Origin of the sequence: Endozoicomonas sp. SESOKO1, assembly GCF_024606265.1 — a bacterium.
In the GTDB taxonomy this organism is placed as follows: Bacteria; Pseudomonadota; Gammaproteobacteria; order Pseudomonadales; family Endozoicomonadaceae; genus Endozoicomonas.
The window spans coordinates 1-46212 of sequence record NZ_JAHHPP010000348.1 but is presented as its reverse complement, the minus strand read 5'-3'; the positions used below and the strand labels follow the sequence as shown (position 1 = coordinate 46212).

At 46.7% G+C, this 46212-nt stretch carries 52 protein-coding genes; 10 read left to right on the top strand and 42 right to left on the bottom strand.

Annotation, left to right across the window (positions count from 1 at the left end):
• Positions 1–314: 314 nt before the first annotated feature.
• Positions 315–779 (top strand): hypothetical protein, encoded by a 465-nt coding sequence (locus KDK13_RS16040; protein WP_257285986.1) that lies wholly within the window; start codon positions 315–317, stop codon positions 777–779.
• A gap of 259 nt (positions 780–1038) precedes the next feature.
• Here KDK13_RS16040 and purF read toward each other — a convergent pair whose 3' ends face one another.
• Together purF and KDK13_RS16030 are read right to left on the bottom strand one after the other, a co-directional pair.
• Positions 1039–2541, bottom strand: a complete 1503-nt coding sequence (gene purF, locus KDK13_RS16035) for an amidophosphoribosyltransferase (RefSeq protein ID WP_257285985.1) — start codon at positions 2539–2541, stop codon at positions 1039–1041.
• 206 nt (positions 2542–2747) lie between these two features.
• Positions 2748–3242 (bottom strand): CvpA family protein, encoded by a 495-nt coding sequence (locus tag KDK13_RS16030; protein ID WP_257285984.1) that lies wholly within the window; start codon positions 3240–3242, stop codon positions 2748–2750.
• Positions 3243–3718: 476 nt separating this feature from the next.
• Between KDK13_RS16030 and KDK13_RS16025 the strand changes: the two genes are divergently transcribed.
• The 4 genes from KDK13_RS16025 (at position 3719) to KDK13_RS16010 (ending at position 5055) form a co-directional block, all read left to right on the top strand.
• Positions 3719–4057 (top strand): type II toxin-antitoxin system Phd/YefM family antitoxin, encoded by a 339-nt coding sequence (locus KDK13_RS16025; protein WP_257285983.1) that lies wholly within the window; start codon positions 3719–3721, stop codon positions 4055–4057.
• A gap of 2 nt (positions 4058–4059) precedes the next feature.
• On the top strand, positions 4060–4407 hold the full coding sequence (locus tag KDK13_RS16020) for a type II toxin-antitoxin system RelE/ParE family toxin (RefSeq protein WP_257285982.1): 348 nt from the start codon (positions 4060–4062) through the stop codon (positions 4405–4407).
• Positions 4408–4475: 68 nt separating this feature from the next.
• Positions 4476–4706, top strand: coding sequence for a type II toxin-antitoxin system Phd/YefM family antitoxin (locus KDK13_RS16015; protein ID WP_257285981.1), 231 nt, complete (start codon positions 4476–4478; stop codon positions 4704–4706).
• A gap of 142 nt (positions 4707–4848) precedes the next feature.
• Entirely contained in the window at positions 4849–5055 is a 207-nt protein-coding gene (locus KDK13_RS16010; RefSeq protein WP_257285980.1) for a type II toxin-antitoxin system Phd/YefM family antitoxin, read from the top strand.
• Between the two features lie 167 nt (positions 5056–5222).
• Here the strand turns inward: KDK13_RS16010 and KDK13_RS16005 are convergent, their stop codons facing one another.
• The 8 genes from KDK13_RS16005 to KDK13_RS15970 form a co-directional block, all read right to left on the bottom strand.
• Positions 5223–5474 (bottom strand): BrnA antitoxin family protein, encoded by a 252-nt coding sequence (locus KDK13_RS16005; protein WP_257285979.1) that lies wholly within the window; start codon positions 5472–5474, stop codon positions 5223–5225.
• Positions 5458–5760, bottom strand: coding sequence for a BrnT family toxin (locus tag KDK13_RS16000; protein ID WP_257285978.1), 303 nt, complete (start codon positions 5758–5760; stop codon positions 5458–5460). Before KDK13_RS16000 ends, KDK13_RS16005 begins: the two co-directional genes overlap by 17 nt.
• A 259-nt stretch (positions 5761–6019) precedes the next feature.
• Positions 6020–8047 carry a nucleoside-diphosphate sugar epimerase/dehydratase gene (locus KDK13_RS15995; protein WP_257285977.1) on the bottom strand — a complete coding sequence of 676 codons (2028 nt, stop codon included), beginning with the start codon at positions 8045–8047 and terminating at the stop codon, positions 6020–6022.
• A 111-nt stretch (positions 8048–8158) separates the two neighbouring features.
• Positions 8159–9334, bottom strand: a complete 1176-nt coding sequence (locus tag KDK13_RS15990) for a DegT/DnrJ/EryC1/StrS aminotransferase family protein (RefSeq protein WP_257285976.1) — start codon at positions 9332–9334, stop codon at positions 8159–8161.
• Positions 9335–9472: 138 nt separating this feature from the next.
• Positions 9473–9856: a Panacea domain-containing protein gene (locus tag KDK13_RS15985; RefSeq protein WP_257285975.1), complete on the bottom strand. Its 384-nt coding sequence runs from the start codon at positions 9854–9856 to the stop codon at positions 9473–9475.
• Between the two features lie 5 nt (positions 9857–9861).
• Positions 9862–10353, bottom strand: a complete 492-nt coding sequence (locus tag KDK13_RS15980; RefSeq protein WP_257285974.1) for a hypothetical protein — start codon at positions 10351–10353, stop codon at positions 9862–9864.
• 343 nt (positions 10354–10696) lie between these two features.
• A complete protein-coding gene (locus KDK13_RS15975; RefSeq protein WP_257285973.1) occupies positions 10697–11329 on the bottom strand; it encodes an acetyltransferase in 633 nt (210 codons plus the stop codon).
• A gap of 53 nt (positions 11330–11382) precedes the next feature.
• Positions 11383–12042, bottom strand: a complete 660-nt coding sequence (locus tag KDK13_RS15970; protein WP_257285972.1) for a sugar transferase — start codon at positions 12040–12042, stop codon at positions 11383–11385.
• A 67-nt stretch (positions 12043–12109) separates the two neighbouring features.
• On the opposite strand from KDK13_RS15970, the gene KDK13_RS15965 reads away from it, so the two are divergent.
• Together KDK13_RS15965 and KDK13_RS15960 are read left to right on the top strand one after the other, a co-directional pair.
• On the top strand, positions 12110–12340 hold the full coding sequence (locus KDK13_RS15965) for a type II toxin-antitoxin system Phd/YefM family antitoxin (protein ID WP_257285971.1): 231 nt from the start codon (positions 12110–12112) through the stop codon (positions 12338–12340).
• Entirely contained in the window at positions 12337–12732 is a 396-nt protein-coding gene (locus KDK13_RS15960) for a type II toxin-antitoxin system VapC family toxin (RefSeq protein ID WP_257285970.1), read from the top strand. Before KDK13_RS15965 ends, KDK13_RS15960 begins: the two co-directional genes overlap by 4 nt.
• An 83-nt stretch (positions 12733–12815) precedes the next feature.
• Here KDK13_RS15960 and KDK13_RS15955 read toward each other — a convergent pair whose 3' ends face one another.
• The 24 genes from KDK13_RS15955 to KDK13_RS15840 form a co-directional block, all read right to left on the bottom strand.
• A complete protein-coding gene (locus KDK13_RS15955) occupies positions 12816–14117 on the bottom strand; it encodes a glycosyltransferase family 4 protein (RefSeq protein ID WP_257285969.1) in 1302 nt (433 codons plus the stop codon).
• Positions 14118–14156: 39 nt separating this feature from the next.
• Positions 14157–15287 carry a non-hydrolyzing UDP-N-acetylglucosamine 2-epimerase gene (gene wecB, locus KDK13_RS15950; protein WP_257285968.1) on the bottom strand — a complete coding sequence of 377 codons (1131 nt, stop codon included), beginning with the start codon at positions 15285–15287 and terminating at the stop codon, positions 14157–14159.
• On the bottom strand, positions 15287–16390 hold the full coding sequence (locus tag KDK13_RS15945; RefSeq protein WP_257285967.1) for a capsular polysaccharide biosynthesis protein CapF: 1104 nt from the start codon (positions 16388–16390) through the stop codon (positions 15287–15289). The genes wecB and KDK13_RS15945 overlap by 1 nt, the downstream gene beginning before the upstream one ends.
• Position 16391: 1 nt before the next feature.
• The gene (locus KDK13_RS15940) at positions 16392–17426 is read right to left on the bottom strand and encodes a polysaccharide biosynthesis protein (protein ID WP_257285966.1); all 1035 of its coding nucleotides are present in this window, start codon (positions 17424–17426) and stop codon (positions 16392–16394) included.
• Between the two features lie 5 nt (positions 17427–17431).
• Entirely contained in the window at positions 17432–18769 is a 1338-nt protein-coding gene (locus KDK13_RS15935) for a hypothetical protein (protein WP_257285965.1), read from the bottom strand.
• Positions 18766–19767, bottom strand: coding sequence for a glycosyltransferase family A protein (locus KDK13_RS15930; RefSeq protein ID WP_257285964.1), 1002 nt, complete (start codon positions 19765–19767; stop codon positions 18766–18768). The genes KDK13_RS15935 and KDK13_RS15930 overlap by 4 nt, the downstream gene beginning before the upstream one ends.
• Before the next feature lie 3 nt (positions 19768–19770).
• Positions 19771–20628 (bottom strand): hypothetical protein, encoded by an 858-nt coding sequence (locus tag KDK13_RS15925; RefSeq protein WP_257285963.1) that lies wholly within the window; start codon positions 20626–20628, stop codon positions 19771–19773.
• Positions 20618–22441, bottom strand: coding sequence for an ABC transporter ATP-binding protein (locus tag KDK13_RS15920; RefSeq protein WP_257285962.1), 1824 nt, complete (start codon positions 22439–22441; stop codon positions 20618–20620). Before KDK13_RS15920 ends, KDK13_RS15925 begins: the two co-directional genes overlap by 11 nt.
• Before the next feature lie 30 nt (positions 22442–22471).
• Entirely contained in the window at positions 22472–23596 is a 1125-nt protein-coding gene (locus tag KDK13_RS15915) for a DegT/DnrJ/EryC1/StrS aminotransferase family protein (protein WP_257285961.1), read from the bottom strand.
• Positions 23597–23643: 47 nt separating this feature from the next.
• Positions 23644–24174, bottom strand: coding sequence for a GNAT family N-acetyltransferase (locus KDK13_RS15910; RefSeq protein WP_257285960.1), 531 nt, complete (start codon positions 24172–24174; stop codon positions 23644–23646).
• A gap of 23 nt (positions 24175–24197) precedes the next feature.
• Positions 24198–24596, bottom strand: a complete 399-nt coding sequence (locus KDK13_RS15905; protein ID WP_257285959.1) for an FdtA/QdtA family cupin domain-containing protein — start codon at positions 24594–24596, stop codon at positions 24198–24200.
• Between the two features lie 2 nt (positions 24597–24598).
• Entirely contained in the window at positions 24599–25480 is an 882-nt protein-coding gene (gene rfbA, locus KDK13_RS15900) for a glucose-1-phosphate thymidylyltransferase RfbA (protein WP_257285958.1), read from the bottom strand.
• Positions 25481–25483: 3 nt separating this feature from the next.
• Positions 25484–26554: a dTDP-glucose 4,6-dehydratase gene (rfbB, locus tag KDK13_RS15895; RefSeq protein ID WP_257285957.1), complete on the bottom strand. Its 1071-nt coding sequence runs from the start codon at positions 26552–26554 to the stop codon at positions 25484–25486.
• A 260-nt stretch (positions 26555–26814) separates the two neighbouring features.
• Complete coding sequence (locus KDK13_RS15890; protein WP_257285956.1) at positions 26815–28320, bottom strand: GNVR domain-containing protein; 1506 nt, start codon at positions 28318–28320, stop codon at positions 26815–26817.
• A 290-nt stretch (positions 28321–28610) separates the two neighbouring features.
• The gene (locus tag KDK13_RS15885; RefSeq protein ID WP_257285955.1) at positions 28611–28931 is read right to left on the bottom strand and encodes a nucleotidyltransferase domain-containing protein; all 321 of its coding nucleotides are present in this window, start codon (positions 28929–28931) and stop codon (positions 28611–28613) included.
• A gap of 66 nt (positions 28932–28997) precedes the next feature.
• Complete coding sequence (locus KDK13_RS15880; protein ID WP_257285954.1) at positions 28998–29516, bottom strand: hypothetical protein; 519 nt, start codon at positions 29514–29516, stop codon at positions 28998–29000.
• Positions 29485–29817 (bottom strand): nucleotidyltransferase domain-containing protein, encoded by a 333-nt coding sequence (locus tag KDK13_RS15875; protein ID WP_257285953.1) that lies wholly within the window; start codon positions 29815–29817, stop codon positions 29485–29487. Before KDK13_RS15875 ends, KDK13_RS15880 begins: the two co-directional genes overlap by 32 nt.
• Before the next feature lie 65 nt (positions 29818–29882).
• On the bottom strand, positions 29883–30164 hold the full coding sequence (locus KDK13_RS15870; RefSeq protein WP_257285952.1) for a nucleotidyltransferase family protein: 282 nt from the start codon (positions 30162–30164) through the stop codon (positions 29883–29885).
• A gap of 97 nt (positions 30165–30261) precedes the next feature.
• Positions 30262–30558, bottom strand: a complete 297-nt coding sequence (locus tag KDK13_RS15865) for a nucleotidyltransferase domain-containing protein (RefSeq protein ID WP_257285951.1) — start codon at positions 30556–30558, stop codon at positions 30262–30264.
• On the bottom strand, positions 30545–30790 hold the full coding sequence (locus KDK13_RS15860; RefSeq protein WP_257285950.1) for a hypothetical protein: 246 nt from the start codon (positions 30788–30790) through the stop codon (positions 30545–30547). The genes KDK13_RS15865 and KDK13_RS15860 overlap by 14 nt, the downstream gene beginning before the upstream one ends.
• A gap of 1 nt (position 30791) precedes the next feature.
• On the bottom strand, positions 30792–31529 hold the full coding sequence (locus KDK13_RS15855; protein WP_257285949.1) for a Fic family protein: 738 nt from the start codon (positions 31527–31529) through the stop codon (positions 30792–30794).
• Positions 31530–31970: 441 nt separating this feature from the next.
• Positions 31971–32315, bottom strand: coding sequence for a nucleotidyltransferase family protein (locus tag KDK13_RS15850; protein ID WP_257285948.1), 345 nt, complete (start codon positions 32313–32315; stop codon positions 31971–31973).
• A complete protein-coding gene (locus KDK13_RS15845) occupies positions 32308–32742 on the bottom strand; it encodes a nucleotidyltransferase substrate binding protein (protein ID WP_257285947.1) in 435 nt (144 codons plus the stop codon). Before KDK13_RS15845 ends, KDK13_RS15850 begins: the two co-directional genes overlap by 8 nt.
• A 67-nt stretch (positions 32743–32809) precedes the next feature.
• The gene (locus tag KDK13_RS15840; RefSeq protein WP_257285945.1) at positions 32810–33337 is read right to left on the bottom strand and encodes an SPOR domain-containing protein; all 528 of its coding nucleotides are present in this window, start codon (positions 33335–33337) and stop codon (positions 32810–32812) included.
• 153 nt (positions 33338–33490) lie between these two features.
• On the opposite strand from KDK13_RS15840, the gene KDK13_RS15835 reads away from it, so the two are divergent.
• Positions 33491–33928, top strand: a complete 438-nt coding sequence (locus tag KDK13_RS15835) for a DUF29 domain-containing protein (protein ID WP_257285944.1) — start codon at positions 33491–33493, stop codon at positions 33926–33928.
• Positions 33929–34127: 199 nt separating this feature from the next.
• Here KDK13_RS15835 and folC read toward each other — a convergent pair whose 3' ends face one another.
• The 8 genes from folC to KDK13_RS15795 form a co-directional block, all read right to left on the bottom strand.
• Positions 34128–35411 (bottom strand): bifunctional tetrahydrofolate synthase/dihydrofolate synthase, encoded by a 1284-nt coding sequence (folC, locus tag KDK13_RS15830; protein WP_257285943.1) that lies wholly within the window; start codon positions 35409–35411, stop codon positions 34128–34130.
• Between the two features lie 71 nt (positions 35412–35482).
• Positions 35483–36382 (bottom strand): acetyl-CoA carboxylase, carboxyltransferase subunit beta, encoded by a 900-nt coding sequence (gene accD, locus KDK13_RS15825; protein ID WP_257285942.1) that lies wholly within the window; start codon positions 36380–36382, stop codon positions 35483–35485.
• On the bottom strand, positions 36379–37206 hold the full coding sequence (trpA, locus tag KDK13_RS15820) for a tryptophan synthase subunit alpha (protein ID WP_257285941.1): 828 nt from the start codon (positions 37204–37206) through the stop codon (positions 36379–36381). The genes accD and trpA overlap by 4 nt, the downstream gene beginning before the upstream one ends.
• Positions 37207–37218: 12 nt before the next feature.
• The gene (gene trpB, locus KDK13_RS15815) at positions 37219–38391 is read right to left on the bottom strand and encodes a tryptophan synthase subunit beta (RefSeq protein WP_373692251.1); all 1173 of its coding nucleotides are present in this window, start codon (positions 38389–38391) and stop codon (positions 37219–37221) included.
• Positions 38392–38462: 71 nt separating this feature from the next.
• Positions 38463–39149 (bottom strand): phosphoribosylanthranilate isomerase, encoded by a 687-nt coding sequence (locus KDK13_RS15810; RefSeq protein WP_373692250.1) that lies wholly within the window; start codon positions 39147–39149, stop codon positions 38463–38465.
• 364 nt (positions 39150–39513) lie between these two features.
• On the bottom strand, positions 39514–40317 hold the full coding sequence (truA, locus tag KDK13_RS15805) for a tRNA pseudouridine(38-40) synthase TruA (RefSeq protein WP_257285939.1): 804 nt from the start codon (positions 40315–40317) through the stop codon (positions 39514–39516).
• Between the two features lie 121 nt (positions 40318–40438).
• Positions 40439–41017: a hypothetical protein gene (locus KDK13_RS15800; protein WP_257285938.1), complete on the bottom strand. Its 579-nt coding sequence runs from the start codon at positions 41015–41017 to the stop codon at positions 40439–40441.
• A gap of 36 nt (positions 41018–41053) precedes the next feature.
• Entirely contained in the window at positions 41054–42022 is a 969-nt protein-coding gene (locus tag KDK13_RS15795; RefSeq protein WP_257285937.1) for a hypothetical protein, read from the bottom strand.
• A gap of 351 nt (positions 42023–42373) precedes the next feature.
• On the opposite strand from KDK13_RS15795, the gene KDK13_RS15790 reads away from it, so the two are divergent.
• On the top strand, positions 42374–43936 hold the full coding sequence (locus tag KDK13_RS15790; RefSeq protein WP_257285936.1) for an ankyrin repeat domain-containing protein: 1563 nt from the start codon (positions 42374–42376) through the stop codon (positions 43934–43936).
• Positions 43937–44688: 752 nt separating this feature from the next.
• Positions 44689–46149, top strand: coding sequence for a hypothetical protein (locus KDK13_RS15785; protein ID WP_257285935.1), 1461 nt, complete (start codon positions 44689–44691; stop codon positions 46147–46149).
• The last annotated feature ends 63 nt before the right edge of the window (positions 46150–46212 follow it).

Here is a 46212-nt window from a genome sequence, read left to right as displayed (position 1 = left end):
AAGCCACGACCACCAAAGCACCAACTACCGAAGCCACGACCACCAAAGCACCAACCACTGAAGCCACGACCTTTACAGCAGCGAGCGTTACATGTACAGGAAATTCCCAGGTCAATCCGATATGTTGTAATGACCCCCACCCAGTATTCACAATACAAATCCCATCCTGGTTGAGCGATCCAGACGGAGTAGTTCCCACAGATGGTTCTTTAATGTGCACCCATAGTAATTCATCACAGTGCACCAATAAATCTCATTTACTCGCTATGAAAAGAATCGAATACACTAGAATGGGAGGCGAAATCTATGTTTCAATGGATTCTTTTTGTCAATCCAAAGGGTGGGGTAGTGCTAACTTTACAGTTGCACCAGCGCCTGTTACAACGGCGTTACCTGGCCGAAATGTAACCACCAAAGTACCGATCGCCAATACTACGACCACTAAAGCCCCAAAAGCCCTGACCAGCGAAGCCTCGACCACCAAAGCCCCAACCACCGAAGTCCTGACCAGCGAAGCCTCGACCACCAAAGCCCCAACCCCAGAAGTCCTGACCAGTGAAGCCTCGACCACCCAAGCCCCAACCCCAGAAGCCCTGACCAGCGAAGCCTCGACCACCCAAGCCCCAACCTCAGGAGCCCTGACCAGCGAAGCCTCGACCTCAGGAGCCCTGACCAGCGAAGCCTCGACCACCAAAGCCCCAACCACCGAAGCCCTGACCAGCGAAGCCTCGACCACCAAAGCCCCGGCCACCGAAGCCCCGACCTTTAGACCGAGTTAATCCAATATGTTGTAATTCGAACAACAACCCATATTGGACCAGTGCAGGAGAGCATCAATCCTCTTATGCCCTGGTTGCCATGACTATCACCGTGCCAAATCCGGCTGGTTCGGTTTCCAGTCGGAAAAATGCCTCTCCTTCCACAGCCGCACTTTCACCCGCCAGATATATACCGCTGATCCCAGCACACCATGCATTCCCACGCAGAGCATGGGAGCAAGGACTCCAAGGTTTGCCCCCCGATGATAAGCAAAACGAGTCAGAGCTCCCCTTCGTTGTGAAGATCAATAATATCACTCTCAGCCTGACGACTATCCTCATTACGACTGGAGGCCAGCTGCTCCAGATAATCATCATTAATATTACCGGCCACATAGCGTCCATCAAAAACAGAGCAGTCAAAATCTTCAATGGCCGGATTGAGGGAGGAAACCGCTTTCTTGAGATCATCCAGATCCTGAAAAATCAGCTTATCCGCACCAATCAGTTCACAAACCTGCTGATCCGTACGACCATGGGCAATCAGCTCTTCCCGGGTCGGCATATCGATGCCATAGACATTGGGATAACGAATGGCGGGGGCCGCTGAACAGAAATACACCTTCTTTGCCCCGGCATCCCTGGCCATCTCAATAATCTGCTCACAGGTGGTGCCACGGACAATGGAATCATCCACCAGCAGCACATTCTTACCGGCAAACTCCTGGTGAATGGCATTCAGCTTCTGGCGAACCGACTTCTTGCGAATGGCCTGACCGGGCATGATAAAGGTCCGGCCAATATAGCGATTCTTGACAAAACCCTCCCGATAAGGCAGGCCCAGGCGAGTTGCCATCTCCAGGGCAGAGTTTCGGCTGGTATCCGGAATGGGCATTACCACATCAATATCATGGTCAGGCCATTCCCTAAGGATTTTATTGGCCAGGGTCTGCCCCATACGCAGCCGGGACTGATAGACATAAATACCATCCAGACTGGAATCCGGGCGGGCCAGATAAACGTACTCAAACAGGCAGGGAGTGAGTTCACCAGGCACGCACTGGAAACTATGGAGCTGACGCTGCTCATCAATATAAATGGCTTCACCCGGAGCAACATCACCCACCAGCTCAAAGTCCAGGGCATCAAGAGCCACCGATTCTGAGGCCAGCATGTATTCCGTACCGTTCCCGGTTTCCCGCTTGCCGTATACCAGTGGCCGAATGCCATTGGGATCCCGAAAACCTACCATGCCATGACCGTTAATCAGGGCAACAACTGCAAAGCCACCCTCACAGCGCTGGTAAACGCCGGTTACCGCCCTGAAAACGTCTTCTGCCCGGGGTTTATGTTTGCCCGCTTTTGCCAGCTCATGGGCAAAAACATTCAGCAGGATTTCAGAGTCGGAGTGGGTATTAATATGGCGCAGGTCACTTTCAAACAACGACTGTTTAATATCATCCGCATTGGTCAGGTTGCCGTTATGGGCTAAAGCGATGCCATAAGGAGAATTTACATAAAATGGCTGAGCTTCGGCTGAACTGGACGTACCCGCCGTCGGATAGCGAACATGCCCAAGGCCCGAGCAGCCATTAAGCCGCTTCATGTGGCGGGTACGAAAAACATCCTTCACCAGCCCGTTATCTTTACGCAGGAAAAAGCGACCATCATCCAGAGTCACCATTCCCGCAGCGTCCTGCCCCCTGTGTTGCAGCACAGTCAGCGCATCGAACAACAGCTGGTTAACATTCACCGTTGCCGAAATACCGACAATTCCACACATGCACTCATCCTCAGGATTGATCAGCTGAAAACGTTATCGGAACTGGCAGCAAATGATTAAAATTGCCTGTTCAATCATCTGAACAACCACTGTCCCCGATAACGGAAAGCCTGAAATCATACGCTAAATGATAGGGTTACGAAAACTGCTACATACCCTGAGACTGATAAATCGAGAAAAAGTTTTGAAGAAAAACCATTAGCTAATCAGCTTTGCATCAACGGCCCCATAAGATCAACCACCGTCTGCTTGGACCAGTCAGCCAGCAGCATAAAATGGGGCAACAGCACCGACTGCTGCCAGGCCTGGTCCTGCTCCAGGGGAGCCAGCGTCAGCAGACCAACGAGAATTGTTACCAATAAACAACCACGCAAACCGCCAAACGCCATGCCCAGAATACGGTCAGTACCCGACAGCCCCGTCACCTGAACCAGTTCAGCGATAATACGATTCACCAGCGCACCCACCATCAGCATTGCAACAAACAGCAAAGCGCAGGCCGCCATTACCCGAATTGATGGGGTTGCTATGTAATCAGTCAATCGTTCTGACAGGGCCCCACCAAACGACCAGGCGACAAAAATAGCGGCCAGCCAGGTCAACAGGGAGAGAACCTCTTTAAAAAAACCGCGTTTCAAACTGATCAGCGCGGAGATGATAACAATACCGGCGATCAGCCAGTCAATCCAGGTGAAAGTCAATACCTGACTCCTTAACAAAAAACGGAACCATGCTATGCTGGCAACTGTCCAAAACGTGGTAATTATGCAGGTAATCAACAGCCGTTCAATATAGAACAGACACTTCATTTAACGACAGTAAGATAGCGCAGCAGGGAAAAATCATGAAACCGCCCATAATATGCCAGCCAACCTAACAACATGGGGTTTAGCTAACTGGCCATTTGAGCGATGTTCATCTCCGTTCGCATTCTGACTTGCAGCTTGCGAATTTTCCGTCGCATGGCTTTTTGATTTACTTTGCTGACTGCTGGCCCTCACTGCCAATGCTCTTAACATCAACAGCCTGAGGCGGTTTGGAGCCAGTTTCCGACAACAGACTTCGGTGGACCTACCACCATCTCCTCCATAGCTTTCCACCAAAAGGTTTGTCTAGGACAGCAAACCAACTAGACTATATAAAGTCTTAATTAAGTCTTACCATGAAGGAAATACGGATGAAACTCTCACAACAAGTCAAGCCCATCAGCTACCTGAAAGCCAACGCAGCCGAGGTACTGAATCAGCTGCAAGAGAGCCGGGAACCACTGGTGATCACCCAGAATGGTGAAGCCAAAGCCGTTATTCAGGATATCCACAGTTATGAGGCACTGCAGGAAGATATCGCCCTGTTAAAACTGCTTGCCCTTGGCAAACAACAGCTGGCCGACCAACACACCTTTACGGCAGACAGTGTAATGGCCGATATCGATCAGCTCCTGATGGATGAGGCTCCTGATAATAACCGAGGCGATAACAATAACGATAATGAACCACAAAACAGTAAAGGAGAATAACCGTGACAAAGGTTATTCTCACTCAGGATGCCCGACAGGACATACTGGATATTATCGCTTACACCAGAGACCACTTTGGCAAACCCCAGGCAGTGAAATTAAGGCGGACCTTTAATACTGCCTTGCAAAGCCTCAAGGACCAGCCCTATAAAGGAGCCAAAGTTCCCGAATTGACCCGATTCGGGAATACCGAATACCGGCAACTGGTAAGGAAACCTTTTCGTATTATTTATCTGATCACTGAGGCCGCAACAGAAAATAACCAGCACATCACCGTTGCCATATTGCTCTGTGTCGATGGGCGGAGAAATTTCAGCACATTATTACAAAAACGGCTGTTCAGGAGTTGAACCCTGTTCAGGCCATTAAAAATTTTCCTTGACTTAATTCAAGAATTAAAACCTGACCCCGGTTTACCATGGAACAAATCAATATCAGCGAACTACGGGCCAACCTGTTAAGTTATTTAAAAAAAGCCCAGGCAGGCCAAGCTTTCCAGGTCACTTCCAACGGTGAAGTACTGGCCACCATCTCGTCTCCCGATACCTTGAAACAATCAGCCAGACAAGCACTCGATGAACTGGCCAAAGATGCAAAACTGGATGACATTATTACAGGCTCCCATGAGACTTGGGATGCCAACCAATGATCATTCTGGATACATGTGCCTTTATCTGGGATCCGCTCAGACATCTAAGTTCGAGGATGAAGCAAAATTGGCTCCCATCCTTGGCAGAAATTAGACGTACTATATTGCGTACGTAGCAGCACAAGTATCAGGAGAAACAACCATGAGCAGATACAGCGCCAGCGAAGCCCGTGCAAACCTGTACCGGCTGATTGATGAAACCGCCCAAAACCATAAGCCAGTGCTTATTACCGGCAAACGTAATTGCCAACGACTTATTGCTCACCGCCAAACTGCAGCAACATGTCATCGGTGGCCAGCCTCTGGTACGGCCAGCTCACTTCTTGTACCCCCAACTTATAACCAATGAGCTATAAAAGAAGAACAGTATTAAGGAGCGTCAAGAATCAAGACCCAGTTTTCCCGGCTTTTCTTGTCAGGCTTGCTTGACGTAGAATAACTACGCACTGCGCAAACCTTTCGTGCGGCTGACGTTTTTCTGAGCCACTGAGTCTCGCAAAGAAACTTCAACAGCCCCTAATGGTTAACATGACCAGACAACCAATATTTAATCAGGGACTGGTACGGTATATCCCGCTTATTAGCCTCAATTTTGATGCTTTCAAGCAAGCCTTCAGGCAGACGCAGGGAGATGGTTTTTGTTGATGGTTTCAAGTTAGGCAGAGAAACACTTTCAGCCTGACTCCAGTCTACATAGGGCGTTGAGTCATGCTTTTCCCAAAATTCCCTTTCTTCAGCTTCATTCTTAAATTCAGGTGTTTTGCTCATAAAATGCTCGCTCCTTTCGATGCATGTCTCTGGCGGAAATCACACGAATATGTGTGTCATCCTTTCTCAAAGTAAATGTGATGTGAAGCAAGCGATCATTGGAAGTTCGTCCTAAAGCATGAAAGCGCAGCTCTCTATCGCTATGTTTTTTATCCTTCACCATCAAAAGTGGTTTGTTAAAAAACACTTGTTCAACCTCTGCTTTTGCAACGCCATGTTTATCTACGCTTTTTCTCTCGTTGCCTGCATCCCAGTCAAATCCAATGATTTCTGACCAATCAATCATTTATGTATACCCCTCCAATATACACAAATATAAGCCAGTTGATTGGAAGCCACAAGTTTGATGACACCTGAGCCAGCCAATTCAAGAATCAAGATCTGACCCCGGTTTTTCTCGGTTTTTCTTGACCCCGGTTTTTCTATTGCCCGTACCCGTTTTCCGTACCCGTTACCCGTTACCCGTAAAAGAAAAGACTAAAGCTTTTACGGGCAACGGGTACGGGCAACGGGAACGATCTTTTACAGGCAACAGGAACGATCTTTCAAGAAACTTCATCCTCAACCGCCCGCCGCCCCGGATGCCGATAAAGCCAATCCACCACCTTACTGCTGGGCGCATAACCATTGACATAGCGCAACAACAACTCCCGGGTAATGCTATAGCGGTGCTCCTTCAGGCTCTCGGCCATCTCAGACAGCACAACCTTCAGCTGCTCCCAGGCCAGCAATTCCTCAAAGGCCCGGCTGATACGGGGGTGAATGGTGCCCTCAACGTTATCGCCGATTAACAGCTCTTCATACAACTTCTCGCCGGGGCGAAGGCCGGAAAAACGGATTTCAATATCCCCGTCCGGATGAAATTCATCCTTTAAAGACAGGCCGGAAAGGGAGATCATCCGTTTTGCCAGATCAACAATTTTTACCGGATCACCCATATCCAGCACAAATACATCGCCCCCCTGCCCCATGGCACCGGCCTGAATCACCAGCTGGGCGGCTTCCGGAATGGTCATAAAATAGCGGTTAATTTCCGGATGAGTCACCGTAACCGGCCCGCCGGTACGGATCTGCTCCCGGAACAGGGGAATCACCGAACCGCTGGAACCCAGCACATTACCAAACCGCACCATGGTAAAACGGGTATTATTGGCAATCACCGTGCCCGGCGTGGACCCGAACAGCTCCGGCTGAAACAGCCGGATCTCTTGCTCATTACTCAGGGCCTGCAACACCATTTCCGCCAGGCGCTTGGAAGCCCCCATCACATTGGTGGGTCGCACCGCCTTATCGGTGGAGATCAGCACAAACTGCTTAACACCCGCCAAAATGGCGGCCTGGGCAGTATAAAGCGTACCCATCACATTATTCCGCAACCCCTGGGAGACGTTATACTGAACCAGCGGCACATGCTTGTAGGCGGCAGCATGATAAAGGGTCTCGACCTGGTAGGTGTTCATCACATCCAGCAAACGCACCGGGTCATTAATCGACCCCAGCACCGAAATCACCGGAATATCCAGCCTCAGCGTGCGGATGGTACCCTGCAGTTCCTGATCAATGGTATAAAGGTTAAACTCCGAGTGCTCCAACAGCACCAGCATTTTCGGCTTTCTGACCAGTGCCTGCCGGGCCATCTCGGAGCCAATGGAACCACCCGCTCCAGTAACCATAACCACCTGGTCAACAATATCCTGTTCCACCAGCTCGGCAATGGGAGCCACTTCATCCCGGCTCAGCACATCGCCAATATCCACTTCCATAATCTCCTGCACCCGGGCCCGGCCACTGGCCAGGTCCTGAATACCGGGCATGGTTTTAATGGGCAGGCCAAAGGTTTCCAGATGCCGGACAATCTCCCGCCGCCGCTGACGACTGGCCGATGGAACAGCCAGCAGCACCTCCTGGGCACCGGTTTGCAGAATCAGACGGTCCAGTGCATCCGGGGCAAATACACGACAACCCGCGATGGTTCGCCCCCGTAGACGCACATCGTCATCAATAAAAGCCACCGGACGAAACGCCCTGGAATGCTCCAGTGCCTCAACCAGCTGGTTACCGGCCTCCCCTGCACCATAAACCGCCACCGGCTGGCCCCGCAGCTCATGACTCTTGGCTTGGGGCAACTTAATGGGGGCAAAAAGAATATCCCGCAACCTGAAGCCCCGCAGCCAGAAGCGAACTCCATAGCGACTTACCCCCAGAAGCAAGGCCGACAGCAGCCAGTACAGCACCGGCACACTGCGGGGTACAGGGATCTCAAGCAGGGTAATGGCCACAGACAGCATCAGAAAAGAAAGAAAACTGGCCCGCAGGATAATAAACGACACATGCTGGCCCATATAGCGCAGCAGTGCACGATACAAGCCCAGGTAGAAGAAGACCGGCAAAGAAATAACCGAGGCCAGCAACCCGGAGATGTAAAAGGAATTGAAGTATTGGGGCACAAAATCCTTATAGCCCAGGCGCAAATAGAAGGCACCGAAAAGGGCCAGCCAGACTATTAGCAGGTCTACGACCAGCATGGTGAGGGTTTTCTGTTTTCTGGATAGTTTGAGTAGTTTTTCTCTCATTTTTAGCCTGTTTTCGATACGCGTTGCCCGTTACCCGTTGCCCGCTGCCCGTAAAAGCGGTTGACTTACGTCTTATCTTTTTTACGGGGAACGGGTACGGGCAACGAAAAACTAAACCGAAGCCTCCCCCAACACCCGCTCAACAACCTCACAAGTTTTGGCAATCTCAGCCGCCGTCAAAGTCGGATGCACCAGAAACATCAAACTGGTTTCTCCCAATTCCCTTGCAGTCGGCAGTCGTTCTTTGGGCTGGAAATCAGTATTATCAAACGCTTTTTCCAGGTAAACCTCAGAGCAGGAACCCTGATAACAGGGAACACCTGAAGCGATAATCTCATCAATAATCCGGTCACGATCCCAGCCAGCTTTCAGTTGTTCAGGGCGAACAAACACATAATGCTTGTAACAGCCATGCTCAACCCCTTCCTGAATTTCCGGTACCCGCATGGCAGAAAATGTCCGGCAAACCTCATTAATAGCCGCAGCATTGGCCTGCCGTTGGCGGGTCCATTGCGGCATCCTTTTTAGTTGGATGCGGCCTATCACCGACTGCATCTCGGTAATACGCCAGTTGGTACCAAAGGAATTATGCAACCAGCGGAAACCGCGCGGGTGCTCGGTGTTGTAGATCGTGTCATAGCACTTTCCATGATCCTTGAATGACCACATCGAATTCCACAGGGCTTCGTCATTGGTGGTGACCATGCCACCTTCACCGCCGGTTGTCATAATCTTGTCCTGACAGAATGACCAGGCACCGATATGGCCGATGCTGCCTACCGAACGGCCTTTGTACTTTGCACCGTGGGCCTGGGCGCAATCTTCAATCACATAAAGATTATGCTCAGTGGCCAGATCCATAATCGGGGCCATATCACAGGGCAACCCTGCCAGATGGACACAGATAATGGCTTTGGTTCGGTCCGTTAACACTGCCTGGATGGTTTCGGCAGTGATATTCTGGGAGTCCCGATCCACATCGGCAAAAACGGGTTTCGCACCGGCGTTAACAATACTGCTGGCCGAAGCGAGAAAGGTGCGAGGCGTAACCACCACCTCATCACCGGCACCAATCTTCAGGGCATGGAGAGCCAGATCCAGCGCCAGAGTTCCGTTGGCCAGAGCGATGGCATAATTGGTTCCGCAGTATTCAGCGAAATCACGTTCAAACTCACGGCTTTCAGTGCCGGTCCAGTAATTGACTTTATTGGACAGCACTACACGGCTGACCGCATCGGCCTCTTCCTGGGTGTAGGAAGGCCAGGGGGAGAAGGGGGTGTTTAGCATGGTTGTCTTGAATTGAGTGACAAATTAATTGATTAGAATCGTTATTCGCTTACCGTAATCCGTCGTCCGAAAAAGACAAGAGAACGCCTTCACAGATTACAGAAAACGAACAAGCCGAAAGACATTAAAAACTAAATTTCAGGTTCTGGATTCCCTGAACTGCTGAGCAAGAGAAACAAGATTTAAATTAGAATACCGCTCTTGCTTCTTAACCGGATAGGTAGAATATACATAATCAATAAAATCGTTGAAGCAAAGGTTCTTTGTTTTATCGATTACTGCATCAAGAATCACTTTTTCACGGTCGGTGAGTTGAATGTTTGAAACATCTCCCTGAAATGATATAACATTTTTAAGAGAACCATACATGGTTGTATCATTAATAACCATAAAACCACTACCGTTATGCGCAGCTGCTATGACATCATCAACATAAGGCCCATAATGATTGAACATCCAATTAATATTCGTGAGCTGCCTACCATCAAGAAGGGCAGAAAACCAGTCAGACAGGTAAACCATTTTGGTCAGCCTGGCTTTGGAAAGATCAGTCTTGCTTCAATATTTTCAGCCACATAACCATAGTTCACGTGCATGTACTGAATATAATCATCGATAAATTTTTGGCTCGGGCAACTCAGTTCCAGATGAAGGTCATTTTGCCAGGATAAACTGATCACTCCTTGGTTAAGAGGGAATTTTTGACAATGTATCTTGGCAAAGTGTGGGTTTTTTGAGTAGCGTGCAAGCAGGTAAAACTCTTCATCATGCTCGTAGTAAATGGTCACTCGTTCCAGGTTGTTAAGTTTAAGGGTTTTGTAAGCTCCAATTAACCAGGATTGAACCAGATCACAGTGCAGCTCGGAAGTTTTTGATTTTTGAATCTGGAGTTCTTCCTGAGCAGCATTCAAAGCGTTTTTAATCGTTGAAAAAGATTTACTAGCTTCCCTTAATTGAGTTATGTCTGCTTGCTGTCGTGATTGGTCAAGATAAGTACCGACAGCACCAAAGACAAGCAAAGCACTACCACTGACAAGTGATGAAACAGGATTAAAAAGTATACACAGAAGAGAATCCGGGTGCCACTAACCTCAACCCACTCAATACGAAAATTGTAAGAGCCTGCATAAGCCCCACCCAGTGCCATCAAGATGCTTCCCATGGTCGCTGAGATAATTTAAAAAGCCTTGCTTATTATCTTCCCTAATTTTATAAAAAATGTTGATTCACCAGTAAAACCAAATTTTTGAAACAAACCTGCAACACCATGTTCAAGATAACTCGTCCAGCCCAGTTGACTATCGGTGCCTTTACCATTGAAGAAGAAAACAAAACGTTTTTACGGACCATGGAAATCGGCCTTTAAAAGATAGGCCGAGCAGGAACACCAACGACTTTACTATTCGTCGGAACGTCAGAAAGCACCACTGCCCCAGCCCCAACAACAGTTTCATCACCCACAGAAATGCACTGCAGAATTTTCGCTCCCATGCCGATCCAGGCCTTGTCACCAATGGTAACTGCACCGGCCAACAAAGCGCCTGGTGAAATATGAGTACCATTCCCTATAGAGCAGTCGTGGTCTATGGATGAAAGCGTATTAACAATACAGCCTGAACCGATAGAGGCATTAACATTAATCACCACACCGGCAAACACCACTGAACCATCATTTATCGTTGCAAAAGGCGAGATGGTTGCTGATGGGTGAATAATGGCAGGAAATTTCGCACCAGCCTGGTGACCACGAGCAAGCAGTTGCAGCCGCAAACTTTCATAGCTGACACCAACCCCCAGAGCCATCATGGGATATTCAGGAACAAACGATTCCAAATCAGTAATGCGCCCCACAACTGGCCAGCCATTCATTGAATCAAGCTCAGGATAACGGTCATCCAGGAAAGCGACACCCGACCATTGCCCCGTTGCTAAAGCACAATCGGCAACGACGCAGGCATGTCCGCCAGCCCCTAATATCAATAATGTACTATTCATTTGATTCGTCTTTATTCGTTGACCACAATCCGTAGTCCGTTACCCGAAAAAGCTTAAATCTTCTCAGCTTTTGGCTCTTTTCTTAAACGGGTAACGGGCTGCGGGGAACGGGAAACGTTCGAAGGCGTACCTTCGAAAAAAGGCATAGTCACATGATCATCCGCACTAATCCCTTCCCGCAAAACCACTTTCTTAACCGTTAAAAAAAGAATCTTGATATCGAGCCAGAGGGATTGGTTATCCACATACCAGACATCCAACTTGAACTTTTCATCCCATGAGATGGCATTACGCCCATTAATCTGTGCCCAGCCGGTAATACCCGGTTTCATCTCATGGCGACGATACTGCTCCTGCGAATAGAGAGGGAGATACTGCATTAATAAAGGCCGAGGCCCCACCAGGCTCATATCCCCTTTCAGTACATTCCAGAACTCCGGCAATTCATCAAGACTAGCGCGACGCATAAAACTGCCAAAAGGAGTAATACGTTCAGCATCAGGCAAAGGTTTGCCATCCGCCCCATTAGCATCACGCATGGTACGGAACTTCACCATCTCAAATGGCTTGCCATCCAACCCCGGGCGGACCTGTCGAAAGAAAACCGGCCTGCCCATGGTTTTTGCCACCTTCCAGGCGGTAAACGCCATAATCGGGCTAAAAAGAATCAGTGCAACCAAGGCACCGAAAATATCCATCAAACGTTTTAACATCGTCTTGCAGAAACACTCCGGCTGAACTAGTTTGAGAAGTACAATGGTTTTGTACAAGGAATAAAGAATGGAACAGGTCAATATCAGCGAACTGAGAGCTAACCTGCTTGATTACCTGAAAAAAGCCCAACAAGGCCAACCCTTTCTCGTGACTTCTAATGGCCAGACACTGGCAACTGTCTGCGCCCCCGATGCGTTAAAGAAGTTCTCAAGAAAAACACTCAAGGAAGTGGGCAAAAATGCCATTGCCGACGATATTATCGACCCATTGAATGAACCCTGGAAAAACCGGCAATGATTTTATTGGATACCTGTGCCTTTATCTGGGATGCCCTGCAACACGACAAACTCAGCAAAAAAGCAAAGCAAATCATCCAACAGTGTGATCGCAAGGGTCAGCTGATGATTTGCGATATCACCCTCTGGGAAGTAGCCATGCTGATTAAACGTAGACGACTGCAATTGGAATTGAGCGCCGAGAGTTTTTACCAATTGGCATTACAGGCAAGAACAATCGACGTTATCCCTATTAACCCAATCATTGCAGAACTCTCCGTGAACCTGGACAGCAGCATTAATAGTGATCCGGCGGACCGTTTGATAACCGCCACAGCGATTCATCTCGGTGCCACACTTCTTACTGCAGATCGTAATTTGAGAAAGAGCCCGTTGGTGGAAAGCGTTTGGTAATACCTACTAAAGCAAACTTGCCTGACCACATACAGAGTGCTGTTGGCATTCAAATAAAGAGGCGAAAATATCGAACAGTCTCTTCATACAATAGACTCAAAGATATCGATGAATTGTTTAACACCTTTTTCTAAGGACAATTTTTCATAATAAAACTTTTGACCAGCTTGCCCCATTGCAGCACGTTCATTCGCTGACTTCTCCGCCAATGATGTAATAGCTTCGGCTAATAACTCAGGACTATTGGGTTTGCAAATAATGCCAGATCCAGACTCTTTAACTAATTCAGCTGCATCACCTTCAACTCCCATGATAATGGGTTTACCAATTGCAAGGTTGCTTTGAGTTCTTGATGGGATAGTAATCTTAAATAATTCGTCTCCATTCAGGTGAACCAGTAAAATATCAGCGGCTGATAAAAGTGCACCTACCTTACTCATTGGAACGCGGGGAAGAAAAAACACATTATCTAGCTCTAACTCCTGGCTCATATTCACGGCATCTTGTTTGGCTACCCCATCTCCAAGGAGTACTATATTAACAGGTATGTTATTGCTTTTCAGGATATCTGCAGCTTTTACAATGGCAGGCAAACCTTGAGCATATCCCAGATTACCGGCAAAAAGGAGATTAAGTTTACCGTTATCGGGAAGCTTAAGCTCACATGGTGAGAAATTGGATATGGCCTGCTCATCACACCAGTTATAAATGACCTGAACTTTATCTTCAGGAACACCTCGGGAAACCAGCCTCTTTTTGAACCCTGGGGAGAGTACTACAACCTTTGCGGCTAAGCGATACGTTAAATTGCAAAATTTACCAACAATAGATAATGCCTTTGGGTTTTTGAGCATACCTGTTGCAGCCAATGTATCTGGCCACAAGTCCTGTATATCAACAACTACCGGCACCCGTTTCAAAAGACCAAGAAAAACCGCTGACAGGCTTGCGGTTAATGGTGGATGATAGCTGTAGATAACATCAATTTTTCGGATTTTTAACAACCCCAAAAGTAATGAGCTTGCAGCAAATGAAATGTAATTAAAGACCCTTTTTTTTGCAGAGTTATCATGACTTGGATATAACGGAACCCGATGCACTACAACTCCATCGATAAGTTCTCTCTGATAAAAGGAAATTTTATAGCCATCATAGACATTACCACCAGGATAATTTGGGAAGCCAGTTAATACTTCAACTTCATGGCCAGCTTTGTGTAATGACTTAGCAAATAACAAACCCTTGAATGTTGGTTCCGGATCAAACCATTGAGTATGTAATAATATTTTCAATTTTTTTGAAAAGAGCTGGGAGAGTTGTGAACGGTAGTGAGTGGTTTGATCAACTGTTAGCGACCTTACCGTCAGTAACCATCGGTAAGACAACAACTAGTTGAATATAGGAGTTTTATCAAATTGCTAAAATTAGTACTCCTTCCAAATCGTGCGCTTCACATAATCTGTATAGGAATGAATAATACGCACCACTTTATCGGAGACATTAGGCATACTGTAATCATTAACCAATCGTAACAGCCTACTTTCTCCACGAGGCTGTGATTCCAGAATGTCAAGAGCCTGCACAACGCGGTCTGAACTCAAGCCAACCAGCATTACTGAAGCTTCCTCAAAACCTTCTGGTCTTTCATGGGCTTCCCGAATATTCAACGCCGGAAAGTTCATAATGGAAGATTCTTCAGTAATCGTACCGCTATCAGACAACACCGCTTTTGCATGTTTTTGCAGGTGGTTGTAATCGTGGAAACCCATTGGTTTCAGCAACTGAATATTGGCATGAAAATTCAGACCTTCCGCTTCAATTCGGTTGCGAGTACGCGGGTGAGTGGAAACAATTACAGGAAGGTTGTAGTGCTCTGAAACCCGGTTCAACACCTCCTGCAATTTTATCAACTGCTTTGGTGAATCAACATTCTCTTCCCGGTGAGCACTAACCACAAAGTAATTGCCTGCCTGAAGATTCAGCCTGGTCAGAACATCGGAGGCATCTATTTGAGGCATATAATGATGCAATACCTCAAACATTGGGCTACCGGTTTTAATCACACGATCTGCAGGTATGCCTTCAGCTAGAAGATAATCGCGAGCAATGGTGCTGTAAGTTAAATTGATATCAGCGGTATGATCGACAATACGTCGGTTGGTTTCTTCCGGTACTCGCTGATCAAAACAGCGGTTACCAGCTTCCATGTGAAATATGGGTATTTTTCGGCGTTTGGCAGGTAGTGCTGAAATACAGGAATTGGTATCCCCAAGTACCAGCATGGCTTCGGGCTGAACCTCCTCCAACACCTGATCGACTTTGATAATCACCTTCCCAATGGTTTCTGCGGCATTCTTACCTGCGGCATTCAGAAAATAGTCTGGCTTTCTTACTGAGAGGTCATTAAAAAAGACTTCATTCAATTCGTAGTCGTAATTTTGGCCAGTATGAACCAATATATGTTCACAGTGCTCATCCAGTTTGGCTAAAACACGGGATAGCCGGATTATTTCAGGCCGGGTTCCAACCACGGTCATGACTTTAAGTTTTTTCATCAAAGCGGACTCGCAAAAGTATCGGGGGCTTTTCGATCGAAAATTTCGTTAGCCCACAACATGACTACCAACTCATCATCACCGATATTGGTAATGTCATGGGACCATCCAGGCACGGTTTCGACGACCTGGAACTGCTCACCGGTAACAGTGAGTTCATATCTTTCTCTAGTACTAATCTGTTCAAATTTGAACAGCGCCTTGCCCTTAATCACCAGAAACTTTTCATTCTTGGAATGGTGATAGTGACCACCCCGGGTAATACCAGGATGGGCCGTAAAAAAGGAGAACTGGCCTGCCTGGCGGGTTTTCAGCATCTCACAGAAAACACCCCGATCATCACCATAAGCGGGTACGGTATAACTGAACTGTTGTGGCGTAAAATGGCTGAGATAGGTCGAGTAAAGCGCACGGGTTAAGCCGGTCCCGACATTCTCGGTAATCAGTGAATCACGGCTCAGTTTAAAAGCTTGCAGCTGGTTAGCAACCTCACCCACCGTGGTCGGGTATTCCGGGCTAACTTGCCGATAGCCGGATGACTGCCCCGCTTTTAATAGCCCGATCAGTTCATTGCAGACATCGTCAATATACACCAGCGTCACGGTTGCCGCCGGGTCATGAATGGTCAGCTCAATATCATTGACAATATTGTGGCAGAACGTCGCAACAAAGGAGTTGTAATTGGGTCGACACCACTTACCGAATACATTGGGAAAACGGTAAATAAAGTAGTTTGCACCGGTTGCCTCACCGTAGGTTTTAACCAGTTGCTCTGCTTTTCCCTTACTGATTCCGTATGCATTGTCACGCTCTGCCTGAGTCGATGAACTGAGCATCAGTGGTGTTTTTTTACCAGCCGTTTCCAACGCCTCAATAATAAAGGCCGTTAAATCGGTATTCCCCTCTTTAAACTCAATATCAGTCTGAGGCCGATTAACACCGGCCAGATGAAAAACAAAATCCGCCACCTGTAAACTGGCGGCTAACTCCGCAGGTGTGGTTTCTCGATCAACCTTTACAATATCGGTATAGCCCTGCTCCGCCAGCATGGTACACAGGTTTTTACCGATAAAACCATTGGCCCCGGTTACCACAATCTTCATATCAGGCATCCAGCTCATACGCTTCACCGGCACACAGGGCACGAATAAACGGCAGTTTTAACAGCAGGTTCTTCATACCCTCTACATCCAGCCGCTGGGTATTATGAGAGTTATAATCTTCCACCTCCGAGATACGAATATCGCCATCTTCGACAAACTTGCTGTAATTCAAGTCCCGCAGGTCCGGTGGGATCCGGTAGTAATTCCCCATATCCGTCGCTGCTACCATCTCTTCACGGCTTAACAGCGCTTCATACAGTTTTTCGCCATGGCGGGTACCAATGATATCAATGGGATAATCCTGGATGTCCAGCAACTCATGCAGAGCATGAGCCAGCGTTTCTATCGTGGCGGCGGGTGCTTTTTGTACAAAGATATCGCCATTGGTACCATGCTCAAAAGCATACAGTACCAGGTCAACAGCATCCTCCAACGTCATCATAAACCGGGTCATATTGGGGTCGGTGATGGTAATCGGTTTTTTGGCTTTGATCAGATCAACAAACAGGGGAATCACCGAACCACGGGAAGCCATCACATTGCCATAGCGCGTACCACAGATCACGGTTTTTTCACTGTTAACATTCCGTGATTTTGCCACCATCACCTTTTCCATCATTGCCTTGGAAATTCCCATGGCATTGATTGGGTAGACGGCTTTATCGGTACTCAGACAGACGACACGAGAAACCTCATTTTCTATGGCTGCCTCCAAAACATTTTCCGTACCCAACACATTGGTTTTGACCGCTTCCATCGGGTGAAACTCACAGGAGGGTACTTGCTTTAAAGCAGCTGCATGAAAAATAAAATCGACACCACGCGTGGCATTAAGGATGCTCTGGTAATCACGAACATCACCGATATAAAACTTCAGCTTTGGATGAGCGAATTTTTTCCGCATATCATCCTGTTTTTTTTCATCCCGGCTGAAGATACGAATCTCTTTAATATCTGTTTCAAGAAATCGATTTAGTACAGCGTTACCGAATGAACCGGTGCCGCCCGTAATCAAAAGAATTTTGTCAAAAAACATTAAAGTCAAATGCCCCGTAAATGATGGCTCCGCCTAATTTTAAAGGACGAAAAAAACCATAATAGATTCACAAATAAGAAATATGAAAAAGTTTCCAGATAACCAAAAACCTGATTATTTGCTGGAATAAATAAAAATAAAAGTGCGATTAAAGGGATGAGTAGCTTTGCATAAATATTATTACCGTCGACAGCACTTAACCATACTTTTCCAAGATAAAAACCCAATGCAAACATCACAAAAACAACACCAATAAAATGTACATCATTGGCCATATGAGAATAAAATGAATGCCATTGCGCTTCAGCATCCCAAACATTTGATATTTTTTCTTGGAAAGTTAAGGGTGTTAGATTTTCACCCGAAAGAAACTCAAGCTGCCTTAATAGAAACGGTGAATTACCAAAGCCAAAAAGAGAATCAAAGTTATAGCCTAGTGATAATGAAAATCCATAATAACCTTGCACCAAATAATATGCCATCCAGACATAAACATAAGTAAAAGCTTCACCAAATATAGTTACATTTAAATCATCTGAAATAAAAATATCACCTAAAGGAGAGGTAGAATAAAAATATGAAAAGTCTCCTCCTCTAGCAGACATAAATGTCCCAAAAAATATCAAAAAAAGGAAAAACGCAAAGACAGAAAGACAAACAAATAGTTTTCTATTTTTAAATCCAAAGTTACCGTACCTGATATAATGCAAGACAAAATATACAGCAAGTGAGACTGAAAAGAAAAAGAAAAAGTCAAAAATTGGTTTATTTAGTCCAGCAGAAAGACCTACAAACACCTGAAATGACAAAAGTGACAAAGAAACAAACTTAATAAAAAAGGTCAACCTATCCCAATAAAAAGGAATCATTGCTGTTAATAACGGCCTGGCAAACGCAATAAAAAAATACAAAATATTAAGCAGCTTATTCCCTTGGTAGGATTCAAATCTTTGCATTCTCGTGGCGTAAGCAAGCTCCGGATTATCTAGTCCATGCAAAATAGATTTCCATATAGCAGATAATGAAATACTGTCATGCAACATCACATTTTTATAAAAAATAATATTTGCAAAAAATGAAAGAAACAAAACAATATAGAAAAAGCTTAATGAGAGCTTTTCTCGACCATTAAAACAAAACAAATCTCTATTTACTAAATTTAACTTTAAAGAAAAGAGATAACCTATTAATAATGCAAAAATATACAGAGAAAGATAGAGGCCAAAAATAATATTGTTATGAACTTTAAACTCAATCGGTCCAAATAAAAAAAGGCAAATTGTGAAAATCAAATAAATTTCAACAATAAATATAGGTAAATACAGTCGAAAAAAAGATCTCACTTATCATCTTCCATGACAGAGTATGGATCGGTAGCATTCGCAATGCTGCAATAATGTTCCTGATAAATTTTAAAACTATCAATGGACATGAAAGATCTCACTCTTTTATTAATAGAAGTCCAATTCAGTAAATTTTTTGCAACAAAAATAATGACAGAAAGATTTAATGCTTTCTTCAGTGATTGAGATGATAACCCAAAGCAAAACCGTCTATTTCTTAACTTTAACTTGCGCCATATTCCTATTTCAGCAGATAGCAAATAATCAAATATTTTGTACATATCCCGTCTGAGCCTAGCTGACGCGACAAGATATGTTGAACCAGCCGTCCGACGATAATATACGTAACACTTATCAACTACTTTTAGTTTTGCATTCGGATTACATATAGATATGAAAATTTGGATAGGCCAATCTTCAACAACATCATAATTAGATAGAAAATCAATAAGTCTTGGATTTTTTAGATATTTTGAATGATACAAAGCATTTGGAGCATTGATAAAGTTAATACTTTCTACAATTTCCAAGAGATTATCATAGACTTGGTCCATTCCCAGAGTAAAAGCAACTTCGGTCTTTGAAAATCCAAGTCTTTTATTGATCAATCTAATAGGTACACCTGTAACAATATCAGCATCGTCTGAATATGCCATAAGTTCAAAAATATTTTCACAAGAATAAACATCATCTCCTGCCGTCAATTTGCAATAATCAGATTGTAATAATTCCAAGCAATTAGATAGGCTTTGGCAAGTCCCTAAGTTGACATCGTTAAAAATAAGATCGATACGAGAAAAATAACTACCATTGTCCCCTAACCATGATTTAATAAGTTTGGTAGTATCATCTTGGGAGGCATCATCATTGATAATTAATTGTATAGGGATATTAGACCCAAAATTAACTACCTGGTACTTTATACTTTCTAAATGTTCTAGAATATAATGTTTGTGATTATAAGCAAACACAACAAAACAGAAACTTTTATTGGTCATATTTTAGGCTAAACCATTTCTCCGAAGGATTTTAGTGCATAACGCTCTAAAAAAAAATAATAAAACAGGAAGCCCAATCATACGATAACCAAGGTAAAAAAAACTAACCTTCCATTTCAGGCTTCTTTTGGGTAATTCTGATAAATTGGCAATACCACGATTTTCTAGATCAATGGGCAAGTTATACTTTTTAATTTTATTTTCTACAACATCACGGACCCACTTCCCACGGTAAATAGCTCCTCCCAATTTTGAGTTATATATATAAAGATCACCAGTTTTTGTCGGTACTTGGTAAAATTTTCTACCATCAAAATATGATCGATAACTTCCAAAATATTCCCATGCCCATGGGGAATCAATTTCACCAACATAACGGATTAAATCATTCTTTCGCCAAATTGCCGGGGCAGAGTTAACCTTGTAATCCATAAACCTTGTTAACTCTTCAAACTCAATATCAGAATTTTTTATAATTTTCTCGGCTACTTTCACTAAATAAATGGCAGCTGTTTCATCATGAGTTTTCATAAAATGCAAACAATCCAATATTCTCTTTTTATCAAGACTGGATTCTAATACAAAGTCTTCACACACCATCAATATGTATTCAGTTTTTATTGCCTTCAAAGCATGCAGTAAACGTTTGCCCCAGAGATCCCCCTTAACATTTAAAAAATTGATAGTTTCAACATTTACACACTTATCTTCATATTGCTTACTTTCTGTGTTCAGTGCAATATTAGCTGGTAAGCCTGATGCAAATTCATGATATGCTGAAAAAAACAACCCCCAAACATCTTCATAGGCATCGCAACTATTAACAAGAACGGTTAAGGCCTGATAATTACTATGGTTCATTTTGAATGCCAACTGCCATCATTTTAAATTGTCTGTTAGTTTCCAGTAATGAATCATAAGTTCCTTCATCTATGATCTTTCCATCCTTAAAGAAATATAACCGGTCACATTTTTTCAAGGTATTTAATCTATGAGCAATCATGATGATTGTTTTCTTTTTATTCAAATTAACAATGGACTTCATGATTTTTTTCTCGGTAAGACTATCCAAGGCACTTGTAGCTTCATCAAAAAATAAAACATCTGCATCATGATACAAAGCTCTGGCAATACCAATTCTTTGTTTTTGCCCTCCAGATATCTGAACACCACTTTCGCCCACTTGTGAGTTGGCTCCATCAGATAAAGTTCTAACCCATGGAGCAAGCTGAGCCTTGTTAATAACATCATTAATTCTATCCCAATTTATCTCTCTCTCAGGAATACCAAATGCTATATTTTCAGCCAGCGTACCATCTTTCAAAAAAACAGTCTGAGATACATATCCAATTTTATTTTGCCAATTGCAAATATTATTTTTTGAGATAGGAACGCCACCAATAGTTATCTGGCCATGATTGGCAAAAATCACGCCCAAAAGTAGATCAAACAAGGTGGATTTCCCAGAACCTGAAGCACCAGCAATTCCAATAAAGCTACCTTCAGGTATATTCATGGATATACCATCTAAAACATAGGCTTCCTTACCGGGATACTTAAACTTGACATCACTCAAGACAATATCGCCAGAAATAACAATATTATCCGACACCTCGGGCACTATAAGCATCACTGATGTTTGCTTCTCTCTGGCACTATATAAATCATCTCTTATTGCCAAGAATGCAGAATAATTCCCTCGTATTTGTGCAGATCCGCTATAAATCTGCTGAAACGATGGCAGTAACTTAAAAATGGCAATAGCAAAAACTGATAGAGTTGGTAAAAAATCTGTAAGGTTACCATTATCGAGATAAACCGATAACAACAGACCAAGAATCATAAAACCAAAAACCAGCAGTTCTATAAGATACCTTGGCGAGTTATAAAGACCATTGCTAGAACCATAAGCTGAGGAAAAGCGTTGTCCACTCTTATGAAAATCATCAATAAATGTTTTCTGGCAACCTAAAACAGTTATTTCTTTTACCGCCGAAAAACTTTCATTCATCAGGCGGAAACGTTTTTTTGATGCCTCTGATATGCTATTTCCATTTTGGGCTAGCCTGTCCCTAACAAAGTAAAACAAAATGGAATAACATATAGAAAACACCAGCATACCAGCTAATGATAAAGCATGGTTATAAATAAACAGGAACCCAGAAATCAATAGTACAGATATAATACGCGCATTAATTTGAACTAATGGTTGAAATATATTATCAGTAACCCTTCCAACTTCTGTTGCAATCTGTTTAATTAATAGTGAGCTGTTTGTATTTGCATGGTACAGGTATTCTTTATTCAGATAATAGTCGTACAGTGTGTCACCAAATTCCGCACCAACTTCAGCTGCAAATATTGACAATTTTCGAATACCGAGAATATTTAAGAAAGTAGACGTCACAAGAACAAAAATAATCGCACTACCAAGTAAAAGCAGAAAATCAAACTTATCAGCAACACCGCTAATCACAGAGAAAGCCTGTAGGGCTGGATTACTATCCAGCAGTTCCATATTCCCAACTAAAGCGACAAATGGTCCTATAGCCGTAATGCTTACCAGTTCAGTCAATGCTGATAATATCACTAAAGCCTGAAGTAAATAGAACCTTCTCCTCTGTTCAACAGTCATTAAAGCAAGTAGATTTTTAATCAATCCGACAATCTTCATTCACATGTTCAACTATGTTTGTTTATATACTTAATCATTACTTGCATATGAATTACATGCATCTATAACCTTAGCGACCTCATCATCCGTCATCACCGGACTGATGGGTAAACTCAGCACCTTTTCATGCATGGTTTCGGTAATCGGAAAAGAGAGTTCTGACCAATGGGCAAATGCTTGCTGCTTGTGCGGTGCAACCGGGTAATGGATCAGTGTGGCTATTCCCTGCTCCGCCAGGTATTTCTGTAAGCCCGAACGGTCAGCACATTGCACTACATAGAGATGAAACACATGATTCAGAATGCTTTCCAGGGTACTGGTGTTTATCAGTGGTAACCGAATCAGTGGGTTACTAATACCATGGGTATAGGCAAGGGCTATGGTTTGCCGTCGTCTGGTTTCACTGTCCAGGTACTGCAATTTTACACCCAGCATAGCTGCCTGAATTTCATCCAATCGGCTATTCATCCCCTGATAAAGATTTTTGTATTTTTCATGGGAGCCGTAGTTTCTCAGCGCTTTAATGGTTCGGTAAAGTTCTGAATCTGAGGTAGTAATGGCCCCGGCATCGCCTATTGCCCCCAGGTTCTTGCCCGGATAAAAACTGAAACCTGCCGCATCACCAAGGCTACCCACTTTTTTTCCTTTATAGAGTGCGCCGTGGGCCTGGGCCGCATCTTCAATGACTTTCAGGTTGTATTTCCGGGCAATAGCATTGATTTCATCCATACCCGTCACCTGCCCATAGAGATGAACCGTAAGGATTGCCCTGGTTTTCCCGGTAATATGTTGTTCAATCAGTGCCGGATTCAGGTTATAGGTTTCAGCATCCGGTTCCACCAGTACCGGCTTTAAACCATTTTCGGTAATAGCCAGAATAGAAGCGATATAGGTGTTGGCGGGTACAATCACTTCATCACCTTCTGCTATCATTCCCAGTGCCTTATAAGCTCTGAGAATCAGAACCAGAGCATCAAGCCCATTAGCGACACCAAGGCAGTATTCCGTTTCACAGTGTTGAGCAAATGTTGCTTCAAATTGCTCTACTTCATTGCCAAGAATATACCAACCGGAATCAATCACACGGCTTGCCGCTTTAATCAGTGCTTCCCGGTATTGAGCATTGATAGCTTTTAAATCTAAAAATGGGATCATTAGTGACTTCTTCTAACTAAATCAGAAACTAGACTTTTCTGATCAGATCAAGATATTAAAAAACGTTTTAGTTTAACTTTTTGTTCACGATAACTTTCAGGAAAGTAGTGGAAATAAACATTCAATTCATCCTCACCCATTTCTTTAGCTCCCATTTTTCGGTGGAAGGAAAGTACTGACTTATTTTCCTTTCTTACATCAAAGTGGGAACGAGAAAATTGCACTTCTTCAAAAGCAAACCTATAAACAAGCATCGCACTTTCTATAGCTGCAAACCTTGTTTTATCTTCATTAAGAATCCAGCTACCCCAACAGAAGCTATTAGCTTGTTCTATAAAATCATAAAGTCTAACCGTACCAATTGGTATTTCATCTATTTTTCTTTCTATAATGAAATAATACTCTTTACCTTCCCTCTCTCTGCTTTTATATTCTTTGATCCAGTTTCTCTGAGCATTCACATCATTTATGGTAGTTGATAAGTACTGATTATATCGAATATCTAATCTTAAGCCTAATATAAATTCTGCATCGTCAGGCTCAACAAATCTTAAACGAATAGTCTTTGAATAAAGCATTTTGTGACCATGAATACTGGGATTTATTGTTGAACAATTAACGTAAATTTTTCGTAGTCGCGAATATAGTCAGCTTCATCGTACAACTCACTGGCCAGGACCATCAGCACACAATCCTCAGTAAAATCGTACATTTCCCGCCAGATATTATTGCCAATGTAAAGCCCATAAGTGGGTGAGTCTAAGCGACAATCCACCGTCTCCCGACCATTATCCAGCAAAAACGAGCAAGCGCCCTTCACGCATACAGCAACCTGCTGCAGCGCCTTGTGTGCATGGAACCCCCGTCGTACATTTTCCGGGGTACCGTAAATATAATAGACCCGCTTGATCTCGAAAGGGATATTACGGTTCTGCTCCAACGCCACCAGGCCACCTCGGCCATCGGTGATTTCGTTAAAATAAATAAATTCTGGTTCCATTATCATGCTCCCTGCAGTGCTTCAAATGCCAGCCTTGACAGGTATTGCCCGTAACTGGTTTTGCTCAATGTTTCACCTTTCTGGCGAAGATCGTCAACGGTCAGCCACTCATTGTTAAAAGCGATCTCCTCCAGGCATGCCACTTTCATACCCTGTCGGTGCTCAATGGTCTGGATAAAATGGCCCGCTTCCAGCAGCGCATCGTGGGTACCGGTATCCAGCCAGGCGAAGCCACGCCCCAGCAGCTCTACGTGGAGTTTATTCTGCTCCAGATAAACCCGGTTCAGATCAGTAATTTCCAATTCGCCCCGCTCAGAAGGCTGAATCTCGCGGCTCAGGTCAACGACATCGTTATCATAAAAATAGAGGCCGGTCACCGCATAGTGGGACCTGGGCTTTGCAGGCTTTTCTTCAAGTGAGGTGACTTTACCGTGACCATCAAACGCTACAACACCAAAACGTTCTGGATCAGCCACCTGATAGCCAAAGACAGTGGCTCCCTCTATACGGGCCGCTGCTTCCTGCAATTTTGGGGTAAAACCCTGCCCGTAATAAATATTATCTCCCAGCACCAGCGCCACCCGGTCAGGCCCAATAAAGTTTCGCCCAATGGTAAAAGCCTGCACCAGCCCTTTCGGTTCCGGCTGAATGGCATAGCTCAGGTTAATACCAAACTGACTGCCATCCCCCAAAACATTAAAGAAGTGAAGCTGGTCTTCCGGCGTGGTAATAATCAGAATATCCCGAATACCCGCCAGCATCAGCACCGATAACGGGTAATAAATCATCGGTTTGTCGTAGACCGGTAGCAACTGCTTTGAGACACCCAATGTGATCGGATGCAACCGGGTACCGCTGCCACCGGCCAGGATAATTCCTTTCATTGTTTATTCCTTAATTGAACCCAGTCGTTCCCGCTGATAGCTGCCATCCTGGACATGTTGGCACCATTCACTGTTTTCCAGATACCACTGCACGGTTTTACGTAGCCCGGTTTCAAACGTTTCTTGCGGTTTCCATCCCAATTCATGCCCAATTTTACTGGCATCAATGGCATAACGGAGATCATGACCCGGGCGGTCGGTAACAAAAGTGATCAGGTTTTTATAGGCTGCAACGCCTTTTGGCTTATTTGGCGCCAACTCTTCCAGCAAGGAGCAGATAGCCAGAACTACTTCTATATTTTGTTTTTCGTTATGGCCACCAATGTTGTAGGTTTCTCCTACCTTGCCCTCAGTGACCACTTTGTAAAGTGCTCTGGCATGGTCTTCTACGAAAAGCCAGTCCCGAGTTTGTTTGCCGTCGCCATAAACCGGCAACGGTTTTCCTTCCAGGGCATTTAGAATCACCAATGGAATCAGTTTTTCGGGAAAGTGATAAGGGCCATAGTTGTTGGAACAGTTGGTGATGATTACTGGCAGAGAATAAGTCCGGTGCCAAGCTCGGACCAAGTGATCCGAAGCTGCTTTACTGGCTGAATAGGGTGAGCTTGGGGCATAAGGTGTCGTCTCGGTAAACAGGTCATCGGCTCCTTCCAGATCACCGTACACCTCATCAGTGGAAATATGATGGAAACGAAAGGCTGCCTTTTTCTCGGAAGCCAGCTTATTCCAATAAGCTCTGGCCACTTCCAGTAAGGTATAGGTACCAACAATATTGGTTTGAATAAACTCTGAAGGGCCATCAATAGAACGGTCTACATGGCTTTCTGCGGCCAGGTGCATTACCAGGTCAGGCTGAAATTTTGTAAACAGGTGCTGAATAATTTCGATATTGCTGATATCTGATTGAACAAAATGGTAACGTTCGCTGTCAGATACTGATAACAGTGACTCAAGATTCCCTGCGTAGGTCAACTTGTCAACATTAATGACCCGGTGATCCGTTTCATTGATTAAGAAACGAATCAGTGCAGAGCCAATAAATCCGGCACCGCCGGTGACTAGGATGGTTTTCATTATGGGATGTTCAGGTAGTTTATGTGTTGGACAATGCTTCACATACATTATCCATAATTTGCTAGGAGGCTGGTTAAGTAGCAATGTAGGGTTTGTTATTTGCTCCTGACCGCCGGGCTGAATACCAAGATAAAAATATCTACGAGAAAATCATACGATTTCAGAACTTACAGATATGCGGAAAATCATTTTATATTATGCGTTTGGCAAGCTGACAGAACCAGAAATAACCTAAAGATTTTACTGATAAAGCTAAAACCTTAATCTTGCTCTTTGACAAAAATAGCACCATCAATCGCCACCCCAGCCTGCTGCAAGCGTCGGTTAGCTGTTTCAATGTCTTTTACAGAGGTTTGTCCTGCCTGAATAATCATCAAATTCGTTGCGCACCGGCCGCCAACCACCACCCCATCAGTCACATTAAGAATGGACGGTACATTGATCAATACCACGTCATAATGACTGGATCCCCAGTCCAGCAGTTTTTGAAACCTGATACTCATTAGCTGTTCAGATGGATTATCCGGATAGCTATTACCGGAAATCAAATCAAGGTTTTCACCAATCGTGATCGCTGAGTGGTCGTTATTGATCAGTTTTTCCGCCAGCCCATGCCCTCCGGTTGTATCAAAATGCTTGAACATTTTACCCTGGCGCAGATCTGCATCCAGGAGTAATACTTTTTTACCCGCTTCGGCCAGCTCACTGGCTAACTGGATGATGACATGGTCCTGTTCAATAACCGGGGACGGACTGCACATCATCGCCCGATTATTGGCTGCATTTTCCAACTGGTATAGCAGGTTGGTACGTAACGCTTTGAAACCTTCGCGACATCCCGGTGTCGTTTTTAATTCCTCAGTGCTGGCCACTTCAGCAATTACGGTAAGCCCGGTTTTGCTTTCTGCTTCTTGTGAGGTATGCAGCACCTTTCGCATCATTTCACGGACAAACACCACTACAATTCCCAGCATCCCTCCCAGCATAACTGCCAATACAATAACAAGGGCGTATTTGGGTCTGACCGGATCTTCGCTGGACACCGCATCACTGAGTACATGACGATCATTTTTAGCGATAGTCCTGGCGTTTTCCAATAAATCGATTTTGTTCTGGATACCGATCTGAGCCAATTTCAGCTCTTCGGACCGGGCATTTTTTTCAGCCATGCCCTGCTCTTTGGTCAGCGCTATCTCTTGTTGTATTTTCAATAATCTGGATTTCAGTAAAACCAGTGATTTTTCAATCGAACTCACCAGTAATTGATTGCGCTGTTCATAATAGTAATCAATGAGGGCATTTAATAACTGGACATTTTCCTGGGGACTCGTTCCGGTAATGGTAATTTCAAGAACGTCTGTACCCCTGACTTTTTCAGCAACCTGTAATCGCTCCTGAAAGTCTTTGACCATATCAAATGAAGGGGTCTCCAGGTTAGATTGTTCTTCAGTAATAAAATCACGAACAAAGCCGTAGCTCCGCATCTGCTCAACCGTAATACTTGAGTTGATGGAAACATCGGCCACATGTTCAATATCCAGCAAACTTAAAATCAGACTGCTTTGGCTATGTTCAATTTTTATTAATGCACTTGCCTGATAAACCGGCTTAACCGCAAGAAGGTAGCACAGGGCAAGGACGAACGAAGCCAGTGTGGTACCAATAATCCAACGTCTACCACGGAACAGGATCGCTGCGATCTCAGGGAGGGAGATCATATCGTCGTCCATGGCGTGTACAGCATTATGTTCGGAATATTGTGTCATTTAAAAATTTATCATTCAGAAGAAAAGGAACAAAAGAAAGTCAGGGTCAGATACCGGGAAAAATCATGGAAGCTCGCACACGGCGAGGAGTTCAGACAAATATTGAGTGCTTGACGAAGGGTGTTTGGCACGATCTATCATGGGCCGGAGTTTGCGCCTTTAGGCCCTATGGGTCCTTCGACAGGCTCAGGATGAACGGAGATCAAGTTCAAAATGTCGAAATTATTTCAGGACAATTCCTATGGGATTGGTTCGTTTTTGCTCCTAATCCTCAGCCTGAAACCCAACGACTACTGAACAACAACATACTTTTCCCGAATCACTTTCCGGAACTTCTCAGGCACCTGATCCCAAACAAAAAGATCGGCACGAAATGGCAGGTTACTCTCTTCCAGCGCTTCCCTGAGTTCAGCTATCGCAATTGCCTGTTCCGGGCCGGAAAAGGCAACCATATCAAGATCCAATGCGAAATGGGCCTTGCCATTAACTCTTGAGCCATAAGCCCAGACTTCGATATCTGGCAAATGTTTTTTCAGCAATGCCTGTAGCAGTAACAGTTCATCATGTGTCAGATCAAGGTGTTCCGGAGGATGATCGGTAGAGCAATTCATAACCAGGGTTCCCCGCTCATGGTTTCGTATAAGGCAACCGAATCCTTAATGAAAGCACCCATTAAATCAAGCCCCAGGCAAAACAGCGCCATAGCGCAAGGCAAAATCCCGAATGTTGCGATAGACCGTTAATAACTCGCTGGCCAGCGGCAAGGCCCGGTTCAACGTCTCGGCATTCAGTTCACTGTCTTCCGGGTAATCATGGGCAAAAGCGTTGCGCATCTCACGAAATAGAGGCCATTGGGCTGCATTATCAATCGCCCCTATTTTTTCCAGCCGGTTGAGCTTGTCGATAAAGGTGTTCAACGCCCCCTGCTCTCCCACCAAATCCAGCACCTGGGGAAAGAGTTTTGCGCCCATGGCATCCTGTAATTTACTGAACCGGGTGGCAAGTTGATCCATGTACGCCACTTCAGCCGGGGCAAGGTTTTCAAACGCTTTGGCACTCAGTGGAAACAGGCTTTTCACTTCGGCCATCACCCATTCAAGGCGCAAGGCATGACGGTCACAAATCCAGAGGGTGCGCCCGATAACGTCAGCAATTTGTCGTCCACTACCCATTCCTTTCACCTGCTCTGTTGCCATTCAATTGAATCCCGGTATTTCTGGCTTCATGGTGAATCGCTTCCCGGGGTTTTCCTCGTCGGTAGATGACCAGGTCAATTTTCTGGTCTCCGATGTGCTGCTTGATGGCTACCAGGCTGTGGAGTTTGGCATCTATAACTGCTTCCGGGCTTTGCAGGTCGGTTTCTATATAGAGGTCAATATCACCGCCACGCCGATTATCATCAACTCTGGAGCCAAAGAGCCAGATATCAGTTTTGGCACCAAAGTAATGCTGAAGCATGTTGCAAATATGACCCGCCTGTTCGTTTGTGATTCTCAATGGTATTGACCTGCCATTATTCTTTATTAAACCAGAAGCACACTGATATTTTCAGGACTCGTAGCTCATAGCCGGACGCCCTCTGCCAGCGCGATACGGGTGAATGGATCAGTATCGTCTGCGGCAATCACCAGGTCAATTTTCTGCTCTCCGATAAGGTCGTACAGAGCCAGCCGTATGCCTGTCCTGTCTTTCAAACCCAGTGTTTTTGACAGGATGAGCAGGTCAATATCACCTCCTTTTGCCTGGTCATTCGCCCTTGAACCAAACAACCATATTTGCGCCTGAGGGTCTGCCTGATAAATCACCTTTCTAATGGCGTTTTGCTCTGCGGTCGTGAGTCTCAATGGTGCTTAACCTATTTAGAAACGCTGTGAAAAGCGCTGTAATAAGACAGTGCATATCTTTTGTTTTTCATTGCCAATGTCGTTTAAGCATTAATCACTAACAAAGCCTGACCCCTTGCCTGGCAATCTCATGAATGGCCAGCATTTCATGCCGGGTATCATGAATCAGAACATCCACTTTCAACTCACCCCAGCGGTCTTCAAATGCCATCCGGAAGTTAATTTTTCGTTCCAGGGTATTACCGATATTGTCTGCCTCAATATAAAGGTCAATATCCCCCCCTTTTTTTGTATCATCAGCCCGAGAGCCAAACAGCCAGACGCGGGCATTTTCTGCTACATGTTTTCTTGCGAGTTCGACGATACTCTGTGCCATCGCCTCAGATATCCGCACGCTCTATCTCCGTTAGCTCTATTCCTTGCTGGTCACAGTAACGGTGAACATTCTCAGCAACCTGAAGCAGCAAAGGCGTATTCTGCCACGCCATATTTAACGCATTCACTCTTTCTGCCTCTGCTTCCGGATAGTCATGGGCAAACGCATTTCGGATCTCACGCCACTGACGCCATTGATCAGCAGAGTCCAGAATCCCCCTTTTTTCTATCCGGTTAAGAATATCTGCCATATTATTCAATAATACTGATATAACGATTCAATACCTCTTCCTGGGCGCTGGTCACCATGCCAATAAACCCACCGTAGTCCTTTTGGGTAAGCGCTTTATCCAGCGCCTCATAATAGGCCAGACGGTTTTCTTTGCGGATAATGACCGGCAAATAACCACTGCCCATCAAATCAAAGTTCATTAACAGCCGGGCGGTTCGACCATTGCCATCGACAAAGGGATGAATACCGACAAAATCCACATGCAGCCGGGCAGACCGCTCCAGGGGGTGATAGCTCTGCTGATGGTACCATTCAACCAAATCATTCATCAGCTGTGGTAGGTGGTAATGGTCCGGGGGCGTGTGTTCGGCACCAGCAATAACAACATTCTGCTGACGGTAGCGACCTGCATTGCCATCATCTATATTTTTCAGCACTAGCTGGTGAATACTTTTTACCAGCCTTTCGCTGAATGGCTCATCCCTTTCTACTACCGACTCTACCCATTCAATAGCCTCACGGTGATTAATCGCCTCAAAATGCTCCCGTAGGGATTTACCCCCAACAGTAATACCCTCAAGCACTACCTTCGTTTCTTTCAGGGTCAGGGTATTGCCCTCAATGGCATTGGAGTGGTATGTCCATTCCAGTACCAGGGCCTCATGGAGTGACCGGACCGTTTCTTTCGGCAGAGGCCTTAAGGTATCAAGCTGTTGCTTAAGTGCATCAATCTGGCCAAAGCGGTTTGTGTTATTCATTTGAACTCAGGACCTGCCGGTTAAATCACTTTTCCGGATCAATCTACCTTTTGCCTGGTTACAACGCTCAGCGCTTCAGATTTGAAAATCTGGAGGATACGTCGCTCTATATTTTCGACTTATATTTTCGACTATAGAAGTCGCTCAATCATATAAATCAACCGAAAAGAACGCTACCGCCCGTCGACTTAAGCATATGCCGAAACAACTTCGCGGAAAACAACTAATCTGCTGGAGCAGAAGTTGCATCACCGTAAAAATTTCTTATGTGACTTCCTTAACGTAATAAGGACTATTAAAGGCCTTATTTTTTTAGCAGCTTTACAAAATTTGCGCATTATACACGACAACCAAGAAGTAATCACGACCGGAAAAGCCCTTATTCGTGTTTTTTTATGAGGAGAATGATCAAGGCACCGATTATCTGTGGATTACGCACCTTCAGGAAAAGCTTCCGGTGATTGCCCCTTCACTGGCAGGCCAGAGCAGCTGGTGGTTTTTATCTATCTCCTCACGAAAACTATCGGGAATACTGTGCCAGGCAAGCGCCTGTACAATAATGGGTATATTAGAGTCCCGCAGGGTTTCGAGAAACAGGCTCAACTGCTCATAGTCTGTCATCTTGTCCTGATCCGGGGGAAAGTGCACAACGAGATCCAGGTCACTGGTGTCATGGTTGGTCCCCTTGACCCGGCTGCCGTAAGCCCAGATTTCAGTGCCCGGGGCAAATATCTGTTCGGCAATAGCACAGATTGCCTTGCGGTCCTTATCCCTGAGATCAATCATTGTCCGCTTGCCCTGAATGCTGCCTTATGGATTTTTCAAGAGCCTGCGCATCCACCACGAAGTCAGGCAATAATTTCAAGGTATATTCGGCAAATTTTTTCCCATAGTCATTGGCAGTATTATTACGATTATCACGATAAGCCAACCAGCGATCGGCCTGCTCCAATGACAGCAAATCGTGCTGGGCAGCTTGCCGGAAGACCTCCTTGAACACCATTCGATCAACCGCTTTGGGGCTATGCATAAAATCCTTCAAACATTTGCGCAGCAACTTGCCAGCCTGCTCAAGGATGATCTCAAACTCTTTCACACAGGCAGATCGGTACATCTCATAGTCGATACTGCCATCTTCAGCCTGGACAACTTTTTCGTAGCCCATATCAAGGGTCCTGATACAACGACTGAAGAACATTGTATCTATTGTCATATCGTTTTCCTGAATGGGCCTCCACAGAATGCATGAAGAATCGCCATTAACCTGAATTAAGGGCCTATCATGGAACATACCGAACCAGTATACCCTCAAGCCCCATCGCTTTCCTGATGGTAACTTTTATCTGCTGAAGTTCATCTGGACGCACTTCAGGACCAATATAAACCCGATAAAAAACCTTGCCCTTTTCTGTAGCAATTTTTTTCTGGAAAGCACTATATCCCTTATTTTTCAGCTGCCTCTCCAGATTATCAGCGTTAGCTTTATCGGCGAACGTTGCCAACTGCAGGGACCAGGCCTTCAGATGACCTTTTTCATCTATCCCTGTCGCCTTATCAGCACGAACGCTTTCTGGCTCGAGAACAATTTCAGCGGAAGAAGATACCACTTCAACAACATCCTGAGGAATATCAAGCTGATCAACAAATGCAGGCACCGGAGGGGATTCGAGTTTTGGAGCTTCAGGGGAAGATCTGGAGGTAACCAGGGGATGAGTCTCTCCTCCCCTGAAAAGTGCAGGCGCAATAATGATTAATAAGGCCAGCAATACGACAGCACCTATCAGTCTTTGTTTAAGTCCCTCGCCCAAGATGCGCTCCATAGTAATAGATAAACAGTACTTATTCCTGCACATAGGCCGGGAAGTCTATTAAAGGACAATGCCTTAAACTCATTGCATCTTAAGCGAATTCCATCTAAATCTACAAGGGTAATGCATGCAATACTCAAGGGACTTATCGCTATGGCTGAACCATTATACGAAGCGGATTTTTACAGCTGGACACAGCAGCAGGCAGAACTTATTCGTCAGGGCAGACTGGGAGAACTGGATTTGGACAATATCCTCGAGGAAATTGAAAGCATGGGCAGAAGCGAATACCGGCAATTGAGTCACCGGCTGGACATTCTGCTGATGCATTTACTGAAGTGGGCTTATCAGCCTGATCACAGGAGCAGTAGCTGGCAGGGGTCTATCGAAGAGCAGCGATTTCGCATTCAGAAAGTGATTAAAGAAAACCCGGGGCTAAAGCCAAAGATTAACGGTGCAATGGACGATGCCTATCCGGCAGCACGGATTTCTGCCTTTAAGGAAACCGGTATTAGCAAGGAAGAGTTTCCAGACGCATGCCCATGGACCTACGAACAGATTATGGATGAAAAATTCTGGCCTGATATTTGAGCGGTTCCCGAGGATGCATAACGGAGGCTGGCAAGTGTGAAAAAAAACGATTTTTCCCTCGTTCCCATGCTTTCAGGCCCTGTGGGTCCTGCGTGGGAATGCATACCGAAGCTCACAGACATTCTCGTTACTGGCAGTTTATCGGGAACTTGGGGTAGGCATTCCCACGGAGGACCGTGGGAACGAGGCGAAGGCAAACTCAGTGGCTGTTGGCCAGGGCAACAGATACCGTCATAAACGATCCCGTAACCAGCACCCGGTCTCCAGAAGTTGAGTCTGCCAGGGCATGATGCAATGCTTCAGCAACATTCTGATAGTGATTAACTGGATACCCCCGGGCAAGAAGCTTCTGTGCCAACTCCTGTCCAGGCAATGCCCTTGGAGACTCAAACTGGGCAACATACCACTCATCAATATTGCTGCTTATGCAGTCGACAACGGCCATGTAATCCTTGTCCTTACACATGGCAATAACCACCCGGGTCTTCCCTTCAACCGGAAACTCTTCAAGTCGTTGTTTTAGCATTTCTGCTGCCTGGGGATTGTGCGCAACATCAAGCACAACATCAATCGACTCACCAGACTCATTTTCCATCATCAACTTCTGGAATCGCCCGGTAACCGATACCTGCGATAAGCCCTGTTGAATAGCCTCGATGGCAATCGGTTCAGGCAAAAATTGCAGTGCCTGCAATGCGGTCGCTGCATTATCAATCACCACATTGGGAACCGGCAGGTTTTCCATCCTCTGATTTGAACCACAGGACCAATGCCATGTATTACCCGACCTTTCCAGGGTAAACGCCTCTCCCCTGCAATACAGGGAACTGCCAAGACGCTCAGCCATTTCAGTGATGGCATGGGGCACTGGCTGATCGCCAAATATTGCCGGTTTACTGGCACGGAATATGCCTGACTTCTCTCTGGCAATGGCTTCAATGCTGTAGCCAAGGTATTCCTGGTGGTCCAGCGCCACCGTCGTAATTACCGATACATTCGGGTCAACCACATTGGTAGCATCCAGTCGCCCACCCAGACCAACCTCTATCAACGCGACATCCACCTCAGCCCTTTTAAAGCAGTCAATGGCAGCCAGGGTGGCAAATTCAAAGTAGGTTAACCATGTCGTTTTACGGCCATCGTTTATCTTATCAAAAGCATCACATAGCCACTCATCACTTACCTGCTGGCCATCGATGCGAATTCTTTCGTTAAACTTGAGAAAATGCGGTGAGGTAAATAGCCCTACCTTATATCCACCAGCCAGCAGCACCGCTTCAAGAACAGCCAGCGTCGAACCTTTGCCATTGGTGCCCCCAACGGTAATAACGAACGGCGCAGGCTTGAGCAAATCCAGCTTTTCACCCACCAGGCGAATCCGGTCCAACCCAAAGTCGATCTCATTTTCTGGACGCGTCTGTTCCATCCAGGTTAACCACTGTGAAAGGTTTTTTTCTTTCTTTGCAAAAGAGGACAACGTCACATCTCCAGACGAATGAATTCACACGCAAGACCCAAGGGCCTGCGTGGGAACGAGAGAGATAAAAAGAGGGATCAGACTGCGGCAGGATCTGCAAATTCCACATCAGCATCCGCCCTGCCCTGCATTTTCCGGCAAAGCCTGGCGATGGTGGAGCGCAGTTCAGATCGCGCAACAATCAAATCAATGGCACCGTGATCCAACAGGAATTCACTGCGCTGGAAGCCTTCCGGCAGTTTTTCCCGGACGGTCTGCTCAATAACCCTGGGCCCCGCAAAGCCAATCAGGGCGCCAGGTTCCGCCATATTGATATCACCCAGCATGGCAAGACTGGCAGAAACACCACCATACACAGGGTCAGTCATTACAGAGATGTAAGGAATCCCTGCCTGGCGCATTCTTTCCAGTGCTGCACTGGTTTTCGCCATCTGCATCAGAGAAAACAGGGCTTCCTGCATGCGGGCACCGCCACTGGCAGAAAAGCAGATCAGCGGCATCTTCTCTTTCAGGCACAACTCGGCAGCACGGGCAAACTTTTCCCCGACCACAGAGCCCATGGAACCACCCATAAAAGCAAACTCAAAGGCAACGGCAGCGACCGGAATGTCCTCGACGGTACCACGCATGGCCACCAGGGCATCCTTTTCGCCGGTCTGTTTTTGCGCGGCTGTGAGTCGATCACGGTACTTTTTAGTGTCGCGGAACTTCAAGCGGTCATCGGGCTCCAGCTCAGCAAACAGCTCTTCCCTTCCCTCCCGGTCGAGAAAGTAATCCAGCCGCGTGCGGGCGCTGATTCTCATATGATGCTGACACTTGGGACAGACACCCTGATTCCTGTCCAACTCCGGACGATAGAGAACAGCCTCACATTTCACGCACTTGCGCCAAAGCCCTTCTGGCACACTGCTGTTTTTCTGCGCATTGGCAGAACGTGATAACGATGGAATCAGTTTATCGACTAACCAGTTGCTCATTCATTCATCCTGTCATCGTCCATAGCTGAGCGCATTTCGGCAATTTTACTGGCAACACGGTCAATGGCGGCCTGCCCTTCACTGCCATACTTTGCCAGCTCAGATACCAGAACACTGCCCGCAATGACACCATCCGCTGTTCGCCCTATCGCTGCAGCAGACTCACCATCACGGATACCAAAGCCAACACACACCGGAACACTGGCAAAACGGCGGATGTGGTTGACCCGCTCTTCAACTTCTGCCGTATTCAATATTGCCGCACCTGTGACTCCTTTGAGAGAAACATAATAAAGGTAACCACTGGCAATACTGCAGATCTTGGCAATCCGTTCATCGGATGTGGTCGGTGTAATCAGGTTAATCATGTCCATACCGTGGTCATTCAGACTAACCAGGAAATCACCCGCCGCTTCCGGCGGCAGATCCACCATCAGCACGCCATCAACACCCGCCTGGCTGGCCAGCTCAACAAAGCGGTCGTATCCCATGATCTCTACCGGATTGAGATAGCCCATCAGGACAACCGGCGTGACATTATCCCTTGCCCGGAATTCAGAAACCATTGCAAAAACGTCATACAATGTAACACCGTGTGATACTGCCCGCTCATGGGCCTGGGCAATCACCGGACCATCCGCCACCGGATCTGAGAAAGGAAAGCCCAGCTCAATCATATCCGCACCATTGCCAACCAACTGATGCATAACGTCGACGGTCTTTCCCGGAGGGTCACCCGCAAGAATGTAGGGTATCAGAGCCTTACGCTGTTGCCCCCGTAACCTTTCAAAGCAGGTTTTAATTCTGTTCGTTTCAAGACTCATGCTCTGCCCACCTTATACTTCAAGGCCGTCAATCGCGGCAACCGTATGAATATCCTTATCACCACGGCCTGACAGGTTGCAGATAATGATCTGGTCCTTGTCCATCGTGGGCGCGAGTTTATCAACCCATGCCAGGGCATGGGCACTTTCCAGCGCTGGCATAATACCCTCAAGGCGGGTCAGCTTACGGAACGCCGCCAGGGCCTCTTCATCCGTTGCCGCCGGGTATTGCGCACGGCCGATATCTTTCAGGTAGCTATGCTCTGGGCCAACCCCCGGGTAGTCCAACCCGGCTGACACAGAGTGACTCTCGATAATCTGGCCATGTTCATTGGTCATCAGGTACGTTCTGGCCCCCTGCAGCACGCCCGGGCGACCGGAACTCATTCGGGCCGCATGTTTATCGGTATCAACACCGTGCCCTGCCGCTTCAACACCGTACAGCTTGACGTCTTTATCCAGGATAAATTCATGGAACAGCCCCATGGCATTAGAGCCACCACCCACACAGGCAACCAGGGCATCCGGCAGGCGCCCTTCCTTTTCCAGAATCTGCCGACGGGCTTCCCGGCCAATAATACTCTGCAGATTGCGCACCATTTCCGGATAGGGTGATGGACCACAAACCGTACCCAGCAGGTAGAAGGTGTCTTCAGGGCGCGCCACCCAGTCCCTGAGCGCTTCATTAATGGCGTCTTTCAGCGTCTGGGAACCGGTTTCTACCGGAACCACGGTGGCCCCCAGCAGCTTCATGCGATAGACGTTCAATGCCTGGCGTTTAACATCCTTGGCACCCATATAGACGACACACTCCAACCCAAGGCGAGCGGCCACTGTCGCCGAGGCAACACCGTGCTGACCAGCACCGGTCTCCGCAATAATCCGGGTTTTGCCCATATGTTTGGCCAGCAGCGCCTGGCCAACCGCATGGTTGATTTTATGGGCACCGGTATGATTCAGGTCTTCGCGCTTCAGGTAGATCTTTGCGCCACCAAGCGCCTGAGTCCAGCGCTCAGCATAATAGAGCGGTGAAGGACGACCGACAAAGTCAGCCAGGTCACGGTCAAAATCTTCCTGGAAATTCTTGTCCCGCCAGAGCTCTCGCCAGGTGCGATCAAGGTCTTCCAGCGCACCCATCAGGGTTTCGGCCACGAAACGTCCACCGTAACGGCCAAAATTCCCCATTAGATCTGGTTGTTCGTACCTGTGTTCTTCAGAAGAACGAACGTGGGGTTCAGAAATTTCTAGATCGACCATCATCTTCCTGCCGCTTTGATACGGATGTTATCGATAAAAGCTTTGATTTTGTCGTGATCCTTAATGCCAGGCCGACTCTCCACGCCACTGCTGACATCAACGCCATAGGGTCGAACCCTGTTAATTGCCTGAGCGATATTGTCAGGACTCAGACCTCCGGCAAGTACCAGAGGTTTATTCAGCTCATGGGGTATCAAATCCCAGTCAAAGGATTCACCGGTACCACCAGCCTCTCCGGGCTTATAACTGTCCAGAAGGTAGCCACAGGCCGTTGCATAGGGTGCCACCATTGCGGTCACGGCGATATCCGGCCGAACACGGAAGGCTTTCATATAACGGATCCCCCAGCGGGCGCACTCGGCTTCTGTTTCATTCCCATGAAATTGCAGGAGTGAAAGGGGAACCGCATCCAGAACCGATTGAATCAGTTGATCAGAGGCATCCACAAACAGCCCAACCACCGAAACAAAAGGTGGCAGAACCCGGACAATCTCCACGGCCTGTTCAACCGTGACGGAACGCCGACTTTTACGGTAAAACACCAGGCCGATAGCGTCAGCCCCGCTGTCAGCAGCGACCAGGCCATCGTCAACACGGGTAATTCCACAGATTTTTATACGAGGAGATACTTCCATTTCCCGGTGTTCTCTTTCCCACGCCCTGTGCCTGGAGACGATCCGGAACACAGAGCCAACCAAGGGTAAGGGCTTGAAAGTGCTTCCACACTGCCAACGCCAAAGATCAATGCGAAAGAGTTGGCAACCCCTGAACGACCGTTGATCTTATCAGAACATTCCGTGAATTACTGCACCTTGCACATCATTTCAAAGAGTTTAATGTGTACAATCTCCGTTCACCCTGAGCCTGTCGAAGGGTGATTGGCACGGTCTTTGTGGTTGGTTCACAGTCCACACCCTTCGACAGGCTCAGGATGAACGTGGTTCTGCAACCCAGCAAAATCTCCGCTACAGAACGAACAGAGTTTTGAGGTCATTGAAGCAGCCCATCAATTGCATTGAAACCGTTTACCAGTCTTGGAAAACCGTCGATTTACAGCGGAATTAATGGCGCAATAAAGTGCGGGTTTGACTCACTGGCCGGCAGTCCAAACACCTCATCATATCCGGCATCAACAAAATAAAGCCCACAGGGTGAAGCGGTTACCCCACCCTGGGCACGATCCCGGGCATCCAGCACCTCTTTTGCCCAGCCAGGCTCCCGTTTGCCGCAGCCCACCGCCATTAACACACCGGCAAAGTTACGAATCATATGATGCAAAAACGCATTGGCCTGAACATCAATAACAATCAGCGGTCCGTGGCGGGAAATAGCCAGCCGGGTGACATGCCTCACCGGGTTCTTTGCCTGACACTGAATCGCACGATAGGAGGTAAAATCATGCTCCCCCACCAGGTACTCTGCCGCCGCCTTCATTCGTTCAACATCCAGGGGCCGATAGTTCCAGGTTACCCCTTTGCAGAGATGTGCCGGCCGGATGGGATGGTTATAAATCACGTAGCGATAACGTCGCCACAGGGCGGAAAAGCGGGCATGAAAGTCATCAGACACTGGCTTTACCCAGTTTACAGCCACATCATCCGGCAAATTGGCATTTGCACCATAGGCCCAGCCCCGCTCGGTACGAACGGCATCCGTATCGAAATGAATGATCTGATTGCAGCCATGAACACGGGCATCGGTCCTGCCTGCGCAGATAACAGCAACGGGATGGTTAGCCACTTTTGACAGCGCAGCTTCTACAGCAGCCTGCACAGTGGGTAAACCGGTCTTGAGAACCTGCCAACCAAAAAAACGGGAGCCATCGTATTGAACACTGGCAGCATAACGGGGCATGAAAGAAAAATACCTATAGAAAATTGCCAAGGGCAGAATTTAAGCAGGACTGCTTGCGGGTATATTACCACCAGGAGATGTTATCGGGTTAGTGCTGCCAGGCTCTGTAATAAATAAATAGTCACCTGGTTGTCAAACCAGGGCGTTCTGCAGCCGTTCCGGCACGGGAAAAAGCTGCTTTTGCTGCATAGTCCAGCCCTTTTCCCACCAGATAGCCGACACCTGCACCGACCATGACCGAGCCTGTGCCAGACAGGATTCGGTCCATAGGATCAGGATGATTCTCACGTCTTGACGCTTTTGGTGGACTCAGTAATGGAGTTGTGATGGCACTACTGCAACCCAGGCCACAGAGCGCTCCTGCGTAGGTACACGACTGGACAATATGAGAATCCTGCTGAATGAAGGGGGGGATATCAAGGTTATCCATATACGTGGATACGGTATCACGAATTTCCACAGCACCTTGCCATAATCTGGTACAACCGTGATAGGCAGCTTGTGAGATGAGGTATCCCGCAGTGCCCAAAGCGCCCATATATAAGGCGCGATTCAGAAAATTGTCGTTGACCGACATGCTATATACAAGAAAGCCGAAAGCAAGTCCGGTCATAGTACCTGCCAAAGCCAGCGTATCCTTCATGACAGAGGTAGAAATAATAACGTTGGTCGTTGAGCCTGTACCTGAGTTGATATCCATTGTTAATTCCCTCTCTAATATTAAGAATGTGACGTTTTACGTCAGGCGACCAGTGGTTATCGATCTAAGGCATTCAGCCGCCATCCTGGCGCCGGAAAAGGCTGCTTTTGCCGTATAGTCCAGCACTTTTCCCACCAGATATCCGACACCTGCACCGACCATGACCGAGCTTGGGCCAGACTTGATTCGGTCCATAACATTAGGAGGAGGCCAGCAAGGAGGAGGATCATATTCGCCAGAGTGCGCACGTCTATCCATTTCTATTGACTCTTCTGATTGAATCAGTAATGGATATTCGAGGGCACGACTGTAACGCAGGCTATACAACGCCCCGGCGTAGGTAAATGCCTGGACAATATGAGAATCCTGACTGAAGGGGGTAATGCCAGGGTTATTCATATACGTGGATACGGTAGCACGAATTACCTCAGTGCCTTTCCAGAAGGCGGTACAACCGTGACAGGCACTTTGTGCGATGAGGTATCCCGCAGTGCCACAAGCACCCATATATATGGCACGATTCAGAAAATTGTCTTCGACCGCGAAGGCAAATACAGGAAAGCCAGAAGCAAGCCCTGACAGGGTACCTGCCAAGACCAAAGCATCCTTCACTACAGAGGTAGAAATGACTACGTTGTTCTTCGAACCTGCAACTGGATTGATATTCATAGTTGAGTCGCTATTCTGGACAATATGAGAATCCAGACTGGTGGGGGTATTACCAAGGTTATTGATATACGTGGATACTGTATCAGGAATTTCCACAGCACGTTGCCAGAAGGCGACAAAACCGTGATAGGCACTTTTGGCGATGAGGTATCCCGCAGTGCCACTAGCGCCCACATATAAGGCGCGATTCAGAAAATTGTCGTCGTTCATGGTGCGGGATACAAGAAAGCCAAAAGCAAGCCCTGACAGGGTACCTGCCAAGGACAAAGTATCCTTCATTACAGAGGTAGAAATAACAACGTTGGTCGTTGAGCCTGCACCTGAGTTGATATTCATAGTTAAGCCGCAACCTGATGGAAGAATCTGACGCTCTATGTGAGTTAGCCCTGTAGATGCCCAAGCCAGAAAAAAGTTCCCGCCAGCCGGTAAAAAAAGGGCTTTTTCCGCACCGCCGGTCAAAGACAAGGGGCGAATCAATGGATTCGCCCCGGAATAACTTCATCATTTTATTCAGACTGGGAAAGTGCCGCCGCCCGCTTCCCGCCACCCGCTGCCCGCAAAAGCACAAGTGGTTCCAACTTTTCGGGAAACGGGCGGCGGGTAGCGTCTGCAGAAATGTCGAAGTTATTTCAGGACAGCTCCCAACTAAACTATGCCCCATATTTACCTGACATGGTTATTTTATCGATGAATACCATTTCCCGTTCCCACTCACTCGTTTCCATGGATATCGACGTACAAGCGACGATCGATCCCTGTCCCATTTGCCTTCTTGATTTTCACGGCCGTGATGTGGCGCCCACTGTCGTCACAACCCGATGCAGTCATCACTTCGATCTGGGGTGTATTGCCAAAGCTTTTATTTCACAGCCTGTTGGTTCACGCCAGTGCGCGATGTGTCGGCAAAACCCCATGCCTCTGGTGAATGTGGACACCAATAAATCTTACCCGGATGAATTTTTCCCCGATCAGGTGTTTTTCGACGCTTGCCTGTACAATGAGCTGGAGACCGTCAAGCACCTGGTCAACAAGGGCGTTGATATCAATGCCCATATGGATGATGGCTTCACTGCCCTGATGCTGGCCTCCCAACAAGGGCACATGGCGATCGCCTTACTGCTGATTGACAAGGGCGCTGACGTCAATGCTGCCCGGAGTAATGCCATCGAACTCAATGGCTTCAACGCCCTGATGTCAGCCTCACAGGAAGGGCACAGAGCGATCGTTGAACTGCTGATCGACAAGGGTGCCCACGTCAATGCCGTTACAGACAATGGCTTCACCGCCCTGATGCTGGCCTGCCAGCAAGGACACACAACGGTCGCCGAGCTGCTGATCGACAAGAGTGCAAACATCAATGCCAGAAATTGCATTGGCTTCACGGCCCTGATGTCGGCCTCCCGGCAAGGGCACATAGCGGTTGCCGAACTGCTGATCAACAAAGGTGCTGACATCAATGCCGTTATGGCCAATGGCTCCACTGCCCTGATGTCGGCCTGCCAGCCAGGTCACAAAGCGGTTGCCGAACTGTTGATCAACAGAGGCGCTGACGTCAATGCCTGCCGGAGTAATGCCGGAAATACCGATGGCTTCACGGCCCTGATGTTAGCCTCCTGGCTAGGGCACAAGGCTGTCGTCGGCTTGCTGATCGACAAGGATGCGAATATCAATGCCAAAAATTGCCATGGCTTCACGGCCCTGGCGCTGGCCTCCAAGAAGGGATACAAGGCAGTCGCCGAACTGCTGATCGACAAAGGCGCTGACCTCAACGCCAGAAATTGCCATGGCTTCACGGCCCTGATGTCAGTCTGTCAGGAAGGACATACCTCAGTCGCCGAGCTATTGATCATCAAAGGCTCTGACGTCAATGCCACCCTGGACGACGGCTTCACGGCCCTGATGTTAGCCTGCCAACAAGGACATCAAGCGGTCGCCGAGCTGCTGATCGACAGAGGCGCCCACGTCAATGCCGTTATGAACCATGGCTTCACAGCCCTGATGTCAGCTGCCCAGGAAGGACATGAATCGGTCGCCGAGCTGCTGATTGAAAGGGGTGCCAACGTCAATGCCGTTACGGACAATGGCTCCACTGCCCTGATGAGGGCCGCCTGGCAGGGGCACGAGACGGTTGTCAAGCTGCTGATCGACAAAGGTGCCAAAGACAAAGACGGCAATGCCCTGCTGCTGGCAATCCAGAACAGACACAGGGTGATCATTCAGCTACTGATCAAAGCCCGGGCTAATCAGTAATAATTATCAGATCGCCATGACTCCCGGCTTAGGATTTACCAGACGCCGGGCATATCAACATATTGAACTTATGGGTCATGTACAGGTCTCTTTATGACTATTTAAATCAAAAAAAGTTGGATTACTCTATGACTCCAGGCTTTCCTCACCAAACAGGTAATTATTACCCACCAGGCTCGATGCCTCAGCATGACACTTATAGCCAATCAGCTATCAATGACCCAAATCCAGCTGAAATCGTTCAAAATGAACGGATAAACATCACCAGAACCATTCGGACACAGGGCCTGAAACCCGATCAGCCACATGTTCATTCAGAACAGCCTTCAGCCAACCCGTTACAGCGGGGCAAAATCAAGGCTGACTCTACACAACCGCCGCATTTTAATCAGCTACCGAAACACTATCCTGCACCCTCCGCCGCACCAACGTTAAACCGGGGGCTTTCCGGCACTGATATCCCTGCCCTCGGCCATCAGGCAGCCAACCAGTTCACTGACGCGCCTCCAACAGCAGGCAGGAACCAATACATACCCATGCAAACCAATCAGGATAACTGCGTTCCATCAACAAATCCTTTTTCCACCCCCGGTGGAAACAGTTATCAGGCGGCGATGCCATGGAATCAAGCGCCGGTAAAATCCTTGACAGAGCTACAAAAGGAACACGACATTTCTTCACAACTGTTTGAGTTGTGTGGCAAGCAGGCCGTTGCACTGCTCAATCAACAGGCCGTTGCACTGCTCAATCAAATGAGCAATACCGGCTCAACCTTTTCGACTTGCCAGCCTACGGGAACTTCTGCCAGTCACTCTACTTATCCGGGTGCGAGTTTATCAGGAGCGTCCGCCCGCTTACCGTTTTCGCAAATTGCCTACAATAGGCCTGCAGCTGATTACTCCGGTTACAGGCCGAGTGAAAATGCCAGTGGTGCTAATGCTATAGACTACGGACACTCGTCTCTGGTACCAACAAACATGAAATCACAAAACCTTATACAGATCCTGCCCTCTTCATCCCAGCTGAAGCGCCCACACAATCCGGACTGGAACCATTATGGGAAAATTGGGGCATTTCAGCCCATAAAATCTTCCCCATCCACCATCACTTATCAAAATGATCAAGCCATGGGGTTAAGTGGTCCGGCCTACAGCCACCAATATTCAGTAAACCAAATGAAACAGAGGACACCCTCTAATGAACCACAGGGCATGATGATTCCCCAGGCTGGTTACTCTGCGGCCAGAAGTACTTATTCTAACAACAGGCAAATGACGTACCATGCACAACCCCCGATAAATCCTATGGTGCAAAACCTTTCAACACCACCTGGACAAAACCTCACAGCCAACCCTTCATCCTCCCTGCAGTCACCCGGGTTTGTGTACTCTGCAACCAGTCACCCGGTTTCAGTCTCGTCAAATTCCGGTGATAGAACCAACTCGTCCTTGAGTGCTACCACCAGTAAATCGACACCAGTTAACTACGACACTGTGCAACAAGCCACAGGTTGCCCGGATACCGGGGCCAGACAAACCAGCAAAGAAACTCAACAGCAAAACCCGACACCGGCAAGCACACGTGTCAGAAGCAAATCAGTGGATTTTGATTGGCAAGCTCCTGAATTTGACCGACAGTCCAAAGAGATTTTGTTATTAATCAAAGAGACCCAAAAGATAATGGGTATAGACAAACTGGACGTGCCCTGGGTTACCCCCGCACACGTGTTAATCATTGCAGCAGACGCAATCGAGGGCAACATAACAGAAACAACGATGCAAATATTTCGTTTAGCCTATCTAAAAAGCCTGCCAAATGAACCAGATAATCCATTAGAAAATGTCAATCAGGCGATGGCCAGGGTCGTCAGCAATTGGTATGAACAAGGCGAAGAAGAAAGAATAGAGACTGAATACTTCGAACTATTAAATTCCATCAATAAATACAGACAGGCGAAAAAACAGATAAAATTGCAGAAAAGAGCTTCCTTTACCAGGGTTTTTCAAATAGCTGCTGAAATTTTAAAGTCTGAAAGGAAAGCAATTGGAAGTAGTCACTTACCACCAAAGAAAGAAAGAGCCGACTTTGTTGACTACATTCAAACAGCCTTGGAGTTCATTAAACGCTCCTCAGAAAGCACGAAAGAGACAACCACCAAACAGGGAAAAAGCAACAACGAATATTTAAACGACGCAGTAATAATGAAGGATTAAGAAGGGTAAATGGCGGTGAGGGAGGGATTCGAACCCTCGATACGGCTACAAACCGTATACTCC

Coding starts and splice junctions, on each gene's coding strand:
- KDK13_RS16040 (WP_257285986.1), top strand. CDS start 315: ATGGATTCTTTTTGTCAATCCAAAGGGTGGGGTAGTGCTAACTTTACA.
- purF (WP_257285985.1), bottom strand. CDS start 2,541: ATGTGTGGAATTGTCGGTATTTCGGCAACGGTGAATGTTAACCAGCTG.
- KDK13_RS16025 (WP_257285983.1), top strand. CDS start 3,719: ATGAAACTCTCACAACAAGTCAAGCCCATCAGCTACCTGAAAGCCAAC.
- KDK13_RS16015 (WP_257285981.1), top strand. CDS start 4,476: ATGGAACAAATCAATATCAGCGAACTACGGGCCAACCTGTTAAGTTAT.
- KDK13_RS16010 (WP_257285980.1), top strand. CDS start 4,849: ATGAGCAGATACAGCGCCAGCGAAGCCCGTGCAAACCTGTACCGGCTG.
- KDK13_RS16005 (WP_257285979.1), bottom strand. CDS start 5,474: ATGAGCAAAACACCTGAATTTAAGAATGAAGCTGAAGAAAGGGAATTT.
- KDK13_RS16000 (WP_257285978.1), bottom strand. CDS start 5,760: ATGATTGATTGGTCAGAAATCATTGGATTTGACTGGGATGCAGGCAAC.
- KDK13_RS15995 (WP_257285977.1), bottom strand. CDS start 8,047: ATGAGAGAAAAACTACTCAAACTATCCAGAAAACAGAAAACCCTCACC.
- KDK13_RS15990 (WP_257285976.1), bottom strand. CDS start 9,334: ATGCTAAACACCCCCTTCTCCCCCTGGCCTTCCTACACCCAGGAAGAG.
- KDK13_RS15985 (WP_257285975.1), bottom strand. CDS start 9,856: ATGGTTTACCTGTCTGACTGGTTTTCTGCCCTTCTTGATGGTAGGCAG.
- KDK13_RS15975 (WP_257285973.1), bottom strand. CDS start 11,329: ATGAATAGTACATTATTGATATTAGGGGCTGGCGGACATGCCTGCGTC.
- KDK13_RS15970 (WP_257285972.1), bottom strand. CDS start 12,042: ATGTTAAAACGTTTGATGGATATTTTCGGTGCCTTGGTTGCACTGATT.
- KDK13_RS15965 (WP_257285971.1), top strand. CDS start 12,110: ATGGAACAGGTCAATATCAGCGAACTGAGAGCTAACCTGCTTGATTAC.
- KDK13_RS15960 (WP_257285970.1), top strand. CDS start 12,337: ATGATTTTATTGGATACCTGTGCCTTTATCTGGGATGCCCTGCAACAC.
- wecB (WP_257285968.1), bottom strand. CDS start 15,287: ATGAAAAAACTTAAAGTCATGACCGTGGTTGGAACCCGGCCTGAAATA.
- KDK13_RS15945 (WP_257285967.1), bottom strand. CDS start 16,390: ATGAAGATTGTGGTAACCGGGGCCAATGGTTTTATCGGTAAAAACCTG.
- KDK13_RS15940 (WP_257285966.1), bottom strand. CDS start 17,426: ATGTTTTTTGACAAAATTCTTTTGATTACGGGCGGCACCGGTTCATTC.
- KDK13_RS15930 (WP_257285964.1), bottom strand. CDS start 19,767: ATGACCAATAAAAGTTTCTGTTTTGTTGTGTTTGCTTATAATCACAAA.
- KDK13_RS15925 (WP_257285963.1), bottom strand. CDS start 20,628: ATGAACCATAGTAATTATCAGGCCTTAACCGTTCTTGTTAATAGTTGC.
- KDK13_RS15920 (WP_257285962.1), bottom strand. CDS start 22,441: ATGAAGATTGTCGGATTGATTAAAAATCTACTTGCTTTAATGACTGTT.
- KDK13_RS15915 (WP_257285961.1), bottom strand. CDS start 23,596: ATGATCCCATTTTTAGATTTAAAAGCTATCAATGCTCAATACCGGGAA.
- KDK13_RS15910 (WP_257285960.1), bottom strand. CDS start 24,174: ATGCTTTATTCAAAGACTATTCGTTTAAGATTTGTTGAGCCTGACGAT.
- KDK13_RS15905 (WP_257285959.1), bottom strand. CDS start 24,596: ATGGAACCAGAATTTATTTATTTTAACGAAATCACCGATGGCCGAGGT.
- rfbA (WP_257285958.1), bottom strand. CDS start 25,480: ATGAAAGGAATTATCCTGGCCGGTGGCAGCGGTACCCGGTTGCATCCG.
- rfbB (WP_257285957.1), bottom strand. CDS start 26,554: ATGAAAACCATCCTAGTCACCGGCGGTGCCGGATTTATTGGCTCTGCA.
- KDK13_RS15890 (WP_257285956.1), bottom strand. CDS start 28,320: ATGACACAATATTCCGAACATAATGCTGTACACGCCATGGACGACGAT.
- KDK13_RS15885 (WP_257285955.1), bottom strand. CDS start 28,931: ATGAATTGCTCTACCGATCATCCTCCGGAACACCTTGATCTGACACAT.
- KDK13_RS15880 (WP_257285954.1), bottom strand. CDS start 29,516: ATGGCAACAGAGCAGGTGAAAGGAATGGGTAGTGGACGACAAATTGCT.
- KDK13_RS15860 (WP_257285950.1), bottom strand. CDS start 30,790: ATGGCAGATATTCTTAACCGGATAGAAAAAAGGGGGATTCTGGACTCT.
- KDK13_RS15855 (WP_257285949.1), bottom strand. CDS start 31,529: ATGAATAACACAAACCGCTTTGGCCAGATTGATGCACTTAAGCAACAG.
- KDK13_RS15850 (WP_257285948.1), bottom strand. CDS start 32,315: ATGATTGATCTCAGGGATAAGGACCGCAAGGCAATCTGTGCTATTGCC.
- KDK13_RS15845 (WP_257285947.1), bottom strand. CDS start 32,742: ATGACAATAGATACAATGTTCTTCAGTCGTTGTATCAGGACCCTTGAT.
- KDK13_RS15835 (WP_257285944.1), top strand. CDS start 33,491: ATGGCTGAACCATTATACGAAGCGGATTTTTACAGCTGGACACAGCAG.
- accD (WP_257285942.1), bottom strand. CDS start 36,382: ATGAGCAACTGGTTAGTCGATAAACTGATTCCATCGTTATCACGTTCT.
- trpA (WP_257285941.1), bottom strand. CDS start 37,206: ATGAGTCTTGAAACGAACAGAATTAAAACCTGCTTTGAAAGGTTACGG.
- trpB (WP_373692251.1), bottom strand. CDS start 38,391: ATGGGGAATTTTGGCCGTTACGGTGGACGTTTCGTGGCCGAAACCCTG.
- truA (WP_257285939.1), bottom strand. CDS start 40,317: ATGCCCCGTTATGCTGCCAGTGTTCAATACGATGGCTCCCGTTTTTTT.
- KDK13_RS15800 (WP_257285938.1), bottom strand. CDS start 41,017: ATGGATATCAACTCAGGTACAGGCTCAACGACCAACGTTATTATTTCT.
- KDK13_RS15795 (WP_257285937.1), bottom strand. CDS start 42,022: ATGAATATCAACTCAGGTGCAGGCTCAACGACCAACGTTGTTATTTCT.
- KDK13_RS15790 (WP_257285936.1), top strand. CDS start 42,374: ATGAATACCATTTCCCGTTCCCACTCACTCGTTTCCATGGATATCGAC.
- KDK13_RS15785 (WP_257285935.1), top strand. CDS start 44,689: ATGAGCAATACCGGCTCAACCTTTTCGACTTGCCAGCCTACGGGAACT.